This window comes from Pseudomonas sp. WS 5410 (assembly GCF_012985645.1).
Taxonomy (GTDB): domain Bacteria; phylum Pseudomonadota; class Gammaproteobacteria; order Pseudomonadales; family Pseudomonadaceae; genus Aquipseudomonas; species Aquipseudomonas shahriarae.
The window spans coordinates 461,374-516,711 of the sequence record NZ_JAAQWS010000001.1 but is presented as its reverse complement, the minus strand read 5'-3'; the positions used below and the strand labels follow the sequence as shown (position 1 = coordinate 516,711).

The 55,338-nt window shown below is 60.1% G+C and carries 55 protein-coding genes and 2 pseudogenes (2 of these 57 cut by a window edge); 18 read left to right on the top strand and 39 right to left on the bottom strand.

The genetic code is table 11. The features are described 5' to 3' along the window. The 4 genes in view from HBO24_RS02155 to HBO24_RS02140 are tightly spaced (at most 32 nt apart) and all read right to left on the bottom strand, a layout consistent with a single transcriptional unit that may run on beyond the window. Positions 1 to 1,082 carry the 5' portion of a 4Fe-4S binding protein gene (locus tag HBO24_RS02155; protein ID WP_170044293.1) on the bottom strand. Its footprint begins 244 nt before the window's first position, so only the first 1,082 of its 1,326 coding nucleotides appear in the window; the start codon lies at positions 1,080 to 1,082; its stop codon lies off the left edge, out of view. Between the two features lie 32 nt (positions 1,083 to 1,114). Further along, entirely contained in the window at positions 1,115 to 1,957 is an 843-nt protein-coding gene (locus HBO24_RS02150) for an FTR1 family protein (protein WP_057436829.1), read from the bottom strand. A gap of 17 nt (positions 1,958 to 1,974) precedes the next feature. Continuing rightward, a complete protein-coding gene (locus HBO24_RS02145) occupies positions 1,975 to 2,298 on the bottom strand; it encodes a cupredoxin domain-containing protein (RefSeq protein WP_057436827.1) in 324 nt (107 codons plus the stop codon). Then, entirely contained in the window at positions 2,299 to 2,829 is a 531-nt protein-coding gene (locus HBO24_RS02140; RefSeq protein ID WP_170059230.1) for an iron transporter, read from the bottom strand. It abuts the gene before it with no gap. Between the two features lie 176 nt (positions 2,830 to 3,005). Here HBO24_RS02140 and HBO24_RS02135 point away from each other — a divergent pair, with 176 nt between their 5' ends. Further along, entirely contained in the window at positions 3,006 to 3,215 is a 210-nt protein-coding gene (locus HBO24_RS02135; RefSeq protein WP_057436825.1) for a DUF3079 domain-containing protein, read from the top strand. 105 nt (positions 3,216 to 3,320) lie between these two features. Continuing rightward, complete coding sequence (locus HBO24_RS02130; protein ID WP_057959387.1) at positions 3,321 to 3,533, top strand: PLDc N-terminal domain-containing protein; 213 nt, start codon at positions 3,321 to 3,323, stop codon at positions 3,531 to 3,533. 202 nt (positions 3,534 to 3,735) lie between these two features. Here the strand turns inward: HBO24_RS02130 and HBO24_RS02125 are convergent, their stop codons facing one another. Further along, positions 3,736 to 4,620, bottom strand: a complete 885-nt coding sequence (locus tag HBO24_RS02125; protein WP_170059229.1) for an alpha/beta hydrolase — start codon at positions 4,618 to 4,620, stop codon at positions 3,736 to 3,738. A gap of 74 nt (positions 4,621 to 4,694) precedes the next feature. Further along, positions 4,695 to 5,864, bottom strand: coding sequence for a GGDEF domain-containing protein (locus tag HBO24_RS02120; RefSeq protein ID WP_057436819.1), 1,170 nt, complete (start codon positions 5,862 to 5,864; stop codon positions 4,695 to 4,697). A gap of 183 nt (positions 5,865 to 6,047) precedes the next feature. Between HBO24_RS02120 and HBO24_RS02115 the strand changes: the two genes are divergently transcribed. After that, positions 6,048 to 6,644 (top strand): NUDIX domain-containing protein, encoded by a 597-nt coding sequence (locus HBO24_RS02115; RefSeq protein ID WP_170059228.1) that lies wholly within the window; start codon positions 6,048 to 6,050, stop codon positions 6,642 to 6,644. A 97-nt stretch (positions 6,645 to 6,741) separates the two neighbouring features. Continuing rightward, a complete protein-coding gene (locus HBO24_RS02110) occupies positions 6,742 to 7,329 on the top strand; it encodes a LysE family translocator (protein WP_057445062.1) in 588 nt (195 codons plus the stop codon). Position 7,330: 1 nt separating this feature from the next. On the opposite strand, the gene HBO24_RS02105 is transcribed toward HBO24_RS02110, so the two are convergent. The 11 genes from HBO24_RS02105 to gloB form a co-directional block, all read right to left on the bottom strand. Then, on the bottom strand, positions 7,331 to 8,152 hold the full coding sequence (locus tag HBO24_RS02105; RefSeq protein ID WP_170059227.1) for an AraC family transcriptional regulator: 822 nt from the start codon (positions 8,150 to 8,152) through the stop codon (positions 7,331 to 7,333). A 112-nt stretch (positions 8,153 to 8,264) separates the two neighbouring features. Next, positions 8,265 to 10,733 (bottom strand): TonB-dependent receptor, encoded by a 2,469-nt coding sequence (locus HBO24_RS02100; RefSeq protein ID WP_057959390.1) that lies wholly within the window; start codon positions 10,731 to 10,733, stop codon positions 8,265 to 8,267. A 227-nt stretch (positions 10,734 to 10,960) separates the two neighbouring features. Continuing rightward, on the bottom strand, positions 10,961 to 11,929 hold the full coding sequence (locus HBO24_RS02095; protein WP_170059226.1) for a FecR domain-containing protein: 969 nt from the start codon (positions 11,927 to 11,929) through the stop codon (positions 10,961 to 10,963). After that, the gene (locus HBO24_RS02090; RefSeq protein ID WP_115128320.1) at positions 11,926 to 12,456 is read right to left on the bottom strand and encodes a sigma-70 family RNA polymerase sigma factor; all 531 of its coding nucleotides are present in this window, start codon (positions 12,454 to 12,456) and stop codon (positions 11,926 to 11,928) included. Before HBO24_RS02090 ends, HBO24_RS02095 begins: the two co-directional genes overlap by 4 nt. 176 nt (positions 12,457 to 12,632) lie before the next feature. Further along, positions 12,633 to 14,243: an ABC transporter ATP-binding protein gene (locus HBO24_RS02085; protein ID WP_169960683.1), complete on the bottom strand. Its 1,611-nt coding sequence runs from the start codon at positions 14,241 to 14,243 to the stop codon at positions 12,633 to 12,635. A gap of 1 nt (position 14,244) precedes the next feature. After that, entirely contained in the window at positions 14,245 to 15,264 is a 1,020-nt protein-coding gene (locus HBO24_RS02080) for an ABC transporter permease (RefSeq protein WP_057436809.1), read from the bottom strand. Between the two features lies 1 nt (position 15,265). After that, positions 15,266 to 16,339 carry a microcin C ABC transporter permease YejB gene (locus HBO24_RS02075; RefSeq protein WP_057436807.1) on the bottom strand — a complete coding sequence of 358 codons (1,074 nt, stop codon included), beginning with the start codon at positions 16,337 to 16,339 and terminating at the stop codon, positions 15,266 to 15,268. 1 nt (position 16,340) lies between these two features. Further along, positions 16,341 to 18,179, bottom strand: coding sequence for an extracellular solute-binding protein (locus tag HBO24_RS02070; protein WP_057436805.1), 1,839 nt, complete (start codon positions 18,177 to 18,179; stop codon positions 16,341 to 16,343). After that, the gene (locus HBO24_RS02065) at positions 18,176 to 20,005 is read right to left on the bottom strand and encodes an extracellular solute-binding protein (RefSeq protein ID WP_115128318.1); all 1,830 of its coding nucleotides are present in this window, start codon (positions 20,003 to 20,005) and stop codon (positions 18,176 to 18,178) included. The genes HBO24_RS02070 and HBO24_RS02065 overlap by 4 nt, the downstream gene beginning before the upstream one ends. 168 nt (positions 20,006 to 20,173) lie before the next feature. Continuing rightward, positions 20,174 to 21,586: a lytic transglycosylase domain-containing protein gene (locus tag HBO24_RS02060; protein ID WP_115128317.1), complete on the bottom strand. Its 1,413-nt coding sequence runs from the start codon at positions 21,584 to 21,586 to the stop codon at positions 20,174 to 20,176. Between the two features lie 98 nt (positions 21,587 to 21,684). Then, on the bottom strand, positions 21,685 to 22,452 hold the full coding sequence (gloB, locus tag HBO24_RS02055) for a hydroxyacylglutathione hydrolase (RefSeq protein WP_170059225.1): 768 nt from the start codon (positions 22,450 to 22,452) through the stop codon (positions 21,685 to 21,687). Positions 22,453 to 22,517: 65 nt separating this feature from the next. Between gloB and HBO24_RS02050 the strand changes: the two genes are divergently transcribed. After that, positions 22,518 to 23,276 (top strand): methyltransferase domain-containing protein, encoded by a 759-nt coding sequence (locus tag HBO24_RS02050; protein WP_057436800.1) that lies wholly within the window; start codon positions 22,518 to 22,520, stop codon positions 23,274 to 23,276. 84 nt (positions 23,277 to 23,360) lie between these two features. Beyond that, entirely contained in the window at positions 23,361 to 23,813 is a 453-nt protein-coding gene (gene rnhA, locus HBO24_RS02045) for a ribonuclease HI (RefSeq protein ID WP_057436798.1), read from the top strand. A 55-nt stretch (positions 23,814 to 23,868) separates the two neighbouring features. On the opposite strand, the gene HBO24_RS02040 is transcribed toward rnhA, so the two are convergent. Continuing rightward, positions 23,869 to 24,174 (bottom strand): DUF2388 domain-containing protein, encoded by a 306-nt coding sequence (locus tag HBO24_RS02040; RefSeq protein WP_057436795.1) that lies wholly within the window; start codon positions 24,172 to 24,174, stop codon positions 23,869 to 23,871. A gap of 202 nt (positions 24,175 to 24,376) precedes the next feature. Here HBO24_RS02040 and dnaQ point away from each other — a divergent pair, with 202 nt between their 5' ends. After that, positions 24,377 to 25,117: a DNA polymerase III subunit epsilon gene (dnaQ, locus tag HBO24_RS02035; protein ID WP_162947798.1), complete on the top strand. Its 741-nt coding sequence runs from the start codon at positions 24,377 to 24,379 to the stop codon at positions 25,115 to 25,117. Between the two features lie 217 nt (positions 25,118 to 25,334). Beyond that, positions 25,335 to 27,119 (top strand): annotated as a pseudogene (locus tag HBO24_RS02030) (Orn/Lys/Arg decarboxylase N-terminal domain-containing protein); the annotation flags it as partial. 1,167 nt (positions 27,120 to 28,286) lie between these two features. Here HBO24_RS02030 and HBO24_RS02025 read toward each other — a convergent pair. From HBO24_RS02025 to HBO24_RS01950, 16 genes are all read right to left on the bottom strand, one after another. Then, positions 28,287 to 28,508 carry a hypothetical protein gene (locus HBO24_RS02025; RefSeq protein ID WP_170059224.1) on the bottom strand — a complete coding sequence of 74 codons (222 nt, stop codon included), beginning with the start codon at positions 28,506 to 28,508 and terminating at the stop codon, positions 28,287 to 28,289. Positions 28,509 to 29,217: 709 nt separating this feature from the next. After that, the gene (locus HBO24_RS02020; RefSeq protein ID WP_170059223.1) at positions 29,218 to 30,297 is read right to left on the bottom strand and encodes a hypothetical protein; all 1,080 of its coding nucleotides are present in this window, start codon (positions 30,295 to 30,297) and stop codon (positions 29,218 to 29,220) included. 143 nt (positions 30,298 to 30,440) lie between these two features. Beyond that, complete coding sequence (locus HBO24_RS02015; RefSeq protein WP_170059222.1) at positions 30,441 to 30,884, bottom strand: hypothetical protein; 444 nt, start codon at positions 30,882 to 30,884, stop codon at positions 30,441 to 30,443. A 201-nt stretch (positions 30,885 to 31,085) separates the two neighbouring features. After that, complete coding sequence (locus HBO24_RS02010; RefSeq protein WP_034118611.1) at positions 31,086 to 31,421, bottom strand: hypothetical protein; 336 nt, start codon at positions 31,419 to 31,421, stop codon at positions 31,086 to 31,088. 90 nt (positions 31,422 to 31,511) lie between these two features. Next, complete coding sequence (locus HBO24_RS02005; protein ID WP_170059221.1) at positions 31,512 to 32,522, bottom strand: hypothetical protein; 1,011 nt, start codon at positions 32,520 to 32,522, stop codon at positions 31,512 to 31,514. Positions 32,523 to 32,640: 118 nt separating this feature from the next. Further along, positions 32,641 to 32,847: a hypothetical protein gene (locus HBO24_RS02000; protein WP_170059220.1), complete on the bottom strand. Its 207-nt coding sequence runs from the start codon at positions 32,845 to 32,847 to the stop codon at positions 32,641 to 32,643. Further along, entirely contained in the window at positions 32,847 to 33,065 is a 219-nt protein-coding gene (locus tag HBO24_RS01995) for a hypothetical protein (RefSeq protein WP_170059219.1), read from the bottom strand. The genes HBO24_RS02000 and HBO24_RS01995 overlap by 1 nt, the downstream gene beginning before the upstream one ends. A 139-nt stretch (positions 33,066 to 33,204) precedes the next feature. Then, positions 33,205 to 33,744 carry an HNH endonuclease gene (locus HBO24_RS01990; protein ID WP_170059218.1) on the bottom strand — a complete coding sequence of 180 codons (540 nt, stop codon included), beginning with the start codon at positions 33,742 to 33,744 and terminating at the stop codon, positions 33,205 to 33,207. Between the two features lie 312 nt (positions 33,745 to 34,056). After that, the gene (locus HBO24_RS01985) at positions 34,057 to 34,566 is read right to left on the bottom strand and encodes a hypothetical protein (protein ID WP_170059217.1); all 510 of its coding nucleotides are present in this window, start codon (positions 34,564 to 34,566) and stop codon (positions 34,057 to 34,059) included. 183 nt (positions 34,567 to 34,749) lie between these two features. Further along, positions 34,750 to 35,568 carry a Rha family transcriptional regulator gene (locus HBO24_RS01980; protein ID WP_170059216.1) on the bottom strand — a complete coding sequence of 273 codons (819 nt, stop codon included), beginning with the start codon at positions 35,566 to 35,568 and terminating at the stop codon, positions 34,750 to 34,752. A gap of 339 nt (positions 35,569 to 35,907) precedes the next feature. Next, the gene (locus HBO24_RS01975; RefSeq protein WP_170059215.1) at positions 35,908 to 36,354 is read right to left on the bottom strand and encodes an HNH endonuclease; all 447 of its coding nucleotides are present in this window, start codon (positions 36,352 to 36,354) and stop codon (positions 35,908 to 35,910) included. 151 nt (positions 36,355 to 36,505) lie between these two features. Further along, on the bottom strand, positions 36,506 to 36,835 hold the full coding sequence (locus HBO24_RS01970; protein ID WP_170059214.1) for a hypothetical protein: 330 nt from the start codon (positions 36,833 to 36,835) through the stop codon (positions 36,506 to 36,508). 159 nt (positions 36,836 to 36,994) lie between these two features. Continuing rightward, on the bottom strand, positions 36,995 to 37,261 hold the full coding sequence (locus HBO24_RS01965; RefSeq protein WP_170059213.1) for a hypothetical protein: 267 nt from the start codon (positions 37,259 to 37,261) through the stop codon (positions 36,995 to 36,997). 51 nt (positions 37,262 to 37,312) lie between these two features. Further along, positions 37,313 to 37,660, bottom strand: coding sequence for a hypothetical protein (locus HBO24_RS01960; protein WP_170059212.1), 348 nt, complete (start codon positions 37,658 to 37,660; stop codon positions 37,313 to 37,315). A 240-nt stretch (positions 37,661 to 37,900) separates the two neighbouring features. Continuing rightward, a complete protein-coding gene (locus tag HBO24_RS01955) occupies positions 37,901 to 38,200 on the bottom strand; it encodes a hypothetical protein (RefSeq protein WP_170059211.1) in 300 nt (99 codons plus the stop codon). After that, complete coding sequence (locus HBO24_RS01950) at positions 38,197 to 39,711, bottom strand: tyrosine-type recombinase/integrase (protein ID WP_170059210.1); 1,515 nt, start codon at positions 39,709 to 39,711, stop codon at positions 38,197 to 38,199. Before HBO24_RS01950 ends, HBO24_RS01955 begins: the two co-directional genes overlap by 4 nt. Positions 39,712 to 39,754: 43 nt before the next feature. Here HBO24_RS01950 and HBO24_RS01945 point away from each other — a divergent pair. Next, positions 39,755 to 40,237, top strand: a pseudogene (locus HBO24_RS01945) (lysine decarboxylase); the annotation flags it as partial. A gap of 8 nt (positions 40,238 to 40,245) precedes the next feature. Beyond that, the gene (locus HBO24_RS01940) at positions 40,246 to 40,809 is read left to right on the top strand and encodes a GNAT family N-acetyltransferase (protein WP_057436789.1); all 564 of its coding nucleotides are present in this window, start codon (positions 40,246 to 40,248) and stop codon (positions 40,807 to 40,809) included. Positions 40,810 to 40,827: 18 nt separating this feature from the next. Here the strand turns inward: HBO24_RS01940 and HBO24_RS01935 are convergent, their stop codons facing one another. Together HBO24_RS01935 and HBO24_RS01930 are read right to left on the bottom strand one after the other, a co-directional pair. Next, complete coding sequence (locus tag HBO24_RS01935; protein ID WP_057959400.1) at positions 40,828 to 41,727, bottom strand: LysR substrate-binding domain-containing protein; 900 nt, start codon at positions 41,725 to 41,727, stop codon at positions 40,828 to 40,830. 92 nt (positions 41,728 to 41,819) lie between these two features. Continuing rightward, entirely contained in the window at positions 41,820 to 42,044 is a 225-nt protein-coding gene (locus HBO24_RS01930) for a hypothetical protein (RefSeq protein ID WP_057436787.1), read from the bottom strand. A gap of 227 nt (positions 42,045 to 42,271) precedes the next feature. Here HBO24_RS01930 and HBO24_RS01925 point away from each other — a divergent pair, with 227 nt between their 5' ends. The 6 genes from HBO24_RS01925 to HBO24_RS01900 all read left to right on the top strand — a co-directional run bounded on the left by HBO24_RS01925 (position 42,272) and on the right by HBO24_RS01900 (position 51,154). After that, positions 42,272 to 42,829 carry an NAD(P)H-dependent oxidoreductase gene (locus HBO24_RS01925; protein WP_170059209.1) on the top strand — a complete coding sequence of 186 codons (558 nt, stop codon included), beginning with the start codon at positions 42,272 to 42,274 and terminating at the stop codon, positions 42,827 to 42,829. 365 nt (positions 42,830 to 43,194) lie between these two features. Beyond that, positions 43,195 to 44,709 carry a class I adenylate-forming enzyme family protein gene (locus HBO24_RS01920; RefSeq protein ID WP_170059208.1) on the top strand — a complete coding sequence of 505 codons (1,515 nt, stop codon included), beginning with the start codon at positions 43,195 to 43,197 and terminating at the stop codon, positions 44,707 to 44,709. Further along, entirely contained in the window at positions 44,699 to 45,310 is a 612-nt protein-coding gene (locus tag HBO24_RS01915) for an HAD family hydrolase (protein ID WP_170044132.1), read from the top strand. The genes HBO24_RS01920 and HBO24_RS01915 overlap by 11 nt, the downstream gene beginning before the upstream one ends. Positions 45,311 to 45,367: 57 nt before the next feature. Beyond that, a complete protein-coding gene (locus HBO24_RS01910) occupies positions 45,368 to 46,738 on the top strand; it encodes an FAD-dependent monooxygenase (protein ID WP_170059207.1) in 1,371 nt (456 codons plus the stop codon). Positions 46,739 to 46,838: 100 nt separating this feature from the next. Next, positions 46,839 to 47,696, top strand: coding sequence for a polyketide synthase (locus HBO24_RS01905; protein WP_170059206.1), 858 nt, complete (start codon positions 46,839 to 46,841; stop codon positions 47,694 to 47,696). Positions 47,697 to 47,737: 41 nt separating this feature from the next. After that, complete coding sequence (locus HBO24_RS01900) at positions 47,738 to 51,154, top strand: beta-ketoacyl synthase N-terminal-like domain-containing protein (protein ID WP_170059205.1); 3,417 nt, start codon at positions 47,738 to 47,740, stop codon at positions 51,152 to 51,154. Positions 51,155 to 51,246: 92 nt separating this feature from the next. On the opposite strand, the gene HBO24_RS01895 is transcribed toward HBO24_RS01900, so the two are convergent. Continuing rightward, positions 51,247 to 51,741, bottom strand: a complete 495-nt coding sequence (locus HBO24_RS01895; protein ID WP_029291397.1) for a DUF934 domain-containing protein — start codon at positions 51,739 to 51,741, stop codon at positions 51,247 to 51,249. Next, entirely contained in the window at positions 51,725 to 53,383 is a 1,659-nt protein-coding gene (locus HBO24_RS01890; protein ID WP_057436776.1) for a nitrite/sulfite reductase, read from the bottom strand. The genes HBO24_RS01895 and HBO24_RS01890 overlap by 17 nt, the downstream gene beginning before the upstream one ends. A gap of 452 nt (positions 53,384 to 53,835) precedes the next feature. On the opposite strand from HBO24_RS01890, the gene HBO24_RS01885 reads away from it, so the two are divergent. Next, positions 53,836 to 54,915: an ABC transporter substrate-binding protein gene (locus HBO24_RS01885; protein ID WP_115128307.1), complete on the top strand. Its 1,080-nt coding sequence runs from the start codon at positions 53,836 to 53,838 to the stop codon at positions 54,913 to 54,915. A 6-nt stretch (positions 54,916 to 54,921) separates the two neighbouring features. Here the strand turns inward: HBO24_RS01885 and HBO24_RS01880 are convergent, their stop codons facing one another. After that, entirely contained in the window at positions 54,922 to 55,137 is a 216-nt protein-coding gene (locus tag HBO24_RS01880; protein WP_057436772.1) for a DUF2970 domain-containing protein, read from the bottom strand. A 136-nt stretch (positions 55,138 to 55,273) separates the two neighbouring features. Here HBO24_RS01880 and HBO24_RS01875 point away from each other — a divergent pair, with 136 nt between their 5' ends. Further along, positions 55,274 to 55,338 carry the start of an NEL-type E3 ubiquitin ligase domain-containing protein gene (locus HBO24_RS01875; protein ID WP_170059204.1) on the top strand. Its footprint extends 7,048 nt past the window's final position, so the window shows 65 of its 7,113 coding nt (coding positions 1-65); its start codon is at positions 55,274 to 55,276; its stop codon lies beyond the right edge, outside the window.

The window sequence follows — 55,338 nt, the reverse complement described above, 5'->3', positions numbered from 1 at the left end:
AGCCCCGCACCGCCCAGGGGCGTCAAGGTCAACGCCAGGGCCCAATACCGTGCACGATCACCGCTGATTCTTGCGGCCAGGCGCACCAGCCCCATCAAGGCGCCGCCGATCAGCAGGCCGCTGGCGCCCAGGTACGCGACGATGCAAAAGCCGTCCAGCCAACTGAAACTGTCGTTGGCCTGGGGGTAATGGGTCAACAGCCACCAGGGCGCGCTGTCCTGCAATGGCCACAGCCAGTCGCGCTCCACCAGCCACTGCGCCAGGGACTGCTTGAGCGTGATAAACCATGGGCTGACGGTCCACTGGAAGGCGCCCATCGCCAGGCCGATCACCCCGAACAGCAACAAGCGCGTATCCCAGGCCAACGCGGGTTTGCGTGGGGCCTGGAGGATTTCGCTATTGCATGAGCGGGCAATCAACTGCACCGCGCCCCGTTGCCCGCTGCAGCGCCCGCAGGCGTGGCAATCGCTGGCGCCTTGCAGGCGGCGGATGTCCAGCAGCGGCGCGCAGTTGGGCAAGGGCAGGCGCGGGCCGTCGTTGGCTTTCCAGCGTTGTTCGTCGACCTGGAAATGCACCGGTGCCAGGCGCGCGAGCAGGGCGAACACACCGCTGACCGGGCACAGATAGCGGCACCACACCCGTTTGCCGCGCACGAACAACAACCCCACCAGCACGGCGGCCACGGTCGAACCGCCGAGAATCAGCAGGGCCGCCTGGGCGTAGTCGTAGACACTGATCAACTGGCCGTAGAGGGTGGTCAGGCAGAAGCCTACCGTGGGCCAGCCGCCCCAGCGGATCCAGTTCGGAATGCCCAGGCCACGTCCATGGCGGCTGGCCCATTCGCTCAAGGAGCCTTCGGGGCAGAGCACGCCGCACCACACGCGGCCGAACAACACGATGGACAGCACTACGAACGGCCACCACAGGCCCCAGAACAGGAACTGTGCCAGCAGCGTCAGGTTATCCAGCAGGCGTGCCTGGCTGTCGGGTAGCGGCAGCCACGCCGGCACTACCAGCAGCCCGGCGTAGAACAGCACCACGGCCCATTGCACGCCACGAATCACCCGCCCATGGCGGCGCATGCCATCCCCCAGGCGTTGCAGCCAGGGGGTGTTCACAACGGCGCTCGCCGGGCCCGGTACAGCCCGCGGCCGACCAGCAACCAATACCCCGCCAGCACCAGTAGGGTGATAGTGCTGGGCGTCGCGCGGTAGCCGGCAAACCCTGCGAGCACGGCGCCCAGGCCGTGGCTGTCACTGAGCAGCACGCTGCTGTCCCACCAGGCTTCGCCGACCAGGGTGTAGACCCAGTTGGGCATGTCCATCGCCAGCAGTTGCCCGCCGATACGTTCCACGGCGGCCACTAGCAAGGAGGCTGCCAACAGCAGTAACAGAGCCTCGCTGAGGGCGAAAAAACTCGACCAGGAAATCAACCGGCGTGTACTGCGCAGCAGCATCACTGTGAGCCCGGCCAACACCAGGCCCAGCCCGCCGCCAATGGCGAACAGAGCCAATGCCGGGCCGTCCAGATGGGCGCCGGCGCCGTACAGAAACACCACGGTTTCGCTGCCTTCGCGGCTGACCGCCAACAGTGCCAGCAACAGCAACCCCAGGCCACCCTGGCGTGCCGCGCGCTGATCGGCTTCGCGCAGCAGGGTATGGCGCAGGCCCGGCCCGTGGCGATGCATCCAGAACACCATCTGCACCATCAGTAGGCTTGCCAGCAGGGTCATGCCGGCCTGGAACCATTCGCCGCCAGGGCCGCTCATGGCTTCGCCGGCCCACAGCATCAGGCCGGCCAGCCCGCCAGAACACAGCAGGCCCAGCACCACGCCAGCCCACAGGAAGCGCCCCAGGCGCGAGTCCTCGGGCTGCTGGCTGATCCAGGCCTGAAGGATGCCGATCACCAGCAACGCCTCGACGCTTTCGCGCCAGACGATAAACATCGATTGATTCATCAAATGCTCCTGGGCCGTTATTCGGCGAGGATGCTGCCTTCGGGCAGCTGTGAGTTGAATTCGTCGAAAAACGGATAGGCGCCCGGTTTGAGCGGGTGGATCACCACGAAGGTGGTGACCCCCGGTGACAGCACCTTTTCCACGCGCAGTGGTGTGCTCTCGAACTCGGCCGGGCCCTGGCCGATGTTTTTCAGCACGATCTTGAAGCGCTGGCCGGCCGCCACCTTGAGTTGCGCCGGAGTGAAGTGGCCGTCTTGCAGGGTCAATTCATAGGTGGGCAAGGGCGCGGCCAGGGCCGAGCCACAGGCCAGCAGGGCGCAGAGGGCGAGGGGGCGGCGCATTCAGTAGCCGCCTTTTTTGCCGATCCCCGCGTAGACGAATTCGTAGTGCACTTCACATCGCTCGAACCACGGCGTGACCCCGGTTTCCTTATCGGTGTGTCGGCCCAGTGAGCCATGGCCGCTGGGCGGCATCACGGTGAAGGTCAGCTGATATTTGCCCGGGCCCAGCAGCTTGACGTTGTCGCCGTAGTGCGGCCCGTCGTTGGCCACCATGGCGTGGAACTCACCGATGATCGGGCTTGCGCCGCCTTGTTTCTGCAGGCGGAACGACACGTTGAGGTAGGGCACGAAACTGCCCTCCTGGAAGCCCTGCTGGTTGTCGGCGGTGGCGCGGATATCGGCTTCCAGATGCACATCCGAATCGGCGGTGGCGCGCATCATGCCTGGCGGTGCCATCTCGATCGGTTGCAGATAGACCGCGCCGACTTCCAGGCCAGGGCACATTTGTGGCTCGCCGATCGGGTATTCCTTGGCGACGGCCGCGCCAGTCGACAACAGCAGGGCCAGTGACAGCGTGAAGGGGATACGCATGGGTACTTCCTGACAGGGCAAATGAGAAGTCGAGTCTAGAAAGCTTTGCTGTAAATAATAATGATTCCTGTCAAGTTTCCAGGGATATACACATAACCATTCTTGACGTTGGTCAAGGCCGTGGGGCGGCGCCAGCCGTAGGATCCAATCACTGCCCACCGCTGTGGAGCCTGCTCATGGCCAAGCCATTCCCGCTCAACCCCAAACACCCCGAACGTATCTGCTGGGGCTGTGACCGTTACTGCGCAACCACCTCCCTGGCCTGCGGCAACGGGGCTGACCGCACCATGCATCCGGCCGAAATGATCGGCGACGATTGGTACCTGCATGGGGATTGGGGGATTGAGTTACCGATTGCTACGGACAAAGTGCCGGAAGCTGGCTGACCGGTGGTGAGGGGGCTTGCCAGGTGCCTGAGCAGTCGTTGGCATTTTTTCTGAACCCTCACGTTCACCCCTGGCCCTAAGGTATATGACCTCAGGAGGTGAACCATGCAAATCGAATACATCTGGATTATTTTGGCAACGCTGTTGGTGCTGGCTGAGTTGTGGGCGATCAACTGCGTATTGCGCAGTGCCAGTCGAGCCGAAACCAAGATGCTGTGGGTCGTGGTGATTGTATTCGTGCCCCTGCTGGGCATGATTCTGTGGGCGATCACCGGGCCCAAGGCGATTGCCAAGGAAAACGCCGGCGCCAATCGGTGAACCTCCCGCGTAAAAAAATCGTTTAAATGCCAAAAGAGTTGTCCACGAAAACCGTGGGTATCTCTGTGGATAACCTTGCGCGGGCCCGGCAGCGCTGGCGATTCAACCCGCGGTTAATATTTGATCAGGATCGTTCGCAAGCCTTTTGGCGTGCGGCTTGCGCTTGACACGCGTCGCTGAAATCGGTGCCGGATCCGCAGTTCTACAGCAAACCCTGGAGCGCCTGGCGATAGCTGCGACCACCCAGGCTCAGGCTGTTGTTATGACTCGCCCCCGGCACCAACAGCAGGTGCTTGGGCTCCAGGGCCGCATCAAACAGTTGCTGGCTGAAGCGCGGCGGCACATAGCGGTCGTCAAGGCCATGCACCACCAGCAAGGGCATATGGATATCGGCGATCTTGTCGATGGAATCAAACTTCTGCGACAGCAACCAGCGCACCGGCAGCGAGGTATTCGCCACGGCCGCCGCCACGTCGGCCAGGGAGGTAAAGGTGGACTCGATCACCAGCCCGCGCACCGGAGGCGGCAGCTGTTTATCGGCGGCCTGCTGGCCCAACTCGGCCGCCAGATCGATGGCGACGGCGCCGCCCAGGGAATGGCCGTAGATCAGGCGCTTGCCTGGATCAGGTTGCAGCACCTGGAAGCGCTCCCAGGCAATCCGCGCATCTTCATAGACGCTGGTCTCTGACGGCAAGTCGCCCTGGCTCTGGCCAAACCCGCGATAGTCGATGGCCAGCACCGAGTAGCCCTGGGCGTGCAGTTGCTCGATGCGAAACAGCTGGCCAGTGAGGTTCCAGCGCACGCCGTGCAGGTACAGGATCGCCGGCGCGTCTTTTTTCGCCGCCGGCCACCACCAGCCATGCAGGCTCTGCCCGGACTTGAAGCTGGCCGGCTTGAGTTCGAACTCCTGTAAGCCTTGAGGGAGGCCGCGGTACCAACTGGCGGTGCCGGGCTCGATGCGAAACACCAGCTCGCGCTCCTTGTGTTGAAGCACATTGCAGCCCACGGGCAGGCCGATGATCAGCAATGCCATGCACAGCAGGGGCAACCAGCGCAAACGCAGGCGCGAGAGAAAACGTGAGGCCATGGAGGTTCCAGGACAGGAGCGAAGCCGGATTTTTACCAGATGCCTGGCCAGTGAGGGGAATATTCAGACCACCGTCAGGGGGCGATTGCTTGCAAAGTGTTACAGGCGGTCTGCACGCGATTGCGCCCTTGATCCTTGGCGCGATACAGCGCCTGGTCGGCCTGGGACAGCAGGCGCGACAGATCGTGGCAGGCCGGCGTGGTGGTCACCACCCCGATGCTCACACTGAGGAACCCCGGTGCCAGCAGGTCCAGCTCGGCGAACCGCTGGCGAATGCGTTCCGCTACCTGCACGGCGCCTCGTTCATCGGTATTGGCCAGCAGGCAGGCAAACTCTTCGCCACCAATACGCGCAAACAGATCGTGCTTGCGCAAGATCGACGCGGTCAGTTGGCTGAAGGCGATCAACGCCTGGTCGCCCATGGGATGGCCAAAACTGTCGTTCAAGCGCTTGAAGTAGTCGAGGTCACACAACAGCAATGTCACCGGCTGCCCGCGCTGCATGCTGTCGGCCAGCAGTTGTTCGCCATGGAGCATGAACGCCCGGCGGTTGCCGATACCGGTCAGCACGTCGGTGAAGGCGGCCGCCTTGAAGTTGAGTTCGGCGCGCTCCTTGACCATCGCCAGGGTGACGTAGGCGATGCCGATGGCATACAGCATGGATTCGAACAGCATGAACGAAAAAAGCTGTACGCCGTCGTTCATCAATGCGTTCGGGTCCTTGTACGGCATGCCGGGATCGAGCACGCCGCGCACGCAGTAAAAGGTCGTATGCAACAGCATCAGCACCACGGCTGGCAGATAGGCCACTTCCAGGTGTTGACGGTGGCGCCACAACTCCAGGGCCGACAGCACGCCGTAGCTCGCGGCTATCAGGGAATACAGGGTCACCCGGCTGGACATCGAGCCATAGAACTGCGGGACCAGGCACATCACCAGCCACAGCGCCGGCCCGGCAAGGATGCCCGGCAGGTGTGGCTTGCCCTGGACAAACAGGCGCATGGCGGTCCAGTTCATTGCCGCGCTCATCAGGAGCACCACATTGCCTATCACCAGCGCGACGAAGTCCACGCCCACCCCGCGCACGACCATCAACGCCGTGCCGAGGGAGGCCAGCAACAGCATCACGCCAAGATAGCCCAGGGTGGGCTCACGTACGCGATGCCAGGCATGCACGGTGAGCAAGCCCATCAGGCAAAAAACGAAGACGGCAACTATCAGGAGCGTCGGTATGTGCAGCATCATGTCCTTGACCCCGAAGGATGCACTGTCGAGATCACCCCGTCGGACACATGCCTGGGCGGTGATCCGGTGCACAAAGGGCGCAATTGTAGCTGGATAACCCATAACAATGCTGGCCTATGGACAGCTTGACGCTGGCAGGGCGTCACCGACATGCTGCGCGACCCTGCGACCAAAAGGCTCCCCATGGACAACAGCCCCGTACGCATCACCGCCGAAGAGTTGCTCTCGGACAACTGGTACCTGCTGAAAAAATACAGCTTCGACCTGCGTCGCCGGGACGGCAGCTGGCAAGCCCAGACCCGCGAGGTGTACGACCGCGGCAACGGTGCAACCATCCTGCTGTACAACACCTTGCAGCGCACAGTGTTGCTGATTCGCCAGTTCCGCATGCCGACCTTCGTCAATGGTCATGACGGCTACCTGATCGAAACCGCCGCTGGCTTGCTGGACAACGCCAGCCCCGAAGAACGTATTCGCCTGGAAGTCGAGGAAGAAACCGGCTACCGCGTAGGCCACGTGGAGAAAATCTACTCGGCCTTCATGAGCCCGGGCTCGGTGACCGAGCGCATTCATTTCTTTATCGGTGAGTACCAACCTGGCGACCGCGTGGGCGAGGGCGGCGGGCTGGAGCACGAAGGCGAAGATATTCAGGTGCTGGAGTTGGGATTCGACGAGGCCATCGCCATGGTTGGCCGCGGCGAAATTGTCGATGGCAAGACCATCATGCTCCTGCAATACCTGGAGCTGCGGCTGCTCAAGGCGGCGCTGACCCACGCGTAGAAGCCAGCGCCTCCAGGGGCATTTTCTTCAATACGCACTGGCTACAGGGACGTAGCGTACAGGCCTGTCCACCTGTCATTACAAAAAAGGAAGTGCAATGAGTTTGATCATGTCCATGGCCGCCTTCGCCTTGGCGACGTCCATCACCCCCGGCCCGGTCAATGTGGTCGCCCTTGGCTCGGGCGCGCGCTTTGGTTTTGCCGCCAGCCAGAAACACGTGGCCGGCGCGGCCTTGGGCTTCACCTTGCTGCTGGTGTTGATTGGCCTGGGCCTGCACGAACTGCTGGTGCGCTGGCCGATCCTGACCCAGGGCATCCAGTGGGGCGGGGTGGCCTTTCTGCTGTACATGGCCTACAAGCTGGCGATGGACGACGGCCGGCTGGATGCGCAAGACGCGGCTGTTGCGCCGTCGATGCTCTATGGCGCGGTCATGCAATGGCTCAACCCCAAGGCCTGGCTGGCGTGTGTGGCGGGCATGGGCCTGTTTGCGGCCGATGGTGAGGCCGCGCGGGTCTGGCAACTGGCGGCGGTGTACCTGGTGATTTGCTATCTATCGGTGGCGTGCTGGGCGTATGTCGGCACGTTTTTTCGTCGTTACCTGAGCAATGCCCGGGGCATGCGCCTGTTCAATCGGGCCATGGCGCTGTTGCTGGTGATCAGCGTGGTGTACCTGTTGCTGGCGTGAGTCAGCCGCGATACTGCCCCGGCGTGGCCGCCAGGTGTTGCTTGAACGTGCGCTGCAGATGCGCCTGGTCGGCAAAACCGGCGGCCAGTGCCACATCGGCAATCAGGTGGCCGCTACGTAACTGGTTGCGGGCGAACTGGACGCGCTGGTTGATCAGGAACGCATGGGGCGTCATGCCGTAAGCCTGCTTGAACGCGCGAATCAGGTACGACGGCGACAGCTGCGCCGCCTGGCAGATTGCTTCCAGCTTCAGCGCCTCGGTGCAATGCGCGCGGATGTACTCGGCGGCGTGTTCCAGCTTGTGATTGACCTCGCGTACAGGCTCGGCAGCCGGGTTCAGGCGCAGTTGCACCTCAGTGAAAAAACTCACCACGGCGCTGTGTTTCTGCAGGTGTTCGGTGTGCTCGTCGACCAGCACGGTGTACAGCTCCAACAGGCCGGCAAACAGCAGCGGGTCGTCGGTATGGGTCGCGTCGAAGCGGCGAAAGCCCAAGTCTCTGGCAAACCCCAACTGGTGTTGCAGATCGGTCAGCCAGGGCGTGTCGATGTAGAGCATGTGATACGACCAGGGCTGGTCGTCGATGGGGTTGCAGGCATGCACATCGCCCGGGTTCATCAGCACCACGGTGCCGGCGCGGATGTGGAAGGTGTCCGGGCCATGGAGATACAGGCTTTGCCCGGCGGTGATCGCGCCAATCGAAAAGTGGTCGTGGGCATGCCGGGTGTAGCAGACCTTGCGCCCATCCTCGATGGTACGCGCCTCGATAAACGGCAGGCTGGCATCACGCCAGAAGCGTGGGGCGGCGAGGTCGGGCAGCGCCATGGTGCAATCTCCGGGGGACCTTGTAGGACCACGATGATTGCACATAAATACGCCGCCGACCTTATCTAGGCGCCGGCAAACCCCCACATTTTTCAGGGGGCGCCCCCCAGGCTTAGAAGTCCCAGCGCGTTGCCAGTTGCAGGCTGCGCGGCTCGCCGTAGAACCCGGTGCCGAAGTTGCCCAGGCCGGTGTAGTACTTTTTATCCAGGGCATTTTTCACGTTCAACGTCGCGCTCAAGTGCTCGTTGAAGCGATAGCGTGCCATCAGGTCCACCAGGTAGTAGCTGTCCTGGGTGATGCGCGCGTATTGGCCAAAGTTGACCGTGTCATTCGGGTTGGGCTGGAACACATTGCCGAAGAATTCGCTCTGCCAGTTGACCCCGGCGCCGAGGGTCACCTTGTCCAGCGCGCCCGGCAGGCGATAGGTGTTGAACAGGCGCACCACTTGTTGCGGCGTGGTGGTTTGCAGCACCGAGCTGTAGACGTAATCGTCGTTGGCATCGCGGGTGTGCTGGTAGGTGTAGCCGGCCGAGACATTCCAGCCGTCCAGCACTTCGCCGGCCAGTTCCACCTCAAAGCCCTTGGTGGTGGCGCCGGCAATCGGGCGATAGATCGAGTCGCTTTCAAAGCCCGAGACGTATTGCGCGACATTGTCCTGCTCGATGCGGAACGCGGCGAAGCTGGCGTTCAGGCGGCCGTCGAAAAAGGCTGCCTTGAGCCCGGCTTCGTAAGTGTCGCCCTCAATCGCGTCGAGCAATTTGCGGTCGGCATCCTTGCTGTTTTGCGGGCGGTAGATCTTGGTGTAGCTGCTGTACACCGACCAGATGTCGTTGAGGTCATAGACCACCCCGGCGTAGGGCGTCACCACCCCGGTTTGCTTGTAGCTGGTGCGGGCGTCGGTACTCGTCGCAGCGTAGAAGTCGGTGGTGTCGGTGTTGCTGAAATTGCTGACGCGAGTACCCAGGATCACCGACAGGTCATCGGTAGGCTTGAGGCGGGTCGCCAGGTAGGCGCCGGTTTGGCGTTGCACAATATCGTTCTGGCCGCTGCGCGGGATATCCGGCTTGGCGTACTCACCACGCCAGTCATAAATGCTGCCGCCCACCGGCGGGTAGATCGAACCGTAGACCGGCACGTCCTGTTTCGAGCGGGTTGCCATAAAGCCCATGATCAACTCGTGCTCGCGACCCAACAGGCTGAACGGGCCGCTGAGGTTGACGTCGAGGGTGTTCTGCACCTGGTCGCCCTTGTACTTGCCCATGAACATGTACATGCCCTCACCAGTGACCTGGTCCGGGTTGCCGCCACTGGCGGAGGCGAGCAAGGTGTCGTGCTGGCTGCGCTTGCGGTCCAGGCTGACTTTGAGCGACCAGTCGTTGGCCAGCTTTTGCTGGACCGAGGCGAAGATCGTCTGGTTCTGGAAGTCGCGGCGGCTCCAGTCGGCGGCCGGGTTGAACGAGCGCGAGAAATTCGTGCGATTGCCATTGCTGAAATACATCGGGAAACCGGTCCAGCTGGCGCCACGGGAGCGGGTGTCCTGCTGGTCGATACCGAAGGTCAGCAGGGTGTCGGGAGTCAGATCGGCTTCGAGGATGCCGTAGGCAATGTCCTTGGTGTGCTGGTAGTGGTCCAGGTACGACGAGCGATCCTGATAAACCCCGACAAAACGCCCGCGCACATTGCCCGACTCGGTCAGCGGCCCGGAGATATCGCCTTCGGTGCGGTAGTTGTCCCAGGAGCCCACGGTGCCGGTAACCGAGGCCTTGAAGTCCTTGGTGGGCTTTTTACGGATCAGGTTGACCGTGGCCGACGGGTCGCCCGAACCGCTCATCAGGCCCGATGAGCCCTTGATGATTTCCAGGTGGTCGTACACCGCCATGTCGGTGCTGGTGGTGCCGTAGTCATACACGCCGTCATAGGTGGAGTTGACGCCGTCGTACTGGAAATTGGTGATCGGCAGGCCACGGCTGGAGAACTCCCAGCGCTCGCTGTCGTAGTTCTGCACGCTGACGCCAGGGGCGCGGCGCAGGGTGTCGGCGATGTTGTTGGAACCCTGGTCATCCATCTGCTGGCGGGTGATCACGGTGACCGACTGCGGCGTCTCGCGGATCGACAGCGGCAGGCCGGTGGCCGAGGCCATCGAGCCGGTGGTGTAGGAATGACTGTCTTCGGTGGTGGCGCCCAGGGCCACGCCGGAAATGGTGGTGGCACCCAGCTCCAGCTCGCCGGTATTGAGCGGCACCAGCTCCAGCACATAGCCATTGTCGCCCTGGGGTTGGGCCTGCAAACCGCTGCCTTGCAACAAACGCTGCAAGCCGGCTGCGGGGGTGTAGCTGCCACTGAGTCCAGGGCTGGTCTTCCCGGCTGCCAGGCTGTTGTGGCCGGCGATAAACACCCCGGACTGCTCGGCAAAGCGATTCAGCACGCTGACCAGCGACCCGGCGCCAATGTTGTAGCTGCGCGTGGTTTCCTGGGTCGACGGCGTTTCCACCGCCTGCACATTGAGCGGGCCCAGGCAGAGCAGGGTCGCGGTGATGGCCAGCGCCAGGGGGCGCAGCGTGAAAGCAGCGGGTTGCGACATGGAAGGTTCCCTACGGATTCGGCGAATATGAAAGCGTCTGCTGGGTTAACCGAACGAACGTCGAAAAGGGGAACAGGTGGAGCCAAAAAAACTGCTCGCCTTGAGCCAGGCCTGTTGTGGCGAGCGGGCTTGCCCGCGTTGGACTGCGCAGCAGTCCCATCTTTTGGGGCCGCTACGCGACCCAACGCGGGCAAGCCCGCTCGCCACAACAGCCCGGTTGGTGGGCGTTAAGTAGCGTGCGTTTTGGGCCCCACGCTGACCCACCACGGCAGCACTCTGTCCACCTGGATCGGCAATGCCGCCTCCAGCAGCCGCAACGCATGCTCGCTGTCCTTGAGCGGGAACGAGCCCATCACTGGCAGCTGGGCCACGGCCGGATCACAACCGAGGTGGCCGGGCCGGTAGCGGTTCAGTTCACCGATCAATTGGCCCAGGGGCAGGTTGTCGGCCAATAGCACGCCGCGGCTCCAGGCCTCGCGGGTGGCGGATGCGGGCACTGTGCTGCGGATCGTGTGCCGACCGAACACCGCCTGTTGCCCGGACTCGATAATGCGTACCTGCTGGCCGTCGGCGGTGCGCACTTCTACCCGGCCGTCGAAGACATTCAGGGTGGTGCTGTCTTCGCCGTGCAGCACACTGAAGCGCGTACCCAGGGCACGCAGGTGGCCGTGCGCGGTGTCGACCAGGAACGGCCGCTGGAGGTCCTTGGCGGTGTCGATCAACACTTCGCCAAAACGCAGGTGCAACAGGCGCTGCTGCGCATCGAAGCGTACATCCATGGCGCTCAGGGCGTTGAGCCAGATGTGTGTGCCATCGGCGAGCAACGCATCGCGGATCTCGCCGCTGGCCGTGGCGTAGTCGGCGCTCCAGCCGCCGATCACCCGGGGCAGGGCAGTGCCGCGCCAGGTGCCCCAGGCCAAGGTCGAACCGGCGCACAGCACCAATAATGTCTTGAGGGTTTGCCGCCGCGTGCTGCGCAGGGCGCGGCCGGCGCCGATGGGCTCGTCGGTCAGGGGCGCGAAGCGTTGGCTGACGCGCTCGACATAGCGCCAGGCAGCCTGATGCTCGGGGTTCTGCCCCAGCCATGTCTGCCAATGCTGTTGTGCCTGACTGCCGCCTTGCGGGTCCTGTAGGCGCACATACCATTGGGCTGCCTGCTGCAGGCTGGCGTGGCTGAGTTTTCCGCTGGGGTTCATTCCACCAGCAACCCGTCGAGCTCGGCTTCCAGCACCGCGCAGTGCAACAGCGCCTGAGCCATGTATTTTTTCACCATGCGCTCACAGACCCCCAACTGCAGGGCGATTTGCTTGTAAGTCAGGCCATGCAGTTGCGCCAGCAGGAAGGCGTCGCTGACCTTGCGCGGCAGGCGCGCGAGCATGGCATCGACCTCGTACAGGGTTTCGACAATGATCGCCCGCTGCTCCGGCGATGGCTGCACCGCCTGTGGGCGGTCGGCGAGGCTTTGCAGCCAGGCCTGCTCCAGTTGGCGGCGGCGCCAATGGTCGATGCACAGGCCACGGGCGATGGTCGCCAGGTACGAGCGCTCGCGCACGGCGTCAGCCTGGTCAGGCGGGCGCTTGAGCACGCGGATAAAGGTGTCTTGCGCCAGGTCGGCGGCATCCCAGCGGTTGCTCAGGCGCCGGCGCAACAGGCCGAGCAGCCAGGAGTGGTGGCTGCCGTAGAGCTGACTGAAGGAAGCGGGGGAAGTCGACACAATATCCAACCGGCGCTGGCGCCACGACGTGAATAGGAATTGGTCGCGATTAAAGCAAAGGCCTGCGGGCAGCGCAAATGATATTGGTTTGCTTTTGCGAAAGGCTTTGCCTGCAGAGCTGCACAAATCAAATGTGGGAGCTGGCAAGCCAGCTCCCACAAGGCGTCTCCGGCCTAAACTCAAGATCAGCTACGTGAGGTCGGCACCAGAAACGCGGCCTCCAGCAACTGCCGGGTATAGGCATGCTGGGGATCGGCGAAGATGGTCTTGGCATCCCCCTGTTCCACCACTTGCCCCTGTTTGACCACCATCAACTGATGGCTCAGGGCTTTGACCACCGCCAGGTCATGGCTGATAAACAGGTAGGTCAGGTTGTACTTGGCCTGCAGGTTGCGCAGCAGTTCCACCACCTGGCGCTGCACCGTGCGGTCGAGAGCCGAGGTGGGCTCATCCAGCAGGATCAGGCGTGGCTTGAGCACCAGGGCGCGGGCAATGGCGATGCGCTGGCGTTGACCTCCGGAGAATTCGTGGGGGTAGCGGTGGCGGGTCTGCGGGTCGAGCCCCACCTCCTTGAGCGCGGCGATAATCGCTGCTTCCTGCTCGGCCGCGGTGCCGATCTTGTGGATGCGCAAACCTTCGCCAACGATCTCGCTGACGCACATACGCGGGCTCAGGCTGCCAAACGGGTCCTGGAACACCACCTGCATTTCCCGGCGCAATGGCCGCACCTGTTGCTGGGTCAGTTGGTCCAGTTGCTGGCCCTCAAAACGGATCCCGCCCTTGCTGCCGATCAACCGCAGGATCGCCAGGCCCAGGGTAGATTTGCCCGAGCCGCTTTCGCCGACAATGCCCAGGGTCTGGCCCTGGGGCAGGCTGAAGTGGATACCGTCCACCGCCTTGACGTAATCGACGGTATTGCGCAGGAAGCCTTTTTTGATCGGGAACCAGACTTTCAGGTCGTCGACTTCCAGCAGCGGCGGGCCAACCGCGTTGCTTGCCGGACCGCCACTGGGCTCGGCGGCCAGCAGTTCCTGGGTGTACGGATGCTGCGGGGAGCGAAACAGTTCTTCGCAGGACGCCTGCTCGACAATGCAACCGCGCTGCATCACACACACGCGGTGGGCAATGCGCCGCACCAGGTTCAAGTCATGGCTGATCAGCAACAGCGCCATGCCCAGGCGCGCCTGCAACTCCTTGAGCAGTTCGAGGATCTTCAACTGCACGGTCACGTCCAGGGCCGTGGTCGGCTCGTCGGCGATCAGCAGTTCCGGCTCGTTGGCCAGGGCCATGGCGATCATCACCCGCTGACGCTGGCCGCCGGACAACTCATGGGGCAAGGCCTTGAGGCGCTTGTGCGGTTCGGGGATGCCCACCAGGTCCAGCAGTTCCAGGGTGCGCAGGGTCGCAGCCTTGCCGGTCAGGCCCTTGTGCAGGCCCAGCACTTCGTTGATCTGCTTTTCGATGGAGTGCAGCGGGTTCAGCGAGGTCATCGGCTCCTGGAAGATCATCGCAATGCGGTTGCCGCGAATCTGGCGCAGGGGCTTTTCTTTCAGGGTCAGCAGATCCTGCCCGGCATACTTGATCGTGCCGGACGGATGCCGCGCCAGGGGGTAGGGCAGCAGGCGCAGAATCGAGTGGGCGGTCACCGACTTGCCGGAGCCGCTTTCGCCGACCAGGGCCAGGGTTTCACCGCGGCGGATATCGAAGCTGATATTTTCCACCACGCGCTGATGCTGCTCGCCGGTGACGAACTCGACGCTGAGGTCGCGGACTTCGATCAGATTGTCCTGATTCATCTCATTTCCTCGGGTCGAAGGCATCGCGAGCGGACTCGCCGATAAACACCAGCAAACTCAACATGATCGCCAGCACCGCAAAGGCACTGATGCCCAGCCATGGCGCCTGCAGGTTGGATTTGCCCTGGGCCACCAACTCGCCCAGGGACGGCGACCCGGCGGGCAGGCCGAAGCCCAGGAAGTCCAGGGCGGTGAGGGTGCCAATCGCGCCGGTGAGGATGAAGGGCATAAAGGTCATGGTTGAGACCATGGCATTGGGCAGGATATGGCGGAACATGATCGCGCCGTTCTGCATGCCCAGGGCCCGGGCCGCGCGCACGTATTCCAGGTTACGGCCACGCAGGAACTCGGCGCGCACCACGTCCACCAGGCTCATCCAGGAAAACAGCAACATGATCCCCAGCAGCCACCAGAAGTTCGGCTGTACAAAGCTGGCGAGGATGATCAGCAGGTACAGCACCGGCAACCCCGACCAGATTTCCAGGAATCGCTGGCCGGCCAGGTCGACCCAGCCGCCATAAAAACCCTGCAGGGCCCCGGCCGCCACACCGATGATCGAGCTCAACACCGTCAGGGTCAGGGCAAACAGCACCGAGACTCGAAAGCCATAGATCACCCGCGCCAGCACGTCGCGGCCCTGGTCGTCGGTGCCCAGCAGGTTATCCGCCGAAGGCGGCGCCGGCGCCGGGACTTTCAGGTCGTAGTTGATGCTCTGGTAGCTGTAGGGGATCGGTGCCCAGAGCGTCCAGGCATCCTTGGCCTTGAGCAGTTCGCGGATGTACGGGCTTTTGTAGTTGGCTTCCAGGGGGAATTCGCCGCCGAAGGTGGTTTCCGGGTAGCGCTTGAGCGCCGGGAAGTACCAGTCGCCGTCGTAATGCACTGCCAACGGCTTGTCATTGGCGATCAACTCGGCGCCCAGGCTCAGGCCAAACAGAATCAGGAACAGCCACAGCGACCACCAGCCACGTTTATTGGCCTTGAAACGCTCGAAGCGGCGGCGATTGAGGGGGGATAGCGTCATCTCAATGCTCCCGGCTTTCGAAGTCGATACGCGGGTCGACCAGGGTGTAGGTCAAATCACCGATCAGTTTCACCACCAGGCCCAGCAGGGTGAAGATAAACAGGGTGCCGAACACCACCGGGTAATCGCGGTTGATCGCCGCTTCAAAGCTCATCAGGCCCAGGCCGTCGAGGGAGAAGATCACTTCGACTAGCAGCGATCCGGTAAAAAAGATGCCGATAAACGCTGAAGGGAACCCGGCGATCACCAGCAGCATGGCGTTGCGGAACACATGGCCGTAGAGCACGCGGTGATTGGTCAGGCCCTTGGCCTTGGCGGTGATCACGTACTGCTTGTTGATCTCGTCGAGAAAGCTGTTTTTGGTCAGCAGGGTCATGGTGGCGAAGTTACCGATGACCAGGGCCGTGACCGGCAGCGCCAGGTGCCAGAAGTAGTCGAGGATCTTGCCGCCCCAGCTCAGTTCGTCAAAGTTGTTGGAGGTCAGGCCTCGCAGCGGGAACCAGTCAAAATAACTGCCGCCGGCAAACACCACGATCAGCAGGATGGCAAACAGAAACGCCGGGATCGCATAGCCGACGATGATTGCCGAACTGGTCCACACGTCAAAGTGGCTGCCATGGCGAGTGGCCTTGGCGATCCCGAGGGGGATCGAGACCAGGTACATGATCAGGGTGCTCCATAACCCGAGGGAGATGGACACCGGCATTTTCTCCTTGATCAGGTCGATGACCTTGGCGTCGCGAAAGAAGCTGTCGCCAAAGTCCAGCTGGGCGTAGTTCTTGACCATGATCCACAAGCGTTCCGGCGCCGACTTGTCGAAGCCGTACATCTTCTCGATTTCCTTGATCAGCGTCGGGTCCAGGCCCTGGGCCCCGCGGTAGCTGGAGCCGGCCACCGAGACTTCGGCACCGCCACCGGCGATACGGCTGGTAGCACCTTCAAAGCCTTCGAGCTTGGCGATCATTTGTTCCACCGGGCCGCCGGGGGCGGCCTGGATAATCACAAAGTTGATCAGCAAAATGCCGAACAGCGTGGGGATGATCAGCAGCAACCTGCGAAAAATATAAGCCAGCATGTCAGTCGCCTCCGCTCGCCGGATCGGCCGTGGTCTGGGGTTGCGGCGTTACGGCCGGGGCCTGATGGGGCTTGATCCACCAAGTGGCAATGCCCACGTCATAGCGGGGCGGGACTTTAGGGTGGCCAAGGTGATTCCAATAGGCCACGCGGTAGGTCTTGATGTGCCAGTTGGGGATCACGTAGTAGCCAAACTGCAAGACTCGGTCCAGGGCCTTGGCATGGGCCACCAGGCTGTTGCGCGAGTCGGCATTGATCAATTGTTCCACCAATTCGTCGATGGCCGGGTCCTTGAGGCCGATGTAGTTTCGGCTGCCGGGCTTGTCGGCACTGCTCGATTGCCAGAACTCACGCTGCTCGTTACCCGGTGAGGAGGACTGCGGAAAGCTGCCGACCATCATGTCGAAGTCCCGCGAGCGCACGCGGTTGACGTATTGCGAGACATCGACCCGGCGGATCACCAGTTCGATGCCCAGGTCCGCCAGGTTGCGCTTGAACGGCAGCAGGATGCGCTCGAAGTCGGTCTGGGCCAGCATGAACTCGATGCTCACCGGCTTGCCGGTGGTGTCGACCATCTTGTCGTCAACAATGCGCCAGCCGGCCTCTTGCAACAGTTGGTAGGCTTCGCGCTGCTGGGTGCGGATCATGCCGCTGGCATCGGTTTTTGCCGGGGCGAAGGCCTGGGTGAAGGCTTCGTCAGGGATCCTGCCGCGCAGCGGTTCGAGAATCGCCAGTTCGGCAGGGCTGGGCAGGCCGGTGGCGGCCATGTCCGAGTTCTCGAAATAGCTGCGGGTACGGGTATAGGCGCCGTTGAAGAGTTGCTTGTTAGTCCATTCGAAGTCCATCAACAGGCTGATCGCCTTGCGCACCCGCACGTCCTGGAACATCGGCTTGCGGATATTGAACACAAAACCCTGCATCCCGGTGGGATTGCCGTTGGGCAGTTCTTCCTTGATCAGCCGGCCCTCGGCCACGGCCGGGACGTTGTAGGCGTTGGCCCAGTTCTTGGCCGTCATTTCCTGCCAGTAATCGAACTGCCCGGCCTTGAGCGCCTCCAGGGCCACGGTGCTGTCGCGGTAGTAATCGCTGATGCGGTAATCGAAGTTGTACAGGCCCTTGTTGACGGGCAGGTCCTTGCCCCAGTAATCCTTGACCCGCTCGTAGCGGATCGAGCGCCCTGGCTTGACCTCGGCCACTTTGTAGGGGCCGCTGCCCAGGGGGATCTCCAGGCTGCTCTTGGCAAAGTCACGCCCGGCCCACCAGTGTTTGGGCAACACTGGCAATTGGCCGAGGATCAACGGCAGTTCGCGGTTGCTGGTGTGCTTGAACTTGAACAGCACGCGCAATGGGTCTTCGGCGATCACTTCGGCGACGTCGGCGTAGTAGGTGCGGTAGATCGGGCTGCCCTGGGTGATCAGGGTCTCAAAGGTGAACACCACATCTTCGGCATGCACCGGATGGCCATCGTGGAAGCGCGCTTCGGGCCGCAGGTAGAAGCGTACCCAGCTGTTATCCGGGGCTTTTTCGATCTTGCCGGCGATCAGGCCATATTCAGTGATGGGTTCGTCCAGGCCCTGCTGGGCCAGGGTGTCGTAGACCAGGGTGATGTTATCGGCGGGCACGCCCTTGCTGATAAACGGATTGAGGCTGTCGAAGCTGCCCATGGCTGCTTCGCGAAAGGTGCCGCCTTTGGGCGCATCCGGGTTGACGTAGTCGACATGCTTGAAATTGGCCGGGTACTTGGGCGGCTCGTCATACAGGGTCAAGGCATGTTGTGGGGCAGCAACGGCCTGGGCGCAAAACAACAGGCCACTGATAATCGCAGTACGCAAAGGCATCATTGGGGTTTCTCCGAAGCTTTCAGCCACCACGCGCTCAGGCCCAGGCTGTAGGGCGGCGTGGTGACGAAGGCGAACCGGTTACGGTACGCCAGGCGATGATAGTTGAGATACCAATTGGGAATACTGTAGTGCTGCCACAGCAGGACCCGGTCCAGGGCCCGGCCGGCGGCGACTTGTTGGTCGCGGGTCTGCGCGGCGAGCAGTTGCTCCAGCAGGTGGTCGACCACCGGGTTGGCGATGCCCGCGTAGTTCTTGCTGCCTTTGATCGCGGCCTGGCTGGAGTGGAAGTACTGCCACTGCTCAAGGCCAGGGCTCAAGGTCTGGTTGAGGGTCATCAGGATCATGTCGAAATCAAACTGATCGAGGCGCTGCTTGTACTGCGCGCGGTCCACCGTGCGCAGGCGGGCATCAATGCCGATGCTGCGCAGGTTTTCGACGTAAGGTTGCAGGATGCGCTCCAGGTTCGGGTTGACCAGCAGGATTTCGAAACGCAGCGGCTGGCCATTGCTGTCGAGCAGGCGCTGGCCAGAGAGTTTCCAGCCACCTTCGGCCAGCAGGCCGAGGGCACGGCGCAAGGTTTCCCGGGGGATGCCGCGCCCGTCGGTCTGCGGCAGGCTGAAGGCCTGGGTAAACAGATTGGACGGCAGCTGGTCGCGATAGGGCGAGAGCATCAGCCATTCATGACCCACCGGCAGGCCGCTGGCCGCGAATTCGCTGTTGGGGTAGTAGCTCAGGGTGCGTTTATAGGCGCCGCTGAACAGGGTGCGGTTGGTCCACTCGAAATCGAACATCAGCCCCAGCGCTTCGCGCACTTTGGCCTGGCTGAAAGTGGCGCGCCGGCTGTTCATGAACAGGCCCTGGCTCTGGGTCGGGATCTGGTGGGCAATCTGCGCCTTGATGACTTCGCCACGGTTCACCGCCGGGAAGTTGTAGCCATTGGCCCAGTTTTTGGCCTGGTGTTCGATATAAATGTCGAATTCGCCGGCCTTGAATGCCTCGAAGGCCACGTCGCTGTCGCGATAGAACTCCACCTCGACCTTGTCGTAGTTGTAGAACCCGCGATTGACCGGCAGGTCCTTGCCCCAATAGTCCTTGACCCGCTCGAACACCAATTGCCGGCCCGGTTGCACCTGGCTGATGCGATAGGGCCCGCTGCCCAGCGGCGGCTCGAAGGTGGTGGCCTTGAAGTCGCGGTTTTTCCAGTAGTGCTGAGGCAGCACCGGCAACTCGCCCAGGCGCAGGATCAACAGCGGGTTGCCGGCGCGCTTGAACACGAAGCGGATGCGATGGGGGTTGAGTACATCCACCCGGGCCACTTCCTGCAGGTTGGTGCGGTATTGCGGATGGCCTTCGGTCAGCAAGGTGCGGTAGGAAAACGCCACGTCGTCGGCGGTAATGGGCTTGCCGTCATGGAAGCGCGCTTGCGGGCGCAGGTTGAACACCACCCAACTGCGGTCCTCGCTGTACTCCACAGATTGGGCAATCAGGCCATAACTGGACGTGGGCTCGTCGCCGGATGGGGCGTACTGGCCGGTGCCGACCATCAGCGGCTCGTTGAGCTCGTTAACGCCGTATTGCAGGAAATTGGCGGTGGAGACCGGGCTGGAGCCCTTGAAGGTATAGGGGTTGAGGGTGTCAAACGTGCCAAATGCCATGACCCGCAAGGTGCCGCCCTTGGGCGCTGCGGGGTTTACCCAATCGAAGTGGGTGAATTTGGCCGGGTACTTGAGCGTACCGAACTGCGCATAACCGTGGTTCTCGGTAATGGTCGCATTCGCGCAAAAGCTCAAGGCCAGACTTATTAGTAGAAGGAGGGGACGCTTCAAGTCAGAGATCCGATCCGGGCGGCTTGGGCTTTATGATCGGTACAGTAACAGCTTGTTCCGCTTGGAAAAAGACTGTTGAAAAGGCCATTTTCAGGCTCGGAGGGATCTTGAGCGGTGCGCAGGGCCTGTATGGGAGCTGGCTCCCATACAGGCCTGCGTGCACTCGGTTTATCTTGGCCCGGAAACCACCAGCATCTGCCCCGGCTTCAAGGCCTGGCCAGTGCGAGGGTTCCAACGCTTGAGATGTTGCATCTCGACGTTGAAGCGCTTGGCAACCATGTACAGCGAGTCACCTTTCTTGACCTTGTATTGCACCGGTTTCTTGCCGCCAGCCTTGGCCACCAGTTTGCGGGTGTCCTGCATCACCAGGGTCTGGCCAACCTTCAGGGCCTGGCCATTGAGCTTGTTCCAGCGCTGCAGGTCATGCACATCGACCTTGTTGGCCTTGGCAATCAGCGTCAGGTTGTCGCCGCTCTTGACCTTGTAGCTGCGCGAGCGCCCGGCCACGGCCTTGTGTTCGACTTCGTCAAACACCGGCTTTTTCGGGCGCAGGCTCAACAATTCCTCGGGGTTCATCGAGGACAGGCTACTGGCCAGTAACTGCGCCTTGGAGGTGGGCACCAACAAATGCTGGGGACCGTCCAGGGTGGTGCGTTGCTTGAAGGCCGGGTTGAGCTGGAACAGTTCGTCTTCGTCGATCTCGGCCAGCGCGGCGACCCGGGACAGGTCCATGCTTTGCTTGACTTCGACCATTTCGAAGTACGGCGTGTTGGCAATCGGGTTCAGGTTGACGCCGTAGGCCTCGGGGGCCAGCACCACCTGGGACAGCGCCAGGAACTTGGGCACGTAGTCCTTGGTTTCCTGGGGCAGCGGCAGGTTCCAGTAGTCGGTGGGCAGGCCGAGCTTCTCGTTGCGCTCGATGGCCCGGCTGACCGTGCCTTCACCCGCGTTATAGGCCGCCAGGGCCAGCAGCCAGTCGCCGTTGAACATGTCATGCAGACGTGTCAGATAGTCCAGGGCGGCGGTGGTGGAGGCGGTGATGTCGCGACGGCCGTCGTAGGCACGGGTCTGGCGCAGGTTGAAGTAGCGCCCGGTGGAGGGAATGAATTGCCACAGGCCGACCGCATCGCTGCGTGAATAGGCCATTGGGTTGTAGGCACTTTCAATCACTGGCAGCAGCGCCAGCTCCAGGGGCATGTTGCGTTCTTCAAGGCGTTCGACGATGTAGTGAATATAGAGGCTGCCGCGTTCGCCGGCATTCTCCAGGAAGGACGGGTTGCTGGCGAACCACAGGCGCTGTTGCTCGATACGCGGGTTGACGCCGACACCGTCCTGCAGTTGGAACCCCTGGCGCATGCGCTCCCAGACATCCTGGGGGACCTGCGGGCTTGGCTTCTCTGAGAGCCAAAGGGGTTTTTGCTTGATCTTGGCTGTGAGTACGGGTTTGGGTTGCACGGTGGATTGTGCAGCGAAATGAGTGGTTTGGCAGCCCGCCAGAGTTGCGGATACGGCCACCGCAATGGCTTGAGCCAGGCGGGTCAATGCGTCTGAATGGTTGGACTTACGAATAGATGACGACATTGGCTGGAAGTTAGTTCCGGGCAAAAATGTCGGGCGATTCTAGAAAGCGCTTGGGTTCCGGTCAACCATTCAGAAATTTCGTATCAGAACCTGTCTGCTTAGAACGTGTCTTTCCACGCTCGCAAGCTAGCAAAAACCTCGCTCCCAGCGCGGTTATCGCGGTTCCCCCACTCGTCCGCTTTTTGTTTAACGGATGTTTCGGCGGTGCGCAAAAACGGGTTGGTGAGTTTTTCCAGGGCCAAGGTCGAGGGCAACGTCATCTTGCCGGCTGCCAGAAGTTGGCTGACTTTAGCCACCCGTTCGGCGATATCGGCGTTGTGCGGTTCCACGGCCTGGGCAAAGCGCAGGTTGCTTTGGGTGTACTCGTGGGTGCAGTAGACCAGCGTGTCGGCCGGCAGCGCGGCCAGGCGCTCCAGGGAGTTGTACATCTGTTGCGGCGTGCCTTCGAACAAACGCCCACAACCGGCGGCGAACAGGGTGTCGCCGCAGAACAGCAAGCCATGATGATAAAAGGCTATATGTCCCAGGGTGTGTCCCGGCACGGCGAGCACGTCGAAGCCCCAGCCCAGCACCTCGATCCGGTCGTTATCGTTGAGCGCGACGTCACGGGCCGGGATTTTTTCGCTGGCCGGGCCATAGACCTTGGCGCCTGTGGCTTGCTTGAGCTGCTCTACGCCGCCCACGTGGTCATTGTGGTGGTGGGTAATCAGGATGTCGCCGAGGGTCCAGTCCGGGTGCTGCGCAAGCCACGCCATGACAGGCGCGGCATCGCCCGGATCGACCACGGCACAACGATGGCTGCGATGGTCCTGTAACAACCAGATGTAGTTATCGGTGAAGGCGGGCAGGGCACTGATCTGTATCATTCTTCTATTCGCCAAGCTGAACACATTGGTGCATCTTAGAACGTCTTGGCGAGTTGGAGAATGCAATGACTGATAAAGCGTTCGCCCAGGCCGATCCCGAGTGGCTGGCGTTGATCAGCGCAGCCCGTGAGTGGCTGTCCGGGCCGATCGGGCAATTTCTGCTGGAACAGGAGCGGCTTATGCTCGAAGAAGAGCTTGAGCGCTTCTTTGGCGGCTACCTGGTGCACTACGGCCCTTCGGCACAAACCCCGCCGCCCGCGCCCCAGGTGCAGCGCAATGTGCGCCTGGGCGCGCCGTTGCCGGGGGTCGAGATTGTCTGCGAAGAACAGGCCTGGCCTTTGAGCGAGCACGCCGCCGATGTGGTGGTGATGCAGCACGGCCTGGATTTCTGCCTGTCGCCCCATGGCTTGCTGCGTGAAGCGGCCAGCGCGGTGCGCCCGGGTGGCCATCTATTGATCGTCGGCATCAACCCCTGGAGCTCCTGGGGCCTGCGGCATGTCTTCGCCCATGATGCGCTGCGCCAGGCCCGCTGCATCTCGCCCTCACGGGTCAGCGACTGGTTGAACCTGCTGGGCTTCGCGCTGGAGAAACGTCGCTTCGGGTGCTATCGTCCGCCGCTTGCTTCGCCCAAGTGGCAGGGCCGGTTGGCCGGTTGGGAGCGCCGTGCCGGGGCCTGGCAGTTGTCCGGGGGCGGTTTCTACCTGCTGGTAGCCCGCAAGATCGTGGTCGGGCTGCGACCGGTGAGCCAGGTCCGGCGCGAGCCCATCGGCAAACTGGTGCCAATGCCCCTGGCCAAGGTCAACCGGCGCTCCAGCGAGCAATAACTCACTTTTTGGCATTCAGGTCGTCGTGTGCGACCTCGGGAGCTGTCGGTCGATTACCGGCAACCCGCTTTGATGGATAGCGTAATGACCGATAGCGTAGAACTCTTTACCGACGGCGCCTGCAAGGGCAATCCTGGTCCGGGCGGCTGGGGCGCCTTGCTGGTGTGCAAGGGCGTGGAGAAGGAGTTGTGGGGCGGCGAACCCAACACCACCAACAACCGCATGGAGCTGATGGGCGCCATTCGCGGCCTGGAGGAGCTCAAGCGCCGTTGCGACGTGCTGCTGGTGACGGATTCGCAGTACGTCATGAAAGGCATCAACGAGTGGATGGTCAACTGGAAAAAGCGCGGCTGGAAGACTGCAGCCAAGGAGCCGGTAAAGAACGCCGACCTATGGCAGTTGCTGGATGAACAGTGCAACCGCCATAACATCACCTGGAAATGGGTGCGCGGGCATATCGGCCACCCGGGCAACGAGCGGGCCGACCAATTGGCCAATCGTGGCGTGGATGACGTGCGCGGTTACAAGCAGAGCTGAGGTTCCCCATAGCCCTTGTTGGCGGGCGCGGTCCTGGATCTGGCAATCGCTGAAATCACAACGCCAGAATCCCCCGGGCGAGTTGCTCGTCCGTATCGCGTAACGCCGGCAAGGTGCGGCGAATGTGCTGCAATGCCGACTCCAGCTGGACACCCCGTATCTCGCCGTGGCTGGCAACAAACGCCGCGGCATCGTCCTTGGCCGCCAGTACGATCTTGTCATCCTTGAAGTTGCTGCTGGTGCCCTTGGTGGCACTCATCGACAGGCTGACCAGGGCGTCGGTGGTCATCACAAAGCTGGTGGCCTGGGCATGGGCAGCGCCCATCAGGCACAGGGCGAGCAGATAGTTTGGCTTGAGCATGGGTAGATTTTTACGCATCTGTAAGGAGCGGCGCAGGCTAACAAGGCGTGTGATAGCAAACTGCGCAAGCTTTGCTAAACCTTGTAAAAAACTGTTGGGCGAGGGCTCGCGGCGTTCCTCTAGGGGGCGCTCCGGTTATAGAGCGTGCTAATATCCCGCCCCTTGAAATACACACACCGTTGAGAGCTGAACCCTGATGGCCATCCGATCCGTTGTACTCGATACCGAAACCACCGGCATGCCGGTGACCGATGGTCACCGGATCATTGAAATCGGCTGTGTCGAGTTGATGGGCCGCCGCCTTACCGGCCGGCATTTCCACGTGTACCTGCAACCGGACCGGGAAAGTGACGAAGGCGCCATTGGCGTGCACGGCATCACCAACGAATTCCTGGTGGGCAAGCCGCGCTTTGCGGAAGTTGCCGATGAGTTTTTCGAGTTCATCAACGGCGCGCAGTTGATCATCCACAACGCGGCGTTCGACGTGGGTTTCATCAACAACGAATTCGCGCTGATGGGCCAGACGGATCGGGCGGACATCACCCGTCACTGCTCGATCCTCGACACCCTGATGATGGCCCGTGAGCGCCACCCGGGCCAGCGCAACAGCCTCGACGCCTTGTGCAAACGCTATGGCGTCGACAACTCCGGCCGTGAACTGCACGGCGCCTTGCTCGACTCCGAGATTCTCGCGGACGTCTACCTGACCATGACGGGCGGGCAGACCAGCCTGTCCCTGGCCGGCAACGCCTCCGATGGCAACGGTTCGGCCGAAGGCTCGGGCAACCGACCTTCGGAAATCCGTCGCCTGCCGGCGGACCGCAAGCCCACGACCATCATCCGCGCCAGCGAGCAGGACATGGCCGAGCACGCGGCACGCCTGGAAGCCATCGCCAAGTCGGCGGGGGCGCCGGCGTTGTGGACCCAGTTGACCCAACACTAGTCGGGCCCGGCACGGTCTAAACATGTCGGAGCAGGCTTGTGTGGGAGCGGGCTTGCCCGCGATTACGGTTTGACAGCCAGTGCAGCTGTTACTGATCCACCGCCATCGCGGGCAAGCCCGCTCCCACATTGGTTCTGTATAGGCTTCGAAATCTTCATTCGCGACATTCGCTCCCAGCTTCTACCCTGAGTACATCGCTCTCAGGACGCCAAGCCCCATGTACAAAGACCTGAAGTTCCCTATCCTGATCGTGCACCGTGATATCAAGGCCGACACCGTCGCCGGTGATCGGGTCCGGGGCATCGCCCGGGAGCTGGAGCAAGAAGGTTTCAGTATCTTTTCTGCCGTGGACTATGCCGAGGGCCGGCTGGTGGCCTCGACCCATCATGGGCTGGCGTGCATGCTGATCGCCGCTGAAGGCGCCGGGGAAAATACCCATCTGCTGCAGAACATGGTCGAGCTGATCCGACTGGCGCGCCTGCGTGCGCCCAACCTGCCAATCTTTGCCCTGGGCGAGCAAGTCACCCTGGAAAATGCCCCGGCCGACGCCATGAGTGAACTCAACCAGCTGCGCGGCATTCTCTACCTGTTCGAAGACACCGTGCCATTTCTGGCCCGGCAGGTGGCCCGGGCGGCGCGTACTTACCTCGATGGACTGCTGCCGCCATTCTTCAAGGCTCTGGTGCAGCACACGGCCGACTCCAACTACTCCTGGCATACCCCCGGCCACGGCGGTGGTGTTGCCTATCGCAAAAGCCCGGTGGGGCAGGCGTTTCATCAGTTTTTCGGGGAAAATACCCTGCGTTCGGATTTGTCGGTGTCGGTGCCGGAACTCGGTTCGCTGCTGGATCACACCGGCCCCTTGGCCGAAGCTGAAGCCCGTGCGGCGCGCAACTTTGGCGCCGACCATACCTTCTTTGTGATCAATGGTACGTCCACCGCCAATAAGATCGTCTGGCATTCCATGGTCGGCCGCGATGACCTGGTGCTGGTGGACCGCAACTGCCACAAGTCGGTGCTGCACTCGATCATCATGACCGGCGCGATCCCGCTGTACTTGTGCCCGGAGCGCAATGAGCTGGGGATCATCGGCCCGATTCCGCTAACCGAGTTCAGCCGCGAGTCGATTCTCGCCAAGATCGAGGCCAGCCCCTTGACCCGGGGCCGCGAGCCCAAGGTCAAGCTGGCGGTGGTGACCAACTCGACCTATGACGGCCTGTGCTACAACGCCGAGCTGATCAAGCAACAATTGGGCAACAGTGTCGAGGTCCTGCACTTTGACGAGGCCTGGTATGCCTACGCGGCCTTCCACGAGTTTTTCGCCGGGCGCTATGGCATGGGGACTTCGCGTACGCCCGATAGCCCGCTGGTGTTCACCACGCATTCGACCCACAAGTTGTTGGCGGCCTTCAGCCAGGCGTCGATGATCCATGTACAGGACGGCGGGGCACGGCAACTGGACCGTGACCGGTTCAATGAAGCGTTCATGATGCACATCTCTACCTCGCCGCAGTACAGCATCATTGCCTCGCTGGACGTGGCGTCGGCCATGATGGAAGGGCCGGCAGGGCGTTCGCTGCTCCAGGAAATGTTCGATGAGGCCCTGAGTTTCCGTCGGGCCCTGGCCAATCTGCGCCAGCATATTGCCGCCGATGACTGGTGGTTTTCCATCTGGCAGCCGCCTTCGGTGGCGGGCATTGATCGGGTGGCGACGGCCGACTGGTTGCTGCAGCCCGAGGCCGACTGGCATGGCTTTGGTGATATCGCCGAAGACTATGTGTTGCTCGACCCGATCAAGGTCACCCTGGTGATGCCCGGCCTTACGGCGGGCGGTGCCTTGAGTGACTGCGGAATCCCGGCGGCGGTGGTCAGTAAATTCCTCTGGGAGCGTGGCCTGGTGGTGGAAAAAACCGGGCTCTATTCATTCCTCGTGCTGTTTTCCATGGGGATCACCAAAGGCAAGTGGAGTACCCTGCTCACGGAATTGCTGGAGTTCAAGCGCAACTCAGGGAAGCCCATTAGGCCAGCACCTACAGGCACCGTCAAGGACCTTTGTGACAGTGTTGGCACAGTGTTGTGACAATGACTCATGGTCTCTCGGGTCAACCTCAAGGGATCTCAGAGGGCACGGCAAGGACTCAGCATGGTCACCCTATGGTCACCCTCAAGGGCTCAGCTCTCAGGGAAACTCCCAGGCTTTCACGCGACACGACACATGGGCGCGATAAGGACCCCACGCATGCGCCATAAAGCTCAGGCCAGCGCGCAGGGGCACGGGGGTACACGCGAGCGGTGTTACTTACAGGTGGTGTCTCAGATTTTTGTGTCATTTTTTGGTCAGCCCTAAAGGGTCCTCAAAGGATCTCAACGGAGACCATCCAGGCCCAGGCCATCATGTGACCTCAAGGGTGTTATACAGTAACACTCAAGGGAGACCTCACGGGTCATGGTCATTGGTGACATGTAATAACATCACACTAAGAGAACGCCTCAAGGGACCTTAGAGGGAACCACAAGAGACGTGCATGGGAGTCTTCTTTTAAACAGCCTCAGCAAGGGACCACAGAGGGCCAGCAAGGACACTTAAAGGAAAGCTCAAGGTGCAGCAAGGTGCAGCAAGGAAAGAGCGCCCAGGGCCTAAAGGTGGCAGACCCTGGGGTTCTAAAGGGAGATAGTGAGCTGTCTGATAAGACTCACTGGTCTTGACGACTATCACGGCCATGCGCTCTCTGTAGAGACCAGACCACCACGCCTGTTGACCACCACAGTCACAGAGGTCGCATAGGGATAGACGTCAAGCCACTAAGGCCTAACAGGGTACAGCTTAGGGAGGTGATGCTTATCAGCAATAATCACCAATCACAAAGGAACAGCCCTCAGAGGGTCCTTTAAGGTACAGGGTCTATGAGAGACCTTTAAGTATCATAGAGGGTCATCCGGTCTACCTCATGGGTGAGGACATCCGGGATTGACATTAAGCCTTGACAGCCAGTGTCTCAATGTGAGCCTAAGAGTGATCTTTAAGGAAGGATCATAGAGGGAACCATATGGAGGGTCTGTCTCTCTCCTTAGTGAGGACATCCGGGATTGAGATATTGACGCCAAGGGAGTGACACAGGGACAGCCCTAAGGTGACCTCAAAGGGCCACGCTCAGGTGTTGCCAGGGTCTCACACAGCGGCCACGTAGGTGACCCATGGGGCAGTGAGTACAGCAGCGGCTATGCCAGTGCCAACCTCAGCCAGGACCTCACGGACCAGCTCAGAGACCAGCTCAAGTAAACCCTCAGGGATGGTCAAACCGGCCAGCAAGGCCACAGCCCCTGTCAGCTTCCAGAACGCCTTAGAGCGAACGATAGCCACAAGGACAGCCTTGAGTGTTTCACGTTTCATAAGGGCACCTCCTGTGCTTCTGTGTAGACCCAGTGGGCCTAACGTCAGTCACAGAAAGGGTCCACGGTGTTGGTTAAGGGGCCTCCCATACGGGAGTGCGTACAGGCCCGTCATACTCGACAGCATCACGGAGAATGGCTGTAGCGTTGCCCCAGGTGGTCGCACTCCGTCCAGACAGAACCTCAAGGGTTGCCTTTCGGTTGGCCTCAGTGAGGACCTTGTGAGACCCAGGGACATCAGGGAATGAGTTTGCAGGGATCTTGCCCAGTTGACGCAGACGGTGTGCCAGGATTGCCCAGGCCGTTGCCACGTCATAGAGGTCACCTTGCCAGTAGGCCGGGTTGTTGCTCACAGGTGGACCCATGGCGACCCTGTAGGCCTCAAGGTTGTACGTGGCCCCAGGTGTCACCTTAATGACCTCAGCGATGCTATAGACAGCAGGGAGGCCCCATCGGTAGTGGTTCGCTAATACAGTCGCACCGCCCAGGGTCAGTGGGAGTGCATTGAGTTTTACCTTAGCCATCGTTGAGGGCTCCTTGTGTTCGGTTGAAGGGTGTGAAGCGTGTGAGCTTCGATAGATCCTCTAAGGCTCCTTATGTCGAATCCAAAGGGTTAGAGTTTTGGTGAAACCTTATCCTTAAAGGCGACAACCTCAGAGGATCTATCGAAGCCCACAAGGCCCCTTGAGGGACCCTGTAGGGTGTTCGTGTTACTTGTCTTCCAGTTCGATCAGGGTAACGACAGGGTACGGTACGGTCTCGGTCTGCAAGCGCTCCGAGGAGTCGGCTGGGTTGGCGATCTTGAGGCGCACCATAGCGTTAGCCACCACGTCAGCTACACCGCTGATCTCGATGTCGAAACCTTGGATGGCTGGGTTACGGGTCACATGGGTTGCCCAAATGTCGCCGTCACGTTGCTCACGGAAAGACAGCATTGCGAAGGCGTTAGGGACCATGAAGATCAGACCCTTAGGGCCGCCGTGGTACTGAATGCCCGCGCCGATCAGCTCAGACACGTCCTCTACGCCAGCACGCTGGGCCGCACGATCCAGGGTAGGACCCATGCTGATTGGGAGCATGTAGGTGAAGTCATCCAGGCCAGCGCCGAAGGCGGTATCAACGTTCACGGCCAAGATGTCGATCAGGTCCTCAGCGACCTCACGCGGGGCACCTTTAGGCATGTTCGCCTTGACCTTGCGCAGGTTGGCGGTCTTAGCCAGGATCTTAGCCACGGTGGTGTTGCACTGGATTTGGAAGTCAGTCAGCAGCTTGACAATGGTTTGCTCAGCGCCATTAGCGGTGAAGCCTGCAATAACGTTTGCATCCAGAACAGTCAGGCGGGTCGAGAACAGAGCGGCAGTGCTGCAAGGCTCAGAGAACAGGAAGTCGCCAGCGATGGCCTTACCCTTGGTGACCACTTGCGAACGGTCATACAGGGAGGTGCGTGGGTCGAACTCGATGTCGCGGCTTTCCAGCAGGGCCACTTGTTGTACGGTTGGCTCGGTCGCATGTGGACGGAACTCACACGAAATAGCCTCCTCAGCAGCCTCACGCCAGTCCTCAGAGTTGAGGTAAGCATTGATGCCGTTTTGCATGAAGGCCACGTAGTCCAGTTCGTTAGGTGCAGCGCCTTGACGCACACGGCTGTCACTGAAACGGGCCACGGTGGAACCTTCGACGACAGACTCAACGTGGAAGCGGTTAGGCATTGCGAAGCGGTCAGTCTGGTCACGGTGGTCAGTGTTGCGGTTAACGGTGCCGGTTGCTTGGTTCAGGTTTACTTTAGACATGGGGAATCTCCTTTAGGAATCAATGAGGGATCGCCCTGGGCCTTTGTGGTCAGGGTCGATAGGTTGTCTTGCGGGTGTTCTTAATGAGGCGTGAAGGTCCACAGCGGGACCCTCAAAGGGCGGCTCTATGGGTGACCCTGGGATTAGATCCAGGTGTCGTTTTCATCCCAGCCCATCAGGGCACGGCCATTGCCGCTACGGGCAGCACGGATAGCTTGACCATGGGCACGGATCTTGGCCTCTTTGGCCTCACGCTCAGCGCGCTTACGGGCGATTGCCAGAGGGTCATTAGCCTCATTCATTTGACGGGCTCGCTCACGGTGGAACTCAGTGTCCTTACGGCGCTTCTCAGCCTCAGCGGCGATCTCAGCACGCAGGAAGCCGACCTTGCGGTACTCGACAGGGAACGCTTTAGGCGAGAGACCAGCGGCCTCATATTGGTCACACACGTCAGCCATGCGGTCAACGTTACGGCCACAGACAGCGAACAGGCCCGCCAGCATGGCACCTTCTGCATATTCCTTGGTGACCTCCTGGCCTTGGACTTCGTATTTGGTTTCGGACAGACGAACGATATTGAGTTTCATGGTGGTAGATCTCCTTTGTGGGTTGTGGTGTTGGTCGAGGTGTCCCGCGCTGCTGATTCATATGTGGTCAGACTCACGCTGTGCTGTGCCGTATCGGACAGACTTAGTTAACGGGACGCTCTCCTCTCTCCTTAGTGAGGTGAGACGGGATTGAGATACAGACTCAGAGTTGAGGCCCCATTGAGGGCTCTTGAAGCTCGGTCACGTCGCTGTCAGTGCGACGACCTTTGCCATGTGCCCAGGCTTGCGGACCACAGCGGCCAGCATTAAGCCAATCGCCGGGGAGACCAAAAGGGTTTCATAGCGAGCCTGTGAGGCGTTCAGGTAGAAACCATGCTCGGCCACAACGTCACCGGGAAAGGACGGGTGAGGAGTGGTTAGGGTCCAACGAAAACCGCCAAGGTGTGGCGCTTTGGTCACTGCGCCGGATTCTTCAAGGTTGTTCAGAATGATCTCAGCGCGGTCCTTAACGGTTCGGTGTTCACCGCCCAGGGCGATAGCGATAGCGTGGGTTGCGGTCATCTGTGTGGTTGTCATAAGGGTTCTCCTTTTAGAGGTCGATAGGGTGCCGCCCAGGCTCTCAGTGAACCCAGGAAGATCAGGTGCGTGGTTGCTTTAGGGTGACCCTTAGATACGACCTTTGGCGGTGTTGTCCGGGTCTTGGAACATCAGGGACCCTTTAATCAGGGGGATACGTAGGTGGGCGCAAAGGATGCCAGCAAGGTCAATACCCTGCTCTACCAGTCGCTCAAAGCGCTCAACGGTACGAACGCCCACATAGCTACGCATGTCAGCCAGGACAGCCGGTGCATCGAAGGTGACACGCTTGGCCTCATGGTCCCAGGTACGGAACTCACAACGGCGGTTGTTATAGCGTAGGCGCATGTCGATGAATGCAAGGCGGGCAGCCGCTGGGAATTCTTCATTGATGGCCTGTAGTTCGGCCTCGGTGATAGTGGTCACAGACTCACGGTCCTCCTTTAGTTGTTCGATACGCGCCAGCTCGGCACGCTCAAAGGTTGTCAGCTCGTTCCCGTCAAGGTCTTCCTCAAGGGCAAACACGATGTCGTCAGGGTCAAAACTGAATTTCTCGCCAGTGGCAGGCCGGTACACAATGACCGACCCTTTAGTACGGGGCTCACCTTTGAGGGCCTTCCCGGTGCGGACAGAACGCAAGCCTGTAGGGCTCTCAGGGTCCAATGCCCACAGGGTCCGGCAGACCTCAATAGGTGGGAGACCCAACGGCAGCGAGCGGGCAGCCCAGCGGCGTTGCTCAAGGATGGTCTTTACGCGGCTCAGTCCGTGGCCTTGCAGGGCCTCAGGGTTGGCCTCATAGAAGTCAGCCCACATATTCATCAGGCGGCTAACGTCCACGCTCGCCCCGATAGCTCCCACGATGGTTGCTGCGCTCAGGTGCTGCGCTGTAGGGAAAATGCTGTAGCGCTCTACCAGCTCACTCAGGGGCTCCTCAGTGGTGGTCATCCAGTTGACCCAGGCGGTCAGGTCGCTATGGTCCACCTCAGGCGGGCAAGGGCGGGGTGGTATTACGGTCAGGTCAGCGCGGATAGAAACCTGCAAGGCGGCAAAGGCCTCAGCGGTCAGGATGGTCGGTGCGGTGGTGGTGGTCTCCGTGGTCATGGTGGTGGTCTCCTTAATGTCAATCGTAAAAGTGTGTCAGCTCATGTGGCTCTCACAGTGTCGGTGGAAAGTTACGGGGTGGTGTTCTGTAACCTTAGTGAGGGTTTCTACTACGGCCTCACTGTGCAGCGTTGCGGGCAGCCTCTCGGGCCTTGGCTTCGCGGACCTTCTTGGCCTCTCGGCGGCGACCCTGGGTGACCTCGAAGTGCTCACGGATCTCCTCAAGGGAGTGACCCTGTAGGTCCAGGGCAAGCCACGTATGCAGGTGATAGCGTTGGGTCTTGGTCAGGATGGTCGGCACCTTGGGTGCATGGTAGGCGCTCATTACGAGTCGGCCCGCAGGGCAGTGAAGACCGCTAAGGCCCGCTCAGGGCATACCAGCTCGGCCACGGCCATCGACTCAGCACGGGTCAAGGTGTCGGTATCAGCAGGCAGCTCAGGGTGTACCTTTGCGATTGCCTCAAGGGTGTCACGGTGGGTCAGTCGCAATGCAACGGCAAGGGATACGGTGGAATCAATACGGCGCTCAGTGTGTGCGGTCATGGTGGTGGTTCTCCTAATGGATTGGTCGGTTGTGGAGGGTCAGAAAATTTCTCTGTACTCCCCGTGTAGGTGAGGGGTTTTGTTCCGGGGTGGTATTCCTCTCCCCTTATAGGTGAGGCCTACCGGGATTGAGCCAGCCTTACGGCCAGCCCTCAGCGGGACCCATTACGGCCTCAGTTGGGAGCTGACAGTAGAAGCTGGTCACGTTGGCAAACTCGCCGTGTTCCTCAAGGATTGCCTCAAGGGCAGCACGACACATTGCGTTGAGCTGTGTGCTGTCATGGTCACGGTCAAGTAGAAAACTTTTACGCAGGTTGTAGCCCTCGACACAGCCAGTCACGCGCCCGGTCTTGGCGTTGAGGTAGACCCCTTTAGGGAAGAACCCGCCACGGCCTGGGGTGTTGCGTGCGTTCTCACGGTTGGTACAGGCCCGCAGGTTGTCGGCCTTGTTGTTGCCTGGGTTGCCGTCCTTGTGGTCGATGTACAGGCCCTGAGGGTCCTTGCCGGTGACCAGTGCGTATACGACACGGTGAACTGCCAGCCCTTGGAATGACCAATAGCCATCGGGGCGCTGTGTGCCTACGGGTTGACCTTCAAGGGTCGCAAGGCCCGAAGGGCTCAGGGAGTCGGCCTTGTAGGAAGCGGAAAGGGTCTTAACGTCGATCTGAATGTTTTGCATGGTGGTGGTCTCCTGGGTGTCTGTGTGGTGGTTCTCCTGGGTGACCCGTGGTGTGGGCCTTAGAGGTTCGGTGTGGGCCCTGGGCGGTTGCTCAGTGGTCCTTAAAGGTGACTCTGTGGTGCTGTTCAATCTGTGGTCGATAGACCCAGGCTCTAACCTCAAAGGTCTTAAAGGTCTCTCAGAGGTGGGATTGCTTGTCAGCAAATAACTCCCATCACAAAGGGTCTCTCAGAGGATCTTTTAAGGTTGTGTCCTCATTGAGTCGAGGCCTCTTAGAGGTCAGTCCTTAGGGTTTATTATGTTGTGTCCGCATTAACTCACGAACGCATCAGCGCCCAGGTCCAGGCGTAGCTGTGCCATCTGGTCAGGTGCCGATTGAGTAGCCGGGAAGGTGACTCGCTCATGGTCTTCAAGGTCTCCCATGGCAACCCTCAGCCACTTAGGCCGGGACCTCATAAGCGGTTGCATTGCCACCTCAAGGGCATTGAGATAACGCCGCGCCATCCTTGCGGACAGTCCCAGGTGTGCGCCGATGGTCTCTGTAGAGAACACGTCAAGGGACTCAAGCAATTCATAGAGGGTTTTAACGGGGAGCTGCTTGGTTCCGCCGTGGTCCAGCTTTGCGACTCCAGAAAGGATGTCTTCAGACCATCGGTCATACCGGTCCTGAAAATCCAGATGACCACAGAAAGGGTTCTTGATTATCGTCGGCACGGTTCCTCGCTTAGGGTTCTCAGGGACAAGGCGAAGGCCTGTCAGGTAGTCGGCCCGGTCGAAGTCATCGGCCAGGGTGTGGAGTAGTTCGGTGGTGTGGTGGGTCATGGTGGTGGTCTCCTGGGTCGGTGGTCTCCGTTGGTTGTGAGTGGTTTTGCAGGCAGCCGGTGACGCACTGGTGAGGTGGTCCCGGTGTTCCCTGTTTGGGTAAGGGGTTTTAATCCTGGGTGTCTAAACGTGCCCACCTTGAGACCCCTTTGAAGGGCCCCAGGCGGGTCAGTTGGGTGACGCTCAGAGCTGGGCGGTCACGTCTTGCACGGTCATACCGCTGGCACCTTCGCCCACGATGTCAACCACAAAGCCGTCACCGTCCACCACAGGGCGCACCTTGAGGTGTTCCTTGAGTGCCTTGGCGATTGACTCGGCCTTAGGCTGTAGCCACTCAGTGAGACCCTTGTGGGTGATCCTGAATAGGTGGCCCGTCAGTTTTACGGCTTTGTTGCGTGGGTTGACTGGCTTGGCGTGGCCCCGGTCGATGTACTTCGGGTGTATCTCTGTGAGGCCCTTAGAGGTCCTGGCAAGGCCTTTGTCCTTGAACATGGCTAACACCTTGTCGGGGTTCTCAACGCCAGCCAAACGGCAAGCCTCACGCCACGTATAGCCCTCACTGGCTCCCTTGCGGGTGTGTTCGGCGTAGGCCGGGGCCATCATGTCCACTCGTGACTGTAGGTCGATCAGCGTGTCAGTGATTGCTTGAGACCCGAACGCAGGGTTAGCCGCTTGCTCAAGTTCAATCCAGCGCCCGACCACTGTGTAACGTAGCGCGGTGTCGTAGCCGGTGATGATGGTGAAGACCATGTGCTTATTGAGGATCAGCATAGGTTTCTCACGCTCGTAGGCGTCCAGATACACGGCCCCGGTTGCCCCAATAGATGCCCCCAAATCTGGGGCCATCTTTCCGCAGGTGGATTTGCTTTCCAACGTCGCGAGCCTTGACTGTAGAACGTGGTCAAGGACTCGGCGGGCATCACGTAGAACGTGGTCGTGGCGCTTGCCGGTCATCGCTGCAATTTCAACGGTGGTCATAGTGATGGTCTTGAGGTCGGTCATGTTGGTGGTCTCCGTGGTTGTGGACTGGTGTTCCCTGTTTGGGTAAGGGGTTTTAATCCTGGGTGTTGATTGTCTGTAGCCTTAGTGAGGGTTTCTGTACCGACCTCCCAGGCGCAGCCCCATCAGGACCCATTGAGGGAACCGACAGGGCAAGCGTTGAGGAGGTGCCAGGGAGACGTGGTGTCTATCCTGTATAGGTGAGGGGTTTTAATCCCAGGTCTCTCAATGACCCTTTCCATCTGTCTATACACGCACGCATGTAGGCCCGCGCGGTCATCTATTGGGCCCTCAGAAACGGCAAAGCCCCAGGCAGTCACGCCCAGGGCTCTCAAAGGGTCCTCATTGTGAGGCGGCGAACTCCCCATAGGCCTCAAGGCGCAGGGCATTGGCCCAGGAGGTCACCACTGAAAGGTCAGTGGTAGAGGGGTGAGAGTGGGATTTCTTGTTGATAGTGACTTGGCCTCTGTACCAGACCGCGCCGTTTCTCAGGCCCAGGCTATAGACCCCTTTGGGTAGCGACCGCTTGCGCGTTGAGTTCGCACTATTCTGTGCCTTGGTGGCTAACCTCAGGTTTTCTATGCGGTTGTTCAGCTTGTTCCGGTCCTTGTGATCGACCAGCCAGCCAGCCGGTATGGGTCCATTGTGGAGTTCCCACACGATACGGTGAGCGGCCAGCGCTTTGCCTTTGTAGGTGAAGTTCCAATAGCCACCACCACAGGTCGGGATAATGTCGCTGTCCACACAGCAAGGGGTCTCAGGGTTGTACTTAAAGTCATCGCTTAGCATCGGTCGAGGTCTCCTCTATCGCTTGAGGAACCTGGGTGGTCCTCTCTGATAGGTGAGTGAATCCGGGACTGACTCTATGACCAGAAAGCAGAAAGCCCGCTCAGCCCCAATGGATACGGGACGTTGCGGGCTCTCGGTGTGTGCGGTGTGGTCAGCCTTTCAGGGCCTCAACGATTGCCGCTGTGTCTCCTGGGTGTCTCGCCCTCAGGACTAACGCGGTGAGGACCATCCGGCCAAGGTCCAGGGTCACGCCAGGGCGGCGCAGTGAATCCAGATAGACCCGCTCGGCGGCCTCAAGGGTTCCTCTGTGGTCATGCCATTGGTGCAGGCCCTCACCGTCCACAGTCTTGACCAGCAGGCCCAGGCCTTCAAGCTCTGTCAGGGCAGCCAGCAGGCTCACCTTGAGGTCAACGTGTCGCCGCTTGGGTGTGGCCTTGGCGATGGTCACAGAGTCTGTCAGGAGGGTGGTGTCGGTGGTCATGGTGTTGGATACCTGGGCGGTGAGAACAAGAAGGCCCGCATCATACAGCAGGCCTCTTAGGTGGTCAGTGGGTGGTCAGCAGGTTTTGTACTCGGTCGCCCAGGTAGAGGACGCCGCCAAGGATCGCCATAGACCCTAAGGTCCAACCCACATAGGCCATCATGGCGTCACCTCAACGGCCACAAAGACCGACCGAAGGGAATCACATGGGGCGATAGTGAAGGCAGCGTGACCCTTACGGTGGGTCTCACGGAACAGCTCAAGGCAGCGCTTAGCGTTCTCGGGGCGGGTCAGGTTGTCGAGGTGCCCGGTCACGGCCATGGAATCACGGCCAACGTGGTTAGGACCTTGGGCGACCCAGGCGAAGCCATCACGGGTCAGCTTGCAAGTCAGGGTGATGGTCAGCTTGTCAGTGGTGAGGATCATTGCGCGTCTCCTGTGAGGGCCCCTTGTGAGAGCCTTGGCGGTCGGTGTGGGTTAGCAGAAGTTCTTGAGGGCATGGTCAGCGCGGGAGCTTTGGTGCCACAGAGGGGCGTCACCCTCAGAGACCAGTGTCCCGATACGGCGACCTTTGCGGACCTGCATCACGTACAACCCTTGGGCCTCATAGACAGAGGTCACAAGCCAGCCGGTCGCCAGCCACACGTCAAGGTGGGTGAACAGAAAGAACTTGTCCGCGTGGTCCTTGACGGAGACCTCATAGGTCAGGCCTGAGGGCATGCCATAAATCTCATGGGTTGCCTGGGTGGCGTTCTCGGTGAAGCCTGGGCGCAGTGTTGCGACTGGGGATTTAGGAGCGGCTTGGGTTTGTGTGGTGGTGGTCATTGTGTGGCTACCTTGCGAGGTGTGTGGTTAGGAGTCGTCAAGGTACAAGCCTCCTCACACACTGTCAACGAGTTTTGCTCACACACCTAAAGTTTCTCACAGGGACCTAAACGACAAAGGCCCGACCAGTCCCACAACGGGAACCAATCGAGCCTTTAAGGGTGACGCTGTGATGATTCTGTAGGGCTATGCCCCTGTCAGTTCCTCAGAATGAAACGTGGAGCGCCCTTTGTGGTGCCGTTAGGTCCAGCTCCCAGGCTTTGCCCCAGTGGTCGCCCTTTGGGCCAGGGCCTCAGCGTCACGTTGTGCCAGGAACTCAAGGACCTCAGCCGCTAAGGCGTCCTCCTCGGGTCCCTTGGGCTCAAGGTTGTACCAGTGGTTAAGGAGTTGCACCGTGTCTACAGCAGCCTCATAGCGGACCCTCAATAGGTAGCCTTGGCGGTAGTCGTCTCGGTGCTTCTTGTAGGCCCGCCATAGATGGACAGCGCCAGCATAGGCCAGCAGCCCCAGGACCACGCTCACAGTGATAGTCGGGCTCATTGGGTCACCTCCTGGGTCACAGTCAGTGCAGTGGTCAGCGACTCTTTGAGGCCCTTGAGGTCAACCCCAGCGCCACGCCCGTACAGGTCAAACGTGATGGTCCTTGAGGAGTGCCCCAGGATCGCCTGTGCATGGTCCAGCGACAGACCCTTAGCCTTGAATGCCGTAGCCATAGAGTGACGCAGTGAGTGGAATGTCAGAGCCTTGTCGGTGGTCATCCCGTGGAACTGGCGCAGCTTGGCGTTAACCGTGCGACCCAGTGAGGCGTCATTAGGAAACAGCCGGGAGTCGTCCGTAGGCAGTGCCTCGACCAGCTCAAAGAGTGCGCCCAGGTCAGACCCCATGGCCTCTACCAGTGGCACAAGGCGGTGACTCTGTTTGTTCTTGAGGGACTTGTGGGAATGATTGGTGTTGATGTCAATCACACTCACACCAGCGACCTCCTTAAAGTCACCCTTGGTCAGGCCTGTTAGCTCAGCCAGTCGAGCCCCTGTCAGGGTGCCCAGTTGGATCAATAGGGAAGCCTCTGTGGTCTCCTCTGTGGCCTGGGCCATAATGGTGACTACCTGTGCCTCAGTGAAGGCCTTGCGGCTGCTGTCAGCGTCCTTACGGATCTTGAGGCCCTTAGCGTAATGCCGATCAATCATGCCTGTGTTAACAGCCCACTCACACACTGTCAGGAGGATAGTCAGCAGCTTATTGACCGTGGAGTTAGCCCGTGTGGTGCCCAAGGTTTCCTTTAGGGTGGTCATGTCGTCCCGGCTGTGGGTCATCATGTTGGTGTCAGCCAGGGCCACGCTCAGGACTCTCAAGGAGGCCTCAAGGTTCTTTAGGGTGCTGGCCTGTATGTTGTCCCGGTGTTCCTTAACGTAAGCTGTGGCAATGGACAGGAAGGTCAGCCGCTCAGGAGACTCAAGGTGTGACTCAAGGGACCCTTTAGGGTGTTTTGCGTTTACAGATAGGGACAAGGAGGGAGACTTGTTTGCAGGGGAGCGTATAGGCTCAGAGAGGGACCCTTGAGGCTCGCTTAGGTCCTGAATGATCCCATTGAGGGGCCCCAGGTTACCGCTCAGGCGACTCTCAGCAGCCCTTAGGGCCTTGGTGGCTGTGTCGATCCCTCGGGCCTGTACGGCTGTCATAGAGGCTGTCATAGCGTGGCCTGTCAGCTCAGACCTTAGGCCACTGTAGACCATGCCGTATTGCTGCATAGGGTCACCGCTGTGGTCAGCCTCAAGGGCCTCAATGGCAAACGAACGGATGGCCTCACGGATCTCCTCCCAGGTTGCCCCAGGGTTGTCGAGGTGGAAGCCCTTCAAGGCATTGCGTAGGTCCTGTGAGGCGGTCATAGCTTGGCTCCTGTCAGTGGTCCTCAAGGATACCGCATGGCCCTTCAAGGAGCCTACAGGCCTTAGGCGCATGTAGTAGACCCCATGCCTACGGTAGTAGTAAGGCGAGCTTAGAGGAGTTGTGACAGTGGTTGTGACAAGGTTGTCTGTGTTGGTGTTGGTCATGGCTCAGGCCTCAATGATCGTTAGGGCCCTGGGTCATCGCAAGGAGTTCAAGCGCAGTTACGACGCCAATAGCAGCCTGGCCAGTTGCCTGCCATCGGTGTTCGAGCAGGGCCCGACGCGCTACCAGGGCATGGGGTTGCAAGACTTGTGCGACCAGTTGCACGGCTGCTATCGCAGCAACGCCACGGCCAAGCACCTTAAGCGCATGTACACGGTGTTACCGGAAATCGCCATGAAACCGGCCGATGCCTATGACCAACTGGTGCGCGGTGAAGTCGAGGCCGTGTCCATAGATGCCTTGCCAGGGCGTATCGCCGCCGTGATGCTGGTGCCTTATCCGCCGGGCATTCCGCTGATCATGCCGGGGGAGCGCTTTACCGAATCGACGCGCTCGATTATCGACTACCTGGCCTTTGCCCGGGAGTTCGATAGCAGCTTCCCGGGGTTTGTCGCCGATGTGCATGGTTTACAACACGAAGACGACGGCAACGGTCGTTGTTACACCGTCGATTGCATCAAGTGTTAAGGATGGTTATGCAAGCTGTAGTGAATCCGAAGTACCCGGGGCTCAGTGTACGAGTCGCCGACGAGGGATTTGACGCCTACGTGTGGGGCAATGATTTCAGCTTTGAGGTGTGCGTATATGGCACGCCGGAACTGGGCAAGCCAGTTGATCAGTGGGCGGTGGAGCAGATCCTGCCGTACCGCAAATGCTACGGCATCGATCCGGAGGAGTTCGCCAGCTATCGCGATGCCGCCGACAGCGCGGTATTCATGGCTTATCTGGATGATCGGCCGGTTGGCCATATCGTCGTCAGTACCAATTGGAACGGCTATGCCCATGTCGATGAGTTGGCGGTGGTGCTGCCGGCACGCCGGCATGGCGTGGCCAAGGCTTTGCTCGACGTGGCACAGTTCTGGAGCCGCAAGAAAAACCTGCCGGGGATGATGCTGGAGACCCAGAACAACAACCTCGGGGCCTGTCGGCTGTATGAACGCAGCGGCTACGTCATGGGCGGGATCGACCATCTGCGTTATCGCGGGATTGATCCGCAGACGCGTGAGGTGGCGATTTTCTGGTATCGCTTGTTCGGCTGAGCCCCACCCGGGCGGGGGCTAATTGACCGGCGACAACAGGCCCTGCGCTTTGTGCGTGACAATCTCCAGCAACGCATTGAGCGCCGGGCTCGGGCTGCTGTCCTTGACCGTCAAGCCATACAGGCTTACCAGGATCGGCGGTGATAACGGGCAGGTATCCAGCCCGGCCTCACGCGCGCCACTGGCGGTGAAGGGATCGACCACCGCCAACCCTTCGCCGGCCTCGACCATGCTGCGCATCATCTGATAGGTCTGCACCCGTGTCTGGATTACCGGCAACGGGCGCAGCGCCTGTAATTTGCTGTCCAGCAACTGGCTCAACGGGTCCTGGCCCTCCAGGCCGATCATCGACTGGCCGGCCAGTTCTTGCAGGGCGATGTATTTCTGCCGTGGCTTGAGCCAGCCATGGGGCGCCAACAACTGCAACTTGCCCTGGGCCAGCACGGTACTGGTGATTTGCGGGTGTTCGGGATCATGCAGGCTCAGGCCCAGGTCGGCCTCTTGCAGCAACAGGCTCCTGACGATGTCGCGGGTCGGTTGGCTGGACAGGTTGCAGGGGGTGTCTTGGAAACGCCGACGCAACAGCGCAATGCTTTGCGGCAGCAATTGATTGGCCAGCGGCGGTGTACAGAGCGTGCGCAGCGGCGGCGCATGATGATGCTTGAGGCTGCTGGCCAGGCGTTGTATCGGCTCCAGGGCTTCGTAGAGATGGGCGATCTGTGCCTGCATCGCCAGGGTTTCCCGGGTGGCCTGCAACCGCCCGCGGACGCTGGCAAACAGCATGAATCCCAGTTGCTGCTCAGCGTCCTTGAGGGTGGCGTCCACGTCGGACACAGCCAATTGCAACCATTCGGCAGCGGTGCCGAGGTGTCCGGTCTGCAAAATGGCTTGAATCACTTCGATATGACGTAAACGCATGCATGAAGTCCATGTTCAGCAGGTAAGGGATTCACCGGGTGAATCCTAACCCAAGTCCGCTCATATGACTTCTGCCTGGAGGCACAGCCTTATCAAACAGGCGTGTTTTCGGGCTCGCGGGTCAGCGAAACCTGCGACTGGACCAGCACAAAGGTGTTGTCATCGACTTTGTTGACCCGATCACCAATCGCCAGTTTGTAGGAAATGACAGGTTCTGAACCGCCGTCTGTCGAGGTGGACTCCTGGAATTCATGCACGGAATAAACGCGGCCTTCCGCGTCGCGGGCATGGAATTGTCCGACAAGTACTGCTGCCATCTGTTTAGAACCTCTGGAGAAAAACACCGATTTGCGGTTCTGTAGACCGTCATTAAGGCGGGTAGTTTACCTACATAGAAAAAATACTATTCGATGATGTGCTGCTTATTTTTCCTACAGGTAGATCACGGCGCAAAACAGCCGCCGATTGGGCACAACCTGCTGGTGATAGGCCGGCTAAGGCTCTATAACTACAGGTTCCTTTAGTCAGATGTCGGGAAAGCCCCATGAGCAAGGTCTACACGATTGCCGTACTGGTCGGCAGCTTGAGAAAACAGTCGATCAACCGCAAGGTCGCCCAGGCATTGGCGCAATTGGCGCCTGCAAACCTCAAGCTCAGCATCGTCGAAATCGGCGAATTGCCGCTGTATAACGAAGACCTTGATGGCTCAGCGCCGCCTGCCGCCTACAGCACCTTCCGCCAGCAGGTGGCTGCGGCCGATGCGGTGCTGTTTGTCACCCCCGAATACAATCGCTCGGTGCCGGCGGCCTTGAAGAATGCCATTGATGTGGGCTCGCGTCCTTATGGCCAGAGCGTCTGGAGCGGCAAGCCAGGTGCGGTCATCAGCGTTTCACCGGGGGCCATTGGTGGGTTCGGCGCCAACCACCATTTGCGCCAGTCCCTGGTGTTCCTGGATGTGCCGTGCATGCAGCAGCCAGAAGCTTACCTGGGAGGCGCGGGCAGTGCGTTCGATGAGGCGGGCAAGCTGTCGGAGAAAACCCAACCGTTCCTGCAGGCGTTTATTGATGCCTATGGTCAGTGGGTAACGAAACAGAAGGGCTGACCGATCGGCAAGACCCAGGCATCGCGGCTGGGTCTTTTGCTGCGGTCAGCTCAGTTGGTCGGCCAGGTGCAACGCCTGCCCGCGACAAACTTGAGCCTGGCTTGCATGCAGGGTTTCTGGAAGCCCAGGGTCTGCGCCTGGCACTGTTGCGTTGGTGAAAAGAGGGCTATGGGGGTTCCCTGAACTGAAACTTAAAAGTGTTTCAAAGATAATTCGGCATTACATGTTGAAGTGTCCTACATGTATTCGAGCCTCAGATGAGTAAGATCCAAGCGCCCTGGAAGTATAAACGGCCTCGTCACTCTACTTGTGCCTAAGGTGCTTTAGTCCAATTCACTGGTTTGAAACGTCAGGAGTATTAATAAATGGAATCCTTGCTGTGTCAGGACGGCTTTCTACACCGATTTTTCGGGATATCAGAGTCCTTCCCTGAACATATCGCTATCAGGAATCTGGATGTCGACACAGGGGTTGTGACATATCGCGAGTTACGACTAAAAGCCGAGCAGTGTAACGGTGCGCTCGGAACTTTAAATATATCGCCGGGCGACAAAGTTGCACTTGTTCTACCCAGCGGTGTTGAATTTATCGCTTATTTTTTAGCGATCGTTGGACGTGGTGCAATTCCGGTCATTCTTAACTACAAGTTGACGCCATTTGAAATGGCGAGTGTGGTGGGCAGCGCCAGGCCTGTGCTGGTTGTGACAACAGCTGCGCTCTTCGAAAAACACAGCGAAATATTCCAACTCGCCAACGGCGTTCGTCACTCCTTGTTATTGGACGTGGATGAGTCCTCATCGCTGCCTGAAAATGCGACGCCTGATGTTCAGCTTATGTGTCGCAACGAACCGCTGGTATTGCCTGAAGGCAACCCAATCGTCTCGATACAGTTCACTTATCGGGGCACCGGCAAACCGCTGGCGGTTCCTCACCGCTACCTTGACGTGACGCATGCAATCGACGGCATGCACGAGCATATTCATCGCCAAGGGGTCGGCTCCGTCCATCTGGTTACGCTGCCGCTGCACGCCATCTTCGGGCTGTCGGCGATGATGATCTTTCCATTGAGCGTGGGCGCCACGCTGTTGATGACCGATACCTTGCTCAACAGGGACCTGGCAGAAGTTCTGTCCCGGCATAAGGTCACCTATACCTGCCTGGTGCCTGATGTCATTCGCTATTTCAATAGCCGACTGGCCAAGCGCAAAGGCGCGCTGTTGCCGATGCACCCTCAACTGATGATTTACTCAGGCGGTAGCCATCTACCCGCGGACGAAGCGGAGAAACTGGGGCGGTTGCTGGGCTGCAAACCGGTATTGCAGGGCTACGGCTTGACCGAGAGCATGCCCGTGCTGCTACAGAGTACGCTTGGCGTCGCGCAGCGCGGTGCCATGGGGCAGCCGATCAGGGGCGTGGAGCTGCGCGTCGTCGATGCTCAAGGGCAAGACGTCGCACCAGGGCGGATCGGCGAATTGCTGGTACGCGGGTCGATGGTGATTGACGGTTACGACGATGCCGAAGAAGCCAATAAGCGGTTCTTCCGTGACGGCTGGCTGCACACGGGTGACCTGGTTTGGCGCGATGACGATGGGCATGTGTTTTTCTATCGTCAACGCTTACGCATCTCAAAGATCAAAGCGCAGATGGTCGATCTGTTGGAGGTCGAATCCGTCGCCATGCAACATCCCAATGCGGTGCGTGCAAAAGCCTACATCGTTCCCGACCACAAAGAGGTCAACGCATTGCACCTGTGTGTCGAGGGGCGTGCCGGGCTGACTCAGAGCGCAATTTCCACGCTGCTTTCTCAGCACCTCTCGGGGTTCAAACTGCCCAAGACCATTGAGATCATGGTTCTCAAGGAGCACAGCCATGCAAGCTGATGGCACGCCACCGGTATTGGCGGTGTTTGACTTTGACGGCACGCTCTCCGACCGGCATACGTTCTGGCGCTATATGCGTTACGTCGCGGGAACAAAAATGTTCTGGCTCAAAATGATCTGGCTGCTGCCAAAAGTGTTCAGCGTGATTCTGGGCGTGACCCCGTTGATGCAGGCTCGATTGGCGTTTATTGCGCGTTACCTGGGTGGCGTGTCGGTGGAGCAGGAGCGTGAGCACGCGCGGCATTTCGTGACTGAGCAATTGCCACGCTGGATCAGGCCCGAGGCGCTGCGCCGGCTGCAATGGCATCAATCCATGGGGCATGTCACGGCGCTGGTCAGCAACTCGCCAGAGAACTACCTGGCTCCCTGGGGGGCGGCAGTGGGGTTCGACTATGTGTGCGGCACTCGCCTGGAAACCGAGAGCGACAGGCTGACGGGGGGCATCTCAGGCACCAACTGTGTTGGGCCGGAGAAAGTCATACGGCTCAGAGGCTGCCTGGCCAACCTTGATGACTACTACATTTACGCCTACGGCGACTCATCCGGCGACGATGCCCTGCTCGGTATTGCCAACGCCCCCTTTTATCGAAACTGGTACTGACTTATGGGCGCCTCGAACACTTCAGTCCCCGGGCCATGCGCTGTGCCGACGACGGTCATGATCGTGGGTGCCGGACCTGTTGGCCTGCTACTGGCAAACCTACTGCAGAAATGGGGCGTTTCTTTTCGCCTTATTGACAAGAATGCCGGCCCTTCGACCGCCACCACGTCACGGGTCGTGCATTCAAGAACCCTGGAAATGCTCCGGCACCTGGGGGTTGCCGAACAGGCTGTCAGCAACGGTTTTACGCTCAAGCAGTTTTCGCTGCAGGCGAACGGCAAACGGGTTCCGAACGATAACTTCTCCTATCTGGATGCCTGTTACCCTTTTTTACTCAGCTTGCCAGCGTCGACGCTAGAGCAAATCCTGCTTGAGCGTCTTGATGCATCGGGCCTGGGTGTTGAGTGGAATACCGAACTGGTCGAACTGCAGAACCAGCCGCAATCCGTGCAGATGCTCCTGCATCATGCTGATGGCCGCGACGAACGTTTGAGCGCTCGCTGGATGGTCGCCTGCGACGGTGCTCATCGCCGCATTGCCACGTCCCAGCCGCGTCGTGTGCAGGCACTGCAGCACGATACCGTGTTCCTGGCAGGCGATTCGGCGCCTATCGGCCACCCTCTGGCGGATCAGGCGATTAACCTGGGGATGGGGGAGGCCTATAACCTGGCGTGGAAAATCGCCTATGTCGATCAGGGCCTGGCAGCCCCCGCATTGCTGCAGAGCTATAACGAAGAGTGCTTCCCGGCAGGCTTGCGAGCCGAGAGCATGGTGCACCGAGTGCTTGTCTGGCTGCGGGATAACATCCTGCCACTGCTGGGTGACTGGCGCCCGCTCCAGCGCACGTTGGCCTCGATGATTTGTGCTCATCACTACCGCTACGGCAAAAGTACCAGTATTCAAGAGTCCCTGACGAACAAGCAGCGCGCGCATTGGAATAAAAAGGGCAGGAAGTCGCGGTTCCCGACCGCAGCGCCTCGTGCCGGCCAACTGGCTCCCGATATTGAGTTATGGCAACCCCCAGGTACGCCGCCAAGACGCTTCATGGATCTGTTCCAGGGAACGTTCACGTTACTGGTCTTCAGTGCGGCCGATCAATTTTCCTCTTTACTGCCGGGTTATTACGCACTGGCTGATGCAGTGCAGACGGATTACCCAGGTATCAAGGCCTATTGCGTTATTGATGCCCTCGGCAGTGCAGGGACGCCGTTTCAATATTCGACGTTATTGGACCCGGACTGGCGCTTGCACAAGCGTTATCACGCGCGGGCAGGCACATTGATGCTGATTCGTCCTGACGGCTATATCGCTTTTCAGGGGCTGGATATAACTACGCTGATGACGTATCTGCACGCGCGATCCGGGCTGATCAAGGTGAACAAAAAAGCAACTTCCAGCGAAAATGATTTAACGGCGCTGCCGATTTAAACCTGTGTGCGCAGTTCATTAGTTTGCGCAAGGCCCACGTTGGCCATGAACTGATAGTTTGTTTTAAATAACCAAATTTAACTTCGGTTAGGAGGTCTCCATGCGCCTTGAACTTGGCGATGTTGTGCAGGAATTTATCGTGTCCAATGGAAAAATGGTCCAGAGTTATTTCTCTCTATCAGAGAGGATCATTGATTCGCTGGGCGACTCGGATACAGCGAAAGAATCAATATTGATGCGTTTGCTGGCTCAGGCCGAAACCGTCACGGTGCAGTATCTCAATGCTCACAAACAAGTACTTGAGGGCGCGTTTTCCCGTCGGGTTGAAGTACCGCTTAATCCAACGCTTGCACAGTTGGAGACGTCGTACTTGAACTCAACCACACTGGCAACGGCCACTCTTGATGAGCCAGGCAGTGCGCAATTGCCAGCTGTGGATGTCGAAGCCTCGGTGCTTGAACAACTGGCAATTATCACCGGTTTTACCGTAGATCAGATCGACCAGGAACAACCCTATGAAAGCCTGGGGCTGGACTCCCTGGTGCAGATGGAATTCCTCGAGTCGCTCGTCGACCTGTGGCCGGAACTCAAAGCCAGCGGCACTCAATTGCTCAACGCCAAGTGCCCGCAACACACTATCGCACTGATTAAAGCGGGTCTGGCCGCGCCCGAGTCGCCCCCCGCGCCGGCAAGTGCTGCGCAAACGCCTGAGGCCCAGAGCGCCGAGCCGGCCTTCAGCCAACAACTGTTCGACGCCTTGGTACCGCTGATCCCGGGCGAGCCAAAAGCGTTCGATATTGATACGCCCTTCACCGAGCTGGGACTCAATGGTTTTGCCCGCGAAGCATTTTGCCAAGCACTGGCACAGCAGTGCTCTGCCAGCCAGTTTGCCGGTGAAGCGTTGATGTCATGTCGTACGCCGCGGGACACGCTGTGGTTTTTGGAAAGGCTGAGCTGAGACTCGCCCCGCTGCAATTTTGGCAATCAGGAGGAAACGACATGCAGAGCACGGTGACACCAGAGGGGGATTTTTGCTTCAGCGCCATGGCTGGCGAGTTCCCTGGGGCGCCATCAGTAGATGCGCTTTGGCACTTGCTGGCACAAGGGCAGATCGCGCCTCTGAATTCGATGCTGCCACGCTGGGAGCTGGATAAAGCGTCGATCTATTCAGCCACGGTCGGGGAAAAAAACCGCACCTACCTGGACAGTGCCTATTGCCTGTCTGATAGCGCAGCGACCCCTTCGCGGTATGAAGGACGGCAGGTCGCCATTGGCCGGAAAGTGCTGCAGGCACTCCTCGCCCAATTGACTGCACAAGGTTCGGTGTTGATCAGGGAGCGCACGGCGTTGGTCGTCGCGACGTCCTGGAGCGACGAGAGTTTTTTCCTTGCCCCCACATCGACTGAGGCCCGTGCGCCACAGGGCTATTCGCCTGGCGAACAAGTGGCGGAGCTGGCGTTGGCGCTGGGGCTGGGAGGGCCGGCGTTGTCCGTCGATACCGCCTGCAGTTCGTTCCCCTACGCGCTGAACATGGCCCAGGCCCTGGTCAACAGCGGGCAAGCGGATAACGCTATCGTGATGGCGTTGAACACGGTACTGCCGCTTCCACTTTTCCTGGGGTTTTCCCAGTTGACGGCGTTTTCACCCTGGGCCCGGATGCAGGCGTTCGGTCGCGACGCGGACGGTATTGTGCCGGGTGAGTGCGCGGTGGCTTTCCTGGTCGAGCCGGTATCCCAAGCCCTGCAGGCGCAGCGCCGCCCTCTGGGCATACTGCGCGCATTGGGGCTGTCGGCCGATGGCGCAGAGGGGTCAGTGTTTGCACCCGGCAAACAGGCCCAATATACGGCCTACCAACGCGCCTATCTCGGCCTGGACCCCGGCGCGGTGGACTATATCGAGACCCATGGCACGGGCACCCCGCTGGGTGATGCGACAGAACTCGACTCGCTGAACAGTTTCTTCGGTGCCTATCGGACCGAGGGTAAAAAATTACCCATAGGCTCGATCAAATCTGTCATTGGGCATCCCTTGGCGGCCGCAGGAGGTGCTTCGCTCGCCAAGACGTTGATGATACTGGCTCAAAAAACCATTCCACCCCAGCCCGACTACTCGCCAAGCGCCAAGGTCGATGAATCCTGTCTGCAACTTGCGAGCGGGCAGGGACAGCCCTTGGCTGATCGCCAGTCGGCGATTCGCATCGGCATCTCCAGCTTTGGTTTTGGCGGTGCCAACGCGCACCTGGTGGTGGATCAATACCTGCCCGGCAACCAGCCCATGGCCTCCCGAATCAGCCCCGGCGTGCTGCTACTGGACCTGGGCATTGTCGAGGCGGAGGCGGCGATCGGCAGCCACTTCTCGTTACACTCACTCAAGCAACAACTTGATCAGCCTGCGGCCCCCTTGGTTGGTTTTCCCCACGGGCGCTTTGTTGATTACCCGGCCACTTCGGTTCAGCCGTTGCCAGGGCGATTCCTGGCGCAGGACCACGTCATTGATATCGATGGCTTCGGCATGGGCCCCAAACTGCTGGCCAGTGTCGATCCGTTCAAACTGTTGATTACCGATCGCGTCAATCACTTACTGCGCCGCCTGCCGGGGGTAGCCGGCTCACCCGAGACCGCGATGGTCATGTGCTGTAACTTGGGCGGCGCGCACTTCAGTAACGCCTATAGCCGTATTCACAACTTCTTCGGCCGGGCACAGGGCATGCCACCCGAGCAGGATGCGGCGGACGTGGCAACCAGTTTGCCGAGCATGTTGTCGGGGTACCCGGCGAAAATTTTCGACCTCAAGGGTTTTCATCAGACATTGGTCGGCACGCCTGGGGTGTTCTGGCACGCCCTGCTGGCCTCGCAACAATGGTTCAACGAAGGCATCACCACGCTGTTGCTCGGTGCGGGGCGCTTTATCAGTGCGCCAGCCGAAATCGAGCGCGTTCGGCAGTCACCGACCCTGCAGGGGGAGGGCATGGGGGTGTTCGCTTTGCGGCCCTATCGAGCGCAAACCAGTGACACACCTGTGCTGGTGATCCGCGCAGCGGTCTTGGGCCATGTCGCCACCTCCCTGGAAGCGGCGTGCGCACGGCTGGGCCGGGCGCGAAGCGATGTCCAGCATATTGAGGTGTGTGAGTTGCAGCCGACGGCAGCCACTGTCGGCGGTTCATGGCAAGCCATGACCGGTTGCCTGGCTGAAGCCACCGGCGTCGAAACCCTGTTGGCCGTGATGATGAATGCGTCGGTTCACTCGGTGATCGAGGTGCGCCAGGCCGGCAAGCCGGTGATGTGGTTATTCACCGAGAAACTGCGGGAGTGGGGGGGCACCGCCCCCGAATGCCCGCCAGCCATCAAGCGCCCCTTTGAATTGCGCTTCGCGTACCCGCAGCCTCAGGCGTTGCAGTCGTGCATCGGGCCTGACCGTCCTGCCAGCCCTGTGGCTGATTTGCAAAACGATGAGACAGGCGTGCTGGCACTCAGCGATCAACTGACAGAGACACTGCTCTCGGCGCTGCGTGTCAGGGTGCGTGCCATCGAAGCGCTTTGCGCCCTGCGCCGTGACGCTCACGCCCGGCCTGCCGAGCACTGGCAGCGCAGCCCGGAAAACATCGTGATCAGCAATGTTCAACGCAGTGCGCAGTCACTGCACGCGCAATTGCTGGTAAATGAAGCGCACCCCTATTTTTTTGATCACCCACTGGACCACGTCCCCGGCATTCTATTGATCGAGGGGGTATTGCAGTTGACCGAACTCGCCATGCCTCCACGCAGTGGCCGGGTCGCGTATGTCAACGACCTGACGATCAAGTTCCAGCGGTACGTACAAAAAGAAGGGGCAATTGACCTGCAACTGGAATACGACCAAGACCTCCAGGTATTTCGCGCGAAGATCCGGCAAGCCGGCAAGCTCATGTGCACCTGCACCCTGGGCATTGCATACAGCTCGGCACACGAGGCGTTGCCCGCCGCCCCGTTCACTGCGACCGCCTGCCGCGACAAGGCTCTGCTGCACAAGGACAGACAAGAAAACGTTCTGGTCAGCGACATGAGCGATGTCGCTCGGGGCTTGAGCGTCGAAACCCTTCAACCGGCCAACGAGCACTTTTTCCGCAAGGGCGGCCCCAAGCATTACTCGATGGTGTATTTCCTTGAAGTTGCGCGCCAGTGTTTCATGCAGATTGCTCACACCCACCGACGCATCCCGCTGGGCACCCCGATGAACCTGCTGGCCTTGAGTTTCACGCTGGATCGACCGATTCCGACGAACAGCCCGTTGCTACTGGCGCCACAAGGCAGCTTCGAGGCCCCTGAGCCGTCATTCAAAACCAACCAGGTCTGTATTGATCTGTTCAATCGGGGAGAAAAAATCGGTCAAGCCGACATTACCGCTCAATTGCTGAGTCGGGCTCACGTTGGCGCATAACAGCGCTTGCCCTCAACCCCGGCAAAGCCGTGTCCGCACGGCGTAAAACCAAAAAAGCCCTGACATGTCAGGGCTTTTTCATTGGCTGGCGCTTAGCGCCGACGGAACAGCGGCAGCGGTTCATCCGTAGCCGCCTGGTACGTCACCGAAAAGTCCTTGAGACTTTCCAGCGCTTCATACGGGTCTTTGTCAGCGCGCAAGGCGTAGGCATCGAAGCCGCAGCGATGCAGGTAGAACAACTGGTCGCGCAGCACATCGCCAATCGCCCGCAGTTCGCCCTTGTAACCGTAGCGGTCACGCAGCAGGCGCGCGTTGGAGTAGTTGCGCCCGTCGGTGAAGGCCGGGAAATTCAGGGCGATGACCTGGAAGTGTTGCACGTCATCGCCGATTTCCTCGGCTTCTTCATCGGCGTCCAGCCACACGCCCAGGCCGCCATCGCGGGCCTTGAGGGCATGACCATGCTCGCGCCACAGGGCCAGTGGCACGATCAGGTCGTCGCAGTTGGAGATGCCATCGAACGTCGCGTCCTTGGGCAACAGGTGCCAGGTTTCGTCGACGACTTCGTTGTTCTTAATGATTCGCTGCATAGACGCGCTCCTTGAACAGGTCAATGCCAATGCGCTGGTAGGTGTCGATGAAGCGCTCATCTTCGGTGCGCTGTTCGATATAAACGTCGATCAGCTTGCCGATCACCTCGGGCATGGCTTCCTGGGCGAAGGATGGGCCGAGGATCTTGCCCAGGCTCGCATCGCGGCTGGCGCTGCCACCCAGGGACACTTGGTAGAATTCTTCGCCTTTCTTGTCCACCCCGAGGATGCCGATGTGGCCGACGTGGTGGTGACCACAGGCGTTCATGCACCCGGAGATGTTCAGGTCCAGCTCGCCGATGTCGAACAGGTAGTCCAGGTCGTCGAAACGGCGCTGGATCGACTCGGCAATGGGAATTGACTTGGCGTTGGCCAGGGAGCAGAAGTCGCCACCCGGGCAGCAGATGATATCGGTCAGCAGGCCAATGTTCGGCGTGGCGAAACCGCCTTCGCGCAGCTCACCCCACAGGCTGAACAGTTGGCTCTGCTCAACGTCCGCGAGGATGATGTTCTGTTCGTGGGAGGTACGCAGTTGGCCGAAGCTGTAGCGCTCGGCCAGGTCAGCGACGGCGTCCAGCTGCTTGTCGGTGATATCGCCAGGTGCTACGCCAGTCGGCTTGAGCGACAGGGTCACGGCCACATAACCCGGCTGCTTGTGCGCCAGGGTGTTGCGGGTACGCCAGCGGGCAAAGCCCGGGTGCTGCTGGTCGAGTGCGGCCAGTTCGGCGTCCTGGTTGTCCAGGGCCTTGTAGTGCGGGTCGACAAAGTGCTTGGCCACGCGATGCACTTCGGCTTCGGTCAGGGTGGTCTGGCCGCCGCGCAGGTGTTCCATCTCGGCGTCGACCTTCTGGGCAAACACCTCGGGGGTGAGGGCCTTGACCAGGATCTTGATGCGCGCCTTGTACTTGTTATCCCGACGGCCATAGCGGTTGTACACACGCAGGATGGCGTCGAGATAGCTCAACAGGTCTTGCCAGGGCAGGAATTCATTGATGAATGCGCCCACCACCGGGGTACGCCCCAGGCCGCCGCCCACCAGGACGCGGAAGCCCAGTTCGCCGGCAGCGTTGTACACCGGCTCCAGGCCGATATCGTGGACTTCGATCGCGGCACGGTCGGAAGCCGAGCCATTGATGGCGATCTTGAATTTACGCGGCAGGTAGGCAAATTCTGGGTGGAACGTAGTCCACTGGCGAACGATCTCGCACCACGGGCGCGGGTCGATCACTTCATCGGCGGCCACGCCGGCAAACTGGTCTGTCGTCACGTTGCGCAGGCAGTTACCGCTGGTCTGAATGGCGTGCATCTGCACGGTGGCCAATTCAGCCAGGATGTCCGGCACGTCTTCCAGGGCCGGCCAGTTGAACTGCACGTTCTGGCGGGTACTGATATGGGCATAGCCCTTGTCGAAGTCACGGGCGATCTTGGCCATCATGCGCGTCTGGCGCGAAGTCAGTTGGCCGTAAGGCACGGCCACCCGCAGCATCGGCGCAAAGCGCTGGACATAAAGGCCATTTTGCAGGCGCAGAGGGCGGAACTCTTCTTCGCTCAGTTCACCTGCCAGATAGCGTCGGGTCTGATCACGGAACTGCTTGACGCGGTCCTCGATGATGCGCTGATCGTATTCGTCGTATACGTACATATAGGTCCTGTTCTCGGCAAATCTGCGCGCACGGCCGCGCACTCCCAACGGAGCCGGCGAACGATACCAGCTTGCGTTTATGCGCAAAAGTGATGTTTTAGTATATGCACATAACCAAATAGCCTAATGAGAACGGTTATTGCGATACCCACATTTGTCATGCGGGCAATCATCGACTTTACTGTGGTCGAGTCTTAATGCAATCAGCCATAAAACCGACAAGAGGCGATGCGATGAGCAATCCAACCAAAGCCCGCAAACCCGACAGCAGTGTGGATGCCTGGGCAATTCTGTTCCTGATTATCCTGGTGGTTGCCACCGCCGTGTTCTGGGTCAGCCATCAATAGGGAGCGCTGATCGCCACGCAACTGTCCTACTATCTGACAAATAGCCAAGATCAAAAGGCTCATTGCCATTATTATGATCGGTCAATTTCCAGGGTGCGGGCAGTAATGTTGAAGGTTCTCTGTGGGTGCTTGTGGTGGGTGGGGCTGACGTTCGGGACGATCGCTCATGCCACATCGGTGGTGTTTCTCAACCCCGGCCTGTCCACTGAAACCTTCTGGGTCAGCTATTCGCAATTCATGCAGGCCGCAGCCAAGGACCTCGGCCTGGATTTGCGTGTGCGCTATTCGGAGCGCAACGGGCAGAACACCTTGCAACAAGCCCGCGAAGCACTGCAAGGCCCCAGTTCCCCGGATTACCTGGTGGTGGTCAATGAGCAGTACATCGCCCCGCAGATTTTGCGGATGGCCCAGGGCAGCCCGGTCAAGTTGCTGATCGTCAACAATGCCCTGACCCCGGACCAGGTGCAGTTGCTGGATGCCGGCAAATACCCCAACTGGATCGGCAGCATCACCGCCAACGACGAGGAGGGCGGCTACCTGATGCTCAAGGAGCTGCTGCGTCAGCACGGCCCGGTTCCGGCGGGCGAAACCCTCCAATTGCTGGCATTTTCCGGTGCCAAGAATACCCCCACTTCCCAGGCCCGTGAGCAGGGCCTGCGGCGGGCCTTGGGCGAACACCCGCAAGTGCATCTGCGCCAGTTGGTTTATGGCGAATGGAGCCGTCAGCGCGCCTTCGAGCAAGCAACCCTGATGTACAAGCGCTACCCGCAGGCGACGCTGGTCTGGTCGGCCAATGATGAAATGGCCCTCGGCGCCATGCAGGCCTTGAATGGCAGTGGGCGCACGCCCGGCAAGGAGGTGTTGTTCAGCGCGATCAACAGTTCCCCCGAGGTGTTGCAGGCGCGCCTGCAAGGGCGGATCAGTGCGCTGGTGGCCGGGCATTTTACGCTCGGTGGCTGGGCCATGGTGCTGCTGCATGACGACGCCAGTGGGGTGGACATTCAACGCCATGGCGGGCGCGAGCGTCAGGTGAGGTTATTTCAGTTGATTGACAGGCCACAGGCCCAGCGCCTGCTGGACCTGCGTAACCACGAGGGCGACGGGGTGAATTTTCGCGCACTGTCGGCTCAGGGCAAGCCGGCGGCCTACCAGTACCCCTTCAGCTTGAAGATGCTGTGGAAGTAAGCGCGACTAGACCCCGGCCAGGTGCAGCACCAGCTTGACGATGGCAAAGAGGGTCAGGGCAAACACGGCGGTAAACAGGATCCCCAGCACTACAAAATGGCTGGGCTTGCCATGGGTGAAGTCCCGCGCGCGGTTCTTGCCGCTCTGCACGCCAAAAGCGGCAGCCATCACGCTGTGAAGCATCTGCCAGAAGGTCGGCGGTTTATTGTCCGGTGCGTCCATGAGTCCTCCTGCGAGGTCTGGGTGACATGATGTCTCCCAACAGGATAGCCAAGGCCGGGGGAATAGGTAGACGTAGTTACCGCTGTCGCGCCTGACCTGCGTGATGTGCTGGAGCTCCTTTTCCTGGAGCTGCATCATGCCCGACTCTCCCGTAACGCCCGCGCGCCTTGAGCCGCCAACCCCCAGTATCCATCGACAATT

What these genes read in the sequence shown, in the direction of transcription:
- HBO24_RS02015 (WP_170059222.1), bottom strand. Translation starts at nt 30,884, where the DNA reads ATGAAACTCAATATCGTTCGTCTGTCCGAAACCAAATACGAAGTCCAA.
- HBO24_RS01990 (WP_170059218.1), bottom strand. Translation starts at nt 33,744, where the DNA reads ATGCAAAACATTCAGATCGACGTTAAGACCCTTTCCGCTTCCTACAAG.
- HBO24_RS01925 (WP_170059209.1), top strand. Translation starts at nt 42,272, where the DNA reads ATGAGCAAGGTCTACACGATTGCCGTACTGGTCGGCAGCTTGAGAAAA.
- HBO24_RS02040 (WP_057436795.1), bottom strand. Translation starts at nt 24,174, where the DNA reads ATGCTCAAGCCAAACTATCTGCTCGCCCTGTGCCTGATGGGCGCTGCC.
- HBO24_RS01970 (WP_170059214.1), bottom strand. Translation starts at nt 36,835, where the DNA reads ATGACCACCGACACCACCCTCCTGACAGACTCTGTGACCATCGCCAAG.
- HBO24_RS01965 (WP_170059213.1), bottom strand. Translation starts at nt 37,261, where the DNA reads ATGATCCTCACCACTGACAAGCTGACCATCACCCTGACTTGCAAGCTG.
- HBO24_RS02095 (WP_170059226.1), bottom strand. Translation starts at nt 11,929, where the DNA reads ATGAACCCCAGCGGAAAACTCAGCCACGCCAGCCTGCAGCAGGCAGCC.
- HBO24_RS02080 (WP_057436809.1), bottom strand. Translation starts at nt 15,264, where the DNA reads ATGACGCTATCCCCCCTCAATCGCCGCCGCTTCGAGCGTTTCAAGGCC.
- rnhA (WP_057436798.1), top strand. Translation starts at nt 23,361, where the DNA reads ATGACCGATAGCGTAGAACTCTTTACCGACGGCGCCTGCAAGGGCAAT.
- HBO24_RS02060 (WP_115128317.1), bottom strand. Translation starts at nt 21,586, where the DNA reads ATGTCGTCATCTATTCGTAAGTCCAACCATTCAGACGCATTGACCCGC.
- HBO24_RS02020 (WP_170059223.1), bottom strand. Translation starts at nt 30,297, where the DNA reads ATGTCTAAAGTAAACCTGAACCAAGCAACCGGCACCGTTAACCGCAAC.
- gloB (WP_170059225.1), bottom strand. Translation starts at nt 22,452, where the DNA reads ATGATACAGATCAGTGCCCTGCCCGCCTTCACCGATAACTACATCTGG.
- HBO24_RS01985 (WP_170059217.1), bottom strand. Translation starts at nt 34,566, where the DNA reads ATGACCCACCACACCACCGAACTACTCCACACCCTGGCCGATGACTTC.
- HBO24_RS02100 (WP_057959390.1), bottom strand. Translation starts at nt 10,733, where the DNA reads ATGTCGCAACCCGCTGCTTTCACGCTGCGCCCCCTGGCGCTGGCCATC.
- HBO24_RS01885 (WP_115128307.1), top strand. Translation starts at nt 53,836, where the DNA reads ATGTTGAAGGTTCTCTGTGGGTGCTTGTGGTGGGTGGGGCTGACGTTC.
- HBO24_RS02120 (WP_057436819.1), bottom strand. Translation starts at nt 5,864, where the DNA reads ATGATGCTGCACATACCGACGCTCCTGATAGTTGCCGTCTTCGTTTTT.
- HBO24_RS02010 (WP_034118611.1), bottom strand. Translation starts at nt 31,421, where the DNA reads ATGACAACCACACAGATGACCGCAACCCACGCTATCGCTATCGCCCTG.
- HBO24_RS01890 (WP_057436776.1), bottom strand. Translation starts at nt 53,383, where the DNA reads ATGTACGTATACGACGAATACGATCAGCGCATCATCGAGGACCGCGTC.
- HBO24_RS01940 (WP_057436789.1), top strand. Translation starts at nt 40,246, where the DNA reads ATGCAAGCTGTAGTGAATCCGAAGTACCCGGGGCTCAGTGTACGAGTC.
- HBO24_RS02050 (WP_057436800.1), top strand. Translation starts at nt 22,518, where the DNA reads ATGACTGATAAAGCGTTCGCCCAGGCCGATCCCGAGTGGCTGGCGTTG.
- HBO24_RS01880 (WP_057436772.1), bottom strand. Translation starts at nt 55,137, where the DNA reads ATGGACGCACCGGACAATAAACCGCCGACCTTCTGGCAGATGCTTCAC.
- HBO24_RS02110 (WP_057445062.1), top strand. Translation starts at nt 6,742, where the DNA reads ATGAGTTTGATCATGTCCATGGCCGCCTTCGCCTTGGCGACGTCCATC.
- HBO24_RS01920 (WP_170059208.1), top strand. Translation starts at nt 43,195, where the DNA reads ATGGAATCCTTGCTGTGTCAGGACGGCTTTCTACACCGATTTTTCGGG.
- HBO24_RS01995 (WP_170059219.1), bottom strand. Translation starts at nt 33,065, where the DNA reads ATGACCGCACACACTGAGCGCCGTATTGATTCCACCGTATCCCTTGCC.
- HBO24_RS01910 (WP_170059207.1), top strand. Translation starts at nt 45,368, where the DNA reads ATGATCGTGGGTGCCGGACCTGTTGGCCTGCTACTGGCAAACCTACTG.
- HBO24_RS02005 (WP_170059221.1), bottom strand. Translation starts at nt 32,522, where the DNA reads ATGACCACGGAGACCACCACCACCGCACCGACCATCCTGACCGCTGAG.
- HBO24_RS02000 (WP_170059220.1), bottom strand. Translation starts at nt 32,847, where the DNA reads ATGAGCGCCTACCATGCACCCAAGGTGCCGACCATCCTGACCAAGACC.
- HBO24_RS01950 (WP_170059210.1), bottom strand. Translation starts at nt 39,711, where the DNA reads ATGACCAACACCAACACAGACAACCTTGTCACAACCACTGTCACAACT.
- HBO24_RS01975 (WP_170059215.1), bottom strand. Translation starts at nt 36,354, where the DNA reads ATGCTAAGCGATGACTTTAAGTACAACCCTGAGACCCCTTGCTGTGTG.
- HBO24_RS01980 (WP_170059216.1), bottom strand. Translation starts at nt 35,568, where the DNA reads ATGACCGACCTCAAGACCATCACTATGACCACCGTTGAAATTGCAGCG.
- HBO24_RS01905 (WP_170059206.1), top strand. Translation starts at nt 46,839, where the DNA reads ATGCGCCTTGAACTTGGCGATGTTGTGCAGGAATTTATCGTGTCCAAT.
- HBO24_RS02070 (WP_057436805.1), bottom strand. Translation starts at nt 18,179, where the DNA reads ATGATGCCTTTGCGTACTGCGATTATCAGTGGCCTGTTGTTTTGCGCC.
- HBO24_RS01895 (WP_029291397.1), bottom strand. Translation starts at nt 51,741, where the DNA reads ATGCAGCGAATCATTAAGAACAACGAAGTCGTCGACGAAACCTGGCAC.
- HBO24_RS01960 (WP_170059212.1), bottom strand. Translation starts at nt 37,660, where the DNA reads ATGACCACCACCACACAAACCCAAGCCGCTCCTAAATCCCCAGTCGCA.
- HBO24_RS01930 (WP_057436787.1), bottom strand. Translation starts at nt 42,044, where the DNA reads ATGGCAGCAGTACTTGTCGGACAATTCCATGCCCGCGACGCGGAAGGC.
- HBO24_RS02075 (WP_057436807.1), bottom strand. Translation starts at nt 16,339, where the DNA reads ATGCTGGCTTATATTTTTCGCAGGTTGCTGCTGATCATCCCCACGCTG.
- HBO24_RS02140 (WP_170059230.1), bottom strand. Translation starts at nt 2,829, where the DNA reads ATGCGTATCCCCTTCACGCTGTCACTGGCCCTGCTGTTGTCGACTGGC.
- HBO24_RS02085 (WP_169960683.1), bottom strand. Translation starts at nt 14,243, where the DNA reads ATGAATCAGGACAATCTGATCGAAGTCCGCGACCTCAGCGTCGAGTTC.
- HBO24_RS01955 (WP_170059211.1), bottom strand. Translation starts at nt 38,200, where the DNA reads ATGAGCCCGACTATCACTGTGAGCGTGGTCCTGGGGCTGCTGGCCTAT.
- HBO24_RS01900 (WP_170059205.1), top strand. Translation starts at nt 47,738, where the DNA reads ATGCAGAGCACGGTGACACCAGAGGGGGATTTTTGCTTCAGCGCCATG.
- HBO24_RS02130 (WP_057959387.1), top strand. Translation starts at nt 3,321, where the DNA reads ATGCAAATCGAATACATCTGGATTATTTTGGCAACGCTGTTGGTGCTG.
- HBO24_RS02115 (WP_170059228.1), top strand. Translation starts at nt 6,048, where the DNA reads ATGGACAACAGCCCCGTACGCATCACCGCCGAAGAGTTGCTCTCGGAC.
- HBO24_RS02125 (WP_170059229.1), bottom strand. Translation starts at nt 4,620, where the DNA reads ATGGCCTCACGTTTTCTCTCGCGCCTGCGTTTGCGCTGGTTGCCCCTG.
- HBO24_RS01935 (WP_057959400.1), bottom strand. Translation starts at nt 41,727, where the DNA reads ATGCGTTTACGTCATATCGAAGTGATTCAAGCCATTTTGCAGACCGGA.
- HBO24_RS01915 (WP_170044132.1), top strand. Translation starts at nt 44,699, where the DNA reads ATGCAAGCTGATGGCACGCCACCGGTATTGGCGGTGTTTGACTTTGAC.
- HBO24_RS02150 (WP_057436829.1), bottom strand. Translation starts at nt 1,957, where the DNA reads ATGAATCAATCGATGTTTATCGTCTGGCGCGAAAGCGTCGAGGCGTTG.
- HBO24_RS02145 (WP_057436827.1), bottom strand. Translation starts at nt 2,298, where the DNA reads ATGCGCCGCCCCCTCGCCCTCTGCGCCCTGCTGGCCTGTGGCTCGGCC.
- HBO24_RS02105 (WP_170059227.1), bottom strand. Translation starts at nt 8,152, where the DNA reads ATGGCGCTGCCCGACCTCGCCGCCCCACGCTTCTGGCGTGATGCCAGC.
- HBO24_RS02025 (WP_170059224.1), bottom strand. Translation starts at nt 28,508, where the DNA reads ATGAAACGTGAAACACTCAAGGCTGTCCTTGTGGCTATCGTTCGCTCT.
- HBO24_RS02135 (WP_057436825.1), top strand. Translation starts at nt 3,006, where the DNA reads ATGGCCAAGCCATTCCCGCTCAACCCCAAACACCCCGAACGTATCTGC.